The following is a 41,993-nucleotide window of genomic DNA, read 5'->3' on the forward strand; positions in this document are numbered from 1 at the left end:
CAACTGGAAATTGAAGGATGAAGTCTGGCTCAATCCGGAGCGCATGCAACCGGAAGAACTAAAGCAGTGCGCATGAGGTGACGCGACAAGTACGTTGACAACCGCCGATCTCGATGTCCGAGGGCCGCATGAGCGTCATATGAGCCTTGCACAAGGGCTTTTCTCAGGAAGCCGTCGGACCGGCCAAATACCTGCCTTAATCAGTCACGAACGGCACCAGCAAGCTCGCGCAATCTAAATTCAAACCGAGCGCGAGAACCTTTTTCGAGCGCTGCAATCGTTATATAGATGGCCAAGAAACGTGGAGCGAGGAGTGACGAATTCAAACGGTTCCTTGGAACGGCCTATTCGCATGGTCGCGTTTATAGACTATGAACATACCTCTGGTGGGGGTTATCAGCAGGCGAAGAATGCTGCCTTGCTGCTAAAGAGTCTTCCGCCGGAACTTTGCGCGGTTGAGTTTGTGACGACGCGGCGATCCACCATCGATGATCTGCGACGCAGCGGCATTGAGCCTATTTTTTTCCCGGTGCCCCGCTTGCGCGGACTGGCGGCGAGACTCGGTTCAATATATAGCCGCGGAGGCCCGCGCGCGTTTCTGCGGAAACCGGGCAAGATGGCTTCGGTGGACCGCTTGCTTTCGGTGATGCGCGCGGACATTGCGTACTTCACAACGCCGTCCAACCTCGCACTGGCGATTGATCGATTCAACTACCTGTTCACCGTTTGGGATCTGTCCCACCGCGACGACGTCGAGTTTCCCGAAGTCCGGATCAAGCACGAATTCGAGCGTCGCGAATTTCTGTACGGATCTGCCTTGAAGAAGGCCTGCGGCATCTTCGTCGATTCGCAGGCCGGCCGCGAGAAGGTTGTCAGGCGATATGGAGTAGACAGCGAACGCGTGCATTTGATGCCATTCTCGCCAGCCCGCGCGACAGTGCTTTCCGAGGAGGCGTACGTGGAGCACTTCGTCGATGTCAAGACGAAGTACAAAATTCCGCGCGATCTGAAATACGTCTACTATCCCGCGCAGTTCTGGTCGCACAAGAACCATGTGTTTCTGTTGAAGGGACTGCACGCGCTGGAGTCCCGCTATGGCATCCATGTAGGTGCGGTCTTCACAGGAAGCGATTTCGGCAACATGAGATACGTGCGTTCGGTCGCCGCCGATCTCGGTCTGGGCGAGCGTGTGTTCTTTCTCGGTTTCGTTCCGGACGGCGACGTGCCTTACTTGTATCGCGAGTCGATCGCGTTAGTGATGCCCACATATTTCGGCCCGACCAATCTGCCGCCACTCGAGGCGTTCAGTCTGGGCGTACCGGTCCTTTACCCGGACCTCGAGGCGCTGCGCGAGCAAGTCGGCGACGCGGGACTGCTGGTCGATCTGGCTCGGCCCGACAGCATGGCGGAGGCGCTTTTCAGTCTGATCGACCAGCCTGCATTGCGCCAGTTGATGATCGAGCGCGGCACGCGGCGTCTTGCGAGCAACGATGACGCAGCCCGCTTGTCGACGCTAGCGCGGGTGCTCGAACGATATCGCACCCGTGCGGTGTGTTGGGGAGAGGAAGTCTGGATGAATTAGAGTACGGTAAGGTCATAGACGAGACGGGCAAGATCCGCGATTGCAGTGTCCCCGTCCGTATCCGATATTGAACACGCCTTCGGCCCCGTCGGCGTCGAGCAAGGCCAGTGCGGCGGACTCGGGGTCGTCGACGTGCAGGAACTCCCGCTTCGGAGAGCCGGAGCTCCAGACGGAAATCGACTGAACCCCGTTGAGCTTTGCCTCGTGTGCCGTACCTTTATGGGCTGCGGGCAACACTTTGGATAAGTGCATGATGAACCAAAGAAGAGCAGATCAGGTGGTGCGTGTGAGACCACCTTGTACCGCGAGACTCGCTTCAGCCAACGTCATGGCATATTCGGTCAACCCGTCTAGTGACCCTGGAACTGCTCCTATGCTTGCAGACGCGTGAGGTCGTTCTCTCTTCATCAAGCAGGGCCCCTAGGTGGGAGAGCAGGAGAAAGTGCGCTTCACGGCGAACCGATAACCGATGAATCGGATTGGCGATGCCGGGAAGTACGTGTTCGACGCAAGAGCAGAGGGGTGGATGATGGAAGACGCGGTGAGTTCTGAAGACGCAATGGCAGCGGCGATCGCAGAAGCGTCGCTCGGGCACGCCTGTCGGCGCATCGTCCCGGTCATTCTCGCAGGCGGATCGGGCACGCGCCTCTGGCCGATGTCGCGTGAGCAGTTTCCAAAGCAGTTGATCGATGTGGTCGGACGGGATTCATTGCTGCAGGCTACCGTCACACGGATGGAGGGTTTCGTCGGCGGCTTCGACGTCGACACTCAGCCGATTATCGTGTGTGGGGAGGAACACCGGTTCCAGACAGAAGAGCAGGTGCGGGCGTGCGGCGTCTGCGCGAAGATTATCGTCGAGCCTGCGCGGCGCGATACGGCGCCGGCGCTCACGCTCGCGGCGCTCGCAGCCGTTAATCAGGATGACGACGCGATCATGGTGGTGATGCCGTCTGACCATTCCATCTCAGACATTCCGGCGCTGCATCGTGCGATCGCAATTGCCGCTGAATATGCCGAACACTCCATGATCGTGACGCTCGGCGTTGCGCCCACACGGCCGGATACCGGCTTTGGCTACATCCGAATCGGCGACGCCCTCGAAAACGGCGCACATCTGATCGACCGCTTCGTCGAAAAGCCCACGACCGAACTCGCCGCGCAGTACGTCGCTGCAGGCACCTACTGGTGGAACAGCGGCATCTTCATCGTGCGAGCGGGCGTGTGGCTCGAAGCGCTAGCCAAGCTCAACGGCGACATGCATGCGGCCTGCACCGCGGCGTTCGCGGAAGGCAAGGCGGACGACAACTTCATTCGTCCTTGCCCGTTTCAGTTCGGCCGTGTGCCAGCGGATTCCATCGACTATGCGGTAATGGAGCACATTGGCGCGGCCGGCTCGCCTTGCAAAGGCGTGGTCGTGCCATTGGCGGCGGGATGGTCGGACCTTGGATCCTGGGATGCCGTGTGGGAAGCGATGGAGAAGGACGGGCTCGGCAACGTCGCGAGCGGGCGTGTCGTTTTCGAAGGCGCGACCTCGAGCTATGTGCGCGCCGAGGGCGGGCGGCTGGTTGCATGCGTTGGCACCTCCAACGTAGTCGTCGTCGACACGGACGACGCCGTGCTCGTCGCCGACCGCTCACACGCGCAGGACATCAAGACGCTGGTGGCGCGCTTTCGCGAGCAGCGCGCGCCTGAAGCCGAGACGCACCGGAAGGTGCGCCGTCCGTGGGGCTTCTACGATGCGATCGAGCGCGGCGAGCGGTTTCAGGTGAAGCGCATCGTGGTTGCGCCAGGCGCTCGCCTGTCATTGCAGATGCACCACCATCGCGCCGAGCACTGGGTCGTCGTGCGCGGCACCGCGCTCGTGACACGGGGCGAGGACCAGTTTCTTCTTTCAGAAAATCAATCGACCTTCATTCCGCTCGGCGTGCAGCATCGGTTGGAGAATCCCGGCAAAGTGCAGCTCGAAATCATCGAGGTTCAATCGGGCAGTTATCTCGGCGAGGACGATATTGTGCGCCTGGACGACTGCTACGGCCGAATTTGACCCTCGGTTGATGCGCACGTGAGACACCAACGTCTCGCCAACTTCTATCCGCCGGTGTCATGCCGGCCTCATCCTTTATGCGCGCTGCGCCGGACACTGCGATCCGGGAGATGTGCCCCATCTGATTATCGGTTACGTTCAGCAACCGTCGGCCCTCCGGGCACATCACACTCCAACCTCGCGAATGTCGAACTGCGTGCCATCCGGCTGGTTTCGGCTTCAGCCCTGAATCAGCGGGAGCCTGAGCAAAGCGTCGACCTTTCTGACGACGCTCCCGGCGTTGGCCAGCGCCTTTGAGGCCGATTTCACCGACGTGCCGTACCCGGCGGCCGTCCAGTTTCCCCTTGATGCCCAAGCGCACGCGACAGATTGCCCACCTCGCGCTTGAGCAACTCCGCGAACTGCGCGACGCGCTCATCGGTTACGCGCACGCTCGGCCCGAAGATGCACACCGAACCTGCCACCTGGTTCGCGCCGTTGAAGAACGGCGCGGCTACCGCGACTGCGCCGGCGATCAGCTCGTGATGGCTGGTACCGAAGCCTCGTGCGCGGACCGCGTCGAGATCGGCGGCTAGCGCCGCGACGTCCTGATCCGGATCGGTCAGATAGCGCCGCAGATCGTCCTCCGACAGCGGCATCTGCGAAAGAATCGTGCGGCCGCTCGCGCCGAGCACGAGCTTCTCGCGATAGCCGACCCCGCGCCGGAAACTCAGCGGCTGCGGACTTTCCAGTTCGGCCACGCAGATCCGGTACGTCCCCTCCGGCACGAACAACGCGACCGTCTCCGATGTCGCTTCCCAAAGCGCGCGCAGCATCGGCTGCGCGAGCTGCGCGATCGTATTGTTCGCCATCCACGCGTGCGCGAGTTGCGCGACCGAACTGCCGAGCCTGAAGCGTTGCGGCTCGCCCGACGAGGCGAGAAAGCCGTTCTGTTCGAGCGTATTCAGCAGGCGGTACAGCGTCGGTCGGCTCAGGTCCACGCGGGTCAGCAGCTCCGCGACGGTCAATTCTTTGTCCCCGGGTCGGAACGCCAGAAGAATTTCTAGCGCCCGTTCGACTGCCCGCACATTTTCGTGCGGCTTTTTTTCTTCCATTTGAAATTTCCTTTCTGCGGCGGTCCGCGTCGATTGCACATTGTAGTGAAAGTCCCTAGCCGCAAGAACTTGACGTCGATCAATCTGTCCGTACAATGAGACTACATTCTCATACAACGGACAACAGGATTCGGAGGAATGATGGACAAGAACATGTCGGAAACTCTGGTTCGCACTGGCCCAGGCACGGCGATGGGCAATCTGATGCGCCGCTACTGGGTGCCGGTGCTCCTCGCCAGCGAAATCGCAGAGCCTGATTGCCCGCCGGTTCGCGTGCAGATCCTCGGCGAAAAGCTGCTCGCTTTTCGCGATTCCGACGGCCAGCCGGCGCTGATCGACGAGTTCTGCTCGCACCGCGGCGTGTCGCTGTACTTCGGCCGCAATGAAGAGAACGGCATCCGCTGCTCGTATCACGGTCTGAAATTCGACCGCAACGGCAACTGCGTGGAAGTGCCGTCCGCGCCGCAGGCGTGCAAGCACATGGGCATCACCGCGTATCCGTGCATCGAACGCGCGGGCATCGTGTGGGCGTACATGGGGCCGAAGGACCGCCAGCCGGCGCCGCCGGATCTCGAGTGGTGCAATCTGCCGGAGAGCCACGTGTTCGTCTCGAAGCGGCTGCAGGAATCGAACTACCTGCAGGCGATGGAAGGCGGCATCGACACGAGTCACGTGTCGTATGTACACCGCTACGAAGTCGACGAGGACCCGATGCACCAGGGCACGAAGGCACTCGACTACATCAAGGCGGACGGCAACGTGATCTTCGAGATCGAGAAGCAGCCGTTCGGCCTCACGCTGTTCGGCCGCCGCAACGGCGAGCCGGATTCGTACTACTGGCGCGTCACGCAGTGGCTGTTCCCGTGGTACACGCTGATCCCGCCGTTCGGCGATCACTCGCTCGCGGGCCACGTATGGGTGCCGATCGACGATCACACCTGCTGGGCGTGGAGCATCAACTTCCGCCCGGACCGTCCGCTCGACGAGCAGGAACTGGCCGACCTGAACGCCGGCAAGGGCATTCATTGTGAGTACGAGGAGGGTGGCACGTTCCGGCCGAAAGCGAACAAGGACAACGACTACCTGATCGACCGCCAGGCTCAGAAGGAAAAGCGCGCGTACTCGGGCGTGTTCGGCTTCGCGATGCAGGACGCGTCGCTGCAGGAAAGCATGGGTCCGATCCAGGATCACAGCAAGGAAAAGCTGCTGCCGACCGACCGCGCGATCGTGATGGCGCGCCGCATGATGTACGAGGCGGCAACGGCGCTGGTGCCCGACACCGATCCGCCCGCGATCGACGCCGACCAGCAGCGCGTACGTGCTGCCGGCGTGCTGCTGCCGCGCGATCAGAAGCCTCAGGAATGGGCGGTGATCCATCTGCACGACGGCAAGGACCAGCCGATCTACTCGATCTGATGCACGGCGGAGCCGGACTTCGGTCCGGCTGCGCGTGTCGTCTGGTCCGACTGGACCTTCTGCCCATTCCGCAAAAGGAGGCCGGCTGCGCGCCGGCATGCAATGCAGCAACGTAAAAGACTCGAGGACAAGGTCGCGCTGATCACCGGCGGCGGAGGCGGCATCGGTGCCGCGACCGCGCGCGTGTTCTGCGCGGAGGGCGCCGCGGTGGTGCTCGTCGATGCGAACCCGGAGGCGCTCACGCGCGTCGCCGACGAACTGAAGGCGGCTGATCCGTCCGCGCGTGTCGAGACGTTCGCGGCCGACGTGTCTCACGACGCCGATGCGGTGCGCGCGGCGCAACTCGCCGCCGATTCGTTCGGCCGGCTCGACGTGCTGGTGAACAACGCGGCGATGCGCAACTACAGCGCGCTCGCCGACGCGACGCCGGCCGAGTGGCAGGCGATGGTGTCGGTCAATCTGGTCGGCACATCCAACTATTGCAGGGCAGCGCTGCCGTTCCTGCGTCGCGCGGGCCGCGCGAGCATCGTCAACGTGTCGTCGTGCTACGCGGTGACCGGCCGCAAGGGCATGGGCCTGTACGACGCGACCAAGGCCGGCATGCTCGCGATGACCCGCACGCTCGCGTTCGAGGAGACCGCGAACGGCGTGCGCGTGAACGCGGTGTGCCCGGGTTCGACGCTGACCGAATTCCACATGAACCGGGCCATTGCATCGGGTAAAAGCGTCGAAGTGCTGAAGACGCAACGCCAGGACACGTCGTTGATCGGCCGTTGGGCGTCGCCCGAAGAGATCGCATGGCCGATCCTGTGGTTCGCGAGCGACGAGGCTTCGTACATAACCGGCACGACGCTGATGGTCGACGGCGGCCTGTCGGCGATGTGAGCGGAGGAGGTGGCATGAACATGACCGATTCCACGCTGATGGTGCGTGTCGCCGCACGACGCGACGAAGCCGACGGGATTGCCGGCTTCGAGTTCGTCGACATCGACGGCCGCGACCTGCCGCCGTTCGAGGCGGGCGCGCACATCGACGTCTACGTGCCCGGTGGGCCGGTGCGGCAGTACTCGCTGTGCAACGCGTCTCGCGAGCGTCACCGGTATCAGATCGCGGTGTTGCGCGCCGCCGATTCGCGCGGCGGATCGCAGCGCATGCACGACGCGGTGAGCGAAGGCGACGCGATTCGTATCGGCGTGCCACGCAATCACTTTCCGCTCGCCCGGCATGACGCGAAGCCGCTATTGCTCGCGGGCGGCATTGGCGTGACGCCGATTCTCTGCATGGCGGAGCAGCTGGCGGCAATGGGCGCGGCGTTCGAAATGCGTTACTGCGCGCGCTCGAAGAGCCGTGCGGCGTTCGTCGAGCGAATCGCCGCGTCGTCGTGGGCGGACAACGTGCAATACCACTTCGACGACGCGCACGGCATGCTCGATCTGAATGCACTGCTGACGGACGCCGGCGCGGACCGGCATCTATATGTGTGCGGTCCGCAGGGCTTCATGAACGCGGTGCTCGACACGGCCCGCTCGCTCGGCTGGCGTGACGAGCGTCTGCATTACGAATACTTCGCGGCGGCGCAGCCGTCGGGTGATGGCGCGTCGTTCGACGTGCGGCTCGCGCGCTCGGACCGCGTCGTGTCGATTGCGGCCGATTGCACGGTCACCCAGGCGCTCGCGGCGGCGGGCGTCGACGTGCCGGTGTCGTGCGAGCAGGGCATTTGCGGCACCTGCGTCACGCGGGTGCTCGAAGGCGAACCTGACCACCGCGACCTGTTCCTGTCGCCAGAAGAGCAGGCCCGCAACGATCAGTTCCTGCCGTGCTGTTCACGCGCGAAGTCGAGGGTGCTCGTGCTCGATCTGTAACCGTAATCGCCGGCCCGGCCGCCAGGCGCGGTCGGCGCCATCCATCAGAAAGAAAACGGGCGGCCGATGGCACGCCCGGCATCGGAGGAGTCATGGAGAAGAATCTGGCGTCGTCGGAGGGTATGCCCGCGAGCGTCTGGACCGGGAACGATGCGAGGGCGGCGAGTAGCGCCGACACGAGCCCGTATCGCTGGGTCGCGCTGTTCATCGTCTGGGCCGCGTTTCTGCTCAGCTATGTGGTCCGCGTCGCGTGGAGTACGGTGGCCGCGCCGGTCGGCGCGTCGCTCGGCATTGGCGTGTCGATGCTCGGTGCGTTCGTGACCGCGTTTTACGCGGGCTATGTGATCGCGAACGTGGTTGGCGGCATGCTGACCGATCTGCTCGGCGGTCGCGCGATGCTCACGCTTGCGCTGCTGCCGCTCGGCGTGCTCACGTTCACGTTCGGCTATACGCATTCGCTCGCATTCGGCATCGTGATTCAGGCCGCGATGGGTTTCGCGGCGGGCGCCGACTACTCGGCCGGCATGAAGATCATTCCCGCATGGTTCACGCGCGACCGTGGCCGCGCAATGGGCCTCTACACGACCGCGACGTCGCTCGCCGTCGTGATCGCGAATGCGGTCGTGCCGTCGTTTTCCGCGCGGCACGGCTGGTCGAACGCATTCCATATGCTCGGCATCGTCACGTTTGCGTGGGGCATCGTCACGGTGCTGCTGCTGAAGAACCGGCCTTCGAACGAAGCGAAGCCCGCGCGCAACAGCCTCCAGGAAATGCTTGGCCTGTTGCGCAACCGTAACCTGATTGCGCTGTCGATCGCGGGATGCGGCGGGTTGTGGGCGACCGTCGGCTTCGGTGCATGGGGCAACGCACTGATGACGCGCCAATACGGCATTGCGCCGATCGTCGCCGGATCGATCGTCGCCTCGTTCGGCATTGGCGCGGTGATCGCGAAGCCGACGCTCGGCTGGATCTCCGACCTGCCTGGTGTGTCGCGGCGGATGATGTCGATCGGCTGCCTGATCGCCTTCGCGATCGCGCTGCTGGTGTTCGGCTACTGCTCGACGGTGCATCAGTTCTATCTGGTCGCGCCGATTCTCGGTGCGTTCTCGTTCGGCTATCTGCCGGTGCTGATGGCTCAGGTCAGCGACGCATCGGGCAAGCGTCTCGCGGGCGCGAGCGCCGGCTGGACCAATGCTATCTGGCAGTCCGGCAGCGCGGTGTCGCCGATGGTGGTCGGCTCGCTGTATGGCGCGAGCCATTCGTTCATGCTCGCGCTCCTCACACTCGCGATCGGACCCGCTATCGCGGTCATCGCGATGTTCTTCGTCAACCCGCATATCGCACGCGAATGACTGATTCTCCGGTAGCCGACGCGGCCCCGCGCCGGCTACCGCGACGACAGAGGTCGAACGATAACTAATCCGCATCACAAAACAACTCACTTTCCAGCAGGAGACACATGGTGAAGCACAAGCCTCTCGCCAGGCCGTCGAAGGTCCTTTTTGCATGTGGTATTGGTATCGGCATCAGCGGCGCGGCGCATGCGCAGTCGTCGGTCACGCTCTATGGCATCGTCGACTCGGGGGTGACCTACGTGACTCACGCTGTCACGTCGCAGGGATCGTCGGGCACGCAGGTCGCTCTCGGCACCGGCAACCGGCTGAATTCGCGTTGGGGTTTCACGGGCAAGGAAGATCTCGGCGGCGGACTGCGGGCGATTTTCACGCTCGAATCGGGCATGTCGATGAATACCGGTGCCCTGCAGCAAGGAGGGCGGCTGTTCGGCCGGCAGGCGTTCGTCGGACTCGAATCGGACCGCTACGGCGCGATGATGCTCGGCCGGCAGATGACGCCGATGTATCGCTACTTCCTCGCGCTCGACCCGCTCGGTTATTCGAGTTACGGCCTTTCCGCGCAGGACGCGCAGTTCGTCGGTCGCGCGGATAACGCGGTGTCGTATCTCGGCCATGTGGGACCATTCGAGCTGAATGCGCTCTACAGCCTTGGCTATGACGCAGTCACCTACAACGTGCCGGTGGCTGGCTCGTTCCGCGTCGGCAAGCAGTACGACATCGGCGGACGCTATGTGCAGGGGCCGCTGAATCTGACGTTCGTGTACGAGCAGCGGCAAGGCTCGGCCATTGCGTCATCGGGCGACAGCGAGCGCCGCTACGTGGCCGGCGGTTCGTATCAGATCGGCAAGGCGACGCTGTACGGCGGCTACGAATTGCTGCTGAACGACGTCCGGTCGACGCTCGCCGCATCGCCGCCGCAGTCGATGGCGTTCGCGGGCGTGCGCTACAGGGTGACACCGGCGCTGGACCTCGCAGCCGCGACTTACTACCACGCGTATCGCCAGGTCGACGCGCACGCAGTGAGCACCGGTGTCAACGCGGACTACTGGCTGTCGAAGCGCACGGCGCTGTACACCGACATCACGTATGTGATCAACAGCTCGAAGGCCGCGCTGAGTGCGACGGGGTGGGCGACTTCGGTCGCGACGACCACCGTGAAGACCGGCGCGAACCAGCTCGCTGTTGCGCTCGGCGTGCTGCACAAGTTCTGACTTGACGCTGCAAAGAGGGCGACCGAGGCCGCCCTCTCAATCGCTCAGTGCGTCGCGATGATCGCGCCGCCCTTTCGCCGACGCGTAATACCGCTGCAAGGCGTCGGTCGAGCGCGCGCCCAACGCGCGGATCTGGGCGTGCCAGTCGGTTTCCACTGGCCACTCACCGGCGATCACGCGCGGATAGATCTGCCGTGCGTAGCGATGCAGTGCCTTCGCGCCGATGTTGCCGCTGACGCCAAGCAACGCATGCAGGCTCGCGTGCGTCGCCTTGATATCGACGGCCGCGCTGTTGCCTGCGAGGCGCACGACGAGCGAGCGAATCTGTTCGATGCCGTTCAGGAACGATTCGTCAAGCAGATCGAGCGAGACCAGTTCCTTGAGGTGCGCTTCGTCGAGCAGGCTTTCTTCAGCGATGGTGGCGGCCGCGGGCACGTTCGCAGTGGGGGGCAACGCCACCGGCGTCGCCGCAAAATCCGTTTGCGCGGCTCCGCCCGCGGTTTCCGTGATTCGTTGCGGAGCGTCCGCAACCAGCGCGCCGCGTGTGCCGAACTGCCGCGCGAGACATGCGTACAGCGAGCCGGCCTGCACCGGCTTGATCAACACCTCGTTCATCCCGGCGGCAACGCAGGCCTGCACCGCCTCGGCATCGGTGTGACTGGTCAGCGCAATGATAGGCAGCGTCGCGTAGGCATCGGTGCGCGCGCGAATCGACTTCGTCGTCTCGATGCCGTTCATGCCCGGCATGTTCACGTCCATCAGGATCGCGTCGATGAAGCCGTCTTCGTGCAGTTTAGTCAGCACCGCCTGACCGTGGTCGGCCTCGACGACGCTCGCGCCGCAGCGCTCCAGATACGCCTTCGCGACAAGCCGGCTGTAGGTGTCGTCGTCGGCGATCACAAAGGTTCTGCCGGCGAAGACATCGGGCAGTTCGCCCGGCTGATGATGCGCACCGTTGTCGAAGAGGGTCTGCAACGCGGTGAGCAGCTCCTGCACACTCGACGTCTTGCTGATGATCTCGTCCATGCCGGCGCGCCGCGCGCGCAGTCGCACCGCGATGCCCGGTTCGGCGGTATAGGCGGCGATCAGCACGTTGCGGTTCGGGCAGTCTCTGTCGGCGCGGAGGCGCTCGGTCGTCGTGTAGCCGTCCATCGCGGGCATGCTGATGTCCATCAACACGAGGTCGTAGAGCGGCGCGCGCCGCAACGTGGCGAGCGCAAGCTCGCCGCCCGACGCCTCGCTGACATAGGCGCCGGCCTGCGTCAGCACGCGGCGGGTGCGGGCGCGCAGCGTGTCGTCGTCGTCGACGACGAGCACGCGCTTGCCCTTGAACGCCGGCATCGCCCGTTCGAACAGGCGCCGCTCGTGCTCCTCGACCTCGTCGGCCGCTACCGGTGGAAAGCGCAGCGTGAACGCGGTGAACTTGCCGAGTCCCGATTCGCAGTCGATGCTGCCGCCGAACGCGCGCATCGCGCGCTGGCAGTACGCGAGCCCGAGCCCGGTGCCGCCCGAGTTGCCGGCCGTGCGAAACGGCTCGAACAGATGCTGCAGGATCTCCGGCGCGATGCCGGGGCCGGTGTCGCGTACGATCACCGAGTCGCGGTCGACGGTCAATGTGAGCGTCGCCTGCGGATACGCGACGATGTGATGCAGCGCGTTCTTGATCAGGTTGAACAACGTGAACAGATAGACCGTCTCGTCGACCTTGAACACGAAGTCGCGCCTGACGACGACGCTCACCTTCGCGCGTTCCTTGTCGTTGTCGAAGCCGTATTCGGCGAGCGCCTTGCGCGTGGTCGCGCCAGCATGGAGGTAGCTGAGACTATCCGGGCGGATCGATTTCGCGGCGACTTCGTCAAGCGTCATCGCGATGATGCGCAGGCCGCGCTCGATCGACAATTGCCCCTGCGCGAGGTGGTTGTACATCAGCGAGGCCGTGCCGTCGGTCAGCGTCGGCGCCGCGCCCGCTTCGGTCGCCGCGGGCAGCGCTTCCTCGACGCGGTCGAGCACGTGCCGCAACTGGCTCAGCGGATTGCGCATCTCGTGCGCGATGGACCCCGCGAGCGCCTGCAACGCGCGGTTCTTTTCGACGAAGATGCGTCCCTTGCTGATCGCATGACTGAACGCCATGCTGCACAGCACGACCACCGGCAGCAACGCGAGGTTGGACTTGTCCTGCGCGCTGAGAACGACCGGCGTCGGCGCGCTCAACACGCCGGCGAGCCCGCCGGAAAACACGCCAATACCGATGCACGTTATCAGCAGCAGGGGGTTGTCGATACACAGCGCCAGAATGAAGATCATCATGACCTCGGTCATCATCCACATCGTGGAGAAACCGTTTCTGACGGTCAGGAACGTGCAGACGAACGGCAGCACGTAAATCAGACAGCAATGCCAGTAGATCAGCAGCGCAGGATTGTAGCGCCTCGGCCAGCGCGCCTGGAACAGCAGGGGAACGCAGACGGCCGCCGCGCTGAGCCGCAGCAGCAGGTTGTCGTAAGGCTGCGGAAGGATGTAGGTCCAGACGACGTAATAGATGGGGTGACACAGGAGGCCGAGTGCGCCTCCCCATCGAATTGCGAACCTGCTTCGTTCCAGCATATCCCGCATGCTTTCGCGCGGTATCGCCATCAGGCCTCCGAGTTCATTAGGAACCCATCATTTCATGCGTATTGAATTGCTGTGATTCGACGACTTCGGCGAGCGAGTCGCCGTTCTTGCCGTGAAACGGTCCGACCGAAAAGCCATACTTCTTCAGCAGACCATGAGTATAAGAGACCGACCACACGGGCGGGCTGCCAATGATGAAATCGGAGGCGATACCTTCCTGCCATGCCGAATAGCCTTCGGCGAAGCAGGTATAGCAGTCGCGGGTGGATGGCAGCCTGAACGGGAACGCGGTGTCGAGTCCGGCGGGCCCGCGCGCGAAGCATTCAATATAGAGCGTATGACCGCGAGAAGCGAGTTCCGCTGCGACGCTTGCCGCGCGCGGATGCGAGTCGTCGATCCAGAATTGCGCGCGTTTGAGATCGGCGGCGCTCAGGTAAGGCACGCTCGTGCTGCTCGCGAGAATCGCGCCGTCGAAGTCCGGCAGCGGCGTGTCCGGGCTGAACGTATGCACCGAGACTTTCGATTTGCCAAGCAGGTCCGACGCGAGCAGCTCGTTCGCCTGATCGATCAGCAGGTTGATCTTGTCGGGCAGATCGATCAGCACCAGCTCCTTCGGCGCATCCTTGTAGAGCAGATACTTCGCGACCGTCGTGCCGAGCCGGCCGGCCGCGCCGAACAGCGCGAGCTTCGTGTTGCCGAGCTCGAGGTCGAGCTGTTCGCAGCAATGCATCGCCCAGTCCTTCAGCATCGCCGCGGTCGCCGCGTGGCCCGTCGTGATGTGAGGCGGCTTGACCGGCCGGGGCAGCGCGCCGTAGTTGCACGCGTAGGGCGTCGACGCGCCCATCGCGACCATGTTCAAGCCCGCCTTTCGGGCGAGCTCGAGCGCCGGAAAGAATTGCGTCTCGCGAAAGCGCTTGATGCCGCGCGGGCTGCCGAGCCACATTTCGAGCGGCACCGGGCAGGCGATATTCGCGCCTATCACCTGCGCGCCCGAATAGATCGGCGATGCGATGAAAGGCCTGGTTTTCCACAACTCCTCTTCGAACGATTCGCTTCGTTCGCGAACGTTGTGAAAAGAAAATGAAAGGGTTTCCCAATCGGTCGCGTGGAACAGAAAGCCGACTCCCCCCTGACGGGCCGGCAGGCTATCCCGGATCTGTTCCGGGTGAATTTCGTGCTTGAGCGCAAGCGGTGCACTATTCCGATGCAAAAGAAGTCCGGTTGGCTCGTTTGAAACAGGCGACACGTCTTTAAGGAGAGCGGTTTTCATTGGTTTTTCCGTGGTTTTGATTAGACGCTGGAAAAGTCAGCGCGCGGCGTGGCCAGCCGGTTGGACCGGCGACCCTTCAACTCTAGAGAAATCCACACCGATATGCCCGTCTGTTCGTGCACACAGCATTCACGAGCGGTCCATGACGGGTTGCCCGCCGGGTGGAGGTCGGCTTTGGGCAAACTTTTGAAAGGATTACGGCGGAAGTTTCGATGTATTAGGGCGCGTCGTGGGCCGTCATCGAATGGAAAAGGGCCGCTCGGCGGCCCTTTGCTTGCATGCCGGGCGAATTCCGGATTAGCGTGTGATGCTATAGCCGATTCGCGCAATCCAGCGATGCTGGTTGTAGTCGAGAATGTCCTCGCCATAACCGCTGAAGAAGCCGAGCCACAGATAACCGCCCCAGCGGCTATTGATCAGCTTCGCCAATGGATAGGTGAACTGCGTATCGACGCTGCCTTTGCCGCCTTGCGTTCCTTTGCGCAGCGTCGTGTCCAATTGCGCGCCGTCGGGGCTGCCGTAGATGAACCGCAGGTCCACGTAGCCGCGGTAGTCGGCGATGTCATGGTTCTCGCCGGCGATGTGCGTATAGTAATAAATCTTCGGCTGGATGGTCAGATGGTAGCTGTGGATGTCGCCGAAATCCCAGATCGGCTTGAGGAACACATAGTCGACGCCGCGCGATTCCGGACCGTCGCGTCCATTCGATTCGTGTTCGTAGCCGGCCATCACGCCCATTCTGCTCCACCACGTGCTCTTCCAGCCGGTGTCTTCGAGGTAATAAAAGAGTGCCGGCATATAGCTGGTGTCGCGGAACGGCGCCGAGTACTTCTTGAGATCCCACAGCGAGGTTTGCGTATAGGCGAAGTACAGGTTGTCCGCGAAACCACGCGAGCGCGGGTCGTCCGGAACGACGAGGCGGAACTTGAAGCTGAGCTGGAATTTCGCGAGGGACTCGCTACCGCCGCCATCGGCGAAATACATCGGTTCGAAGGCGGAGAAGCGGCTCAGGAAAGTGTTGATTTGCGGCACGGGCGCATCCGGTCGTGATGGCGCGGGCGACGACGCGATCAGGCTCGTCGACGACGGTGCGCCGCTCGCGGTGGCCGCCGCCGTTGCTCCATTGGCGCTCCCGGCCGACGCGAGCGCCGCGTCCTTGCCGGAGCGCGGCGGACGCGTCAGCAGCACGTACGATGGCGACACGTCGAGATCCGGCACGTCGATCTGCATCGCGCCGCGCGCCCATTCGGGCCACGTGCCGGTATAGCGCACTGCCTTCAGTTCGCCGGCGGCGAGCTTCAGATGCGCGGGTGCGCCGCTTTCGCGCGTGAGCGCGAGCCGATGCGGTACCACGTCGGTATTGCTGATCGCGATATTCAATTGCGCCGGCACGTCGACTTCGGTGCCACCGGGTTGATCGCCGGCATAGACGATCGTCACTTCGAGTGGACTGCTCGATAGCGCTTCGCGCGGCGGACGCAATACGGAAACGCCGGCGACGCTATACGCGGAGTAGCTGCCGAGCACCAGCGCAGTCATGCAAAGCGATAACCAGGGGAGAAGCCTGGAAAGCGAGCTGGAAACCGAGCCGGAAAGCGGACTTGAAGATAATCGGGAAACACGCGAGCGGTGGCTGCGAACGGCGGACTGGCGGTCTTTCTTCACGCGAGACATCGATCGATTCCGCACACGAAGCTCCTGGTGGTCTACGAGTTCAGGTCGCAAAGAGACGATAGCGTTAATGCGTGCAATTGGGTAGAAAATCGCGGCCGCCGTGTTTCAGTGCGGAAATGGCGACGCATGCCGGTTCCCGCTATCTGGCATTCTGCTCATTCTGCCAGTGCGATTACGGATTGCGTGAGTGGAAAAATGAATTAGGAGCGCTATCGGTGCAAATAGCGGGGGGAAGTGGGGATAATGCCGGTGTGTCGTTGCATTTGCGCAACGAAGGCTTAAATGTCAAATCGATTGTCATTCGCGACCCGGTGTATCCCCGCGGTCACCTCAGTCATTTCCGTTATGGCAATTGCGCGTCAATTGGCGATTCGCTTTCGTGACAATTCGTTGCGCGGCCAATGCGGCGACTGAATGCTTTCTTCAATAGGCGAATTTCCGGTATTGCTCCGGCGCGCTTGCATTGTCGAGTTCGCTCACGCGCGGCATATGGTGCAGCAGGCGTTTCGCCCGTGGCGCCAATTGCTGATAGACGGCGCCGGGTACGTCGATGTGGACTTCCGAAGCGGCCCACGGTTGTCTCTGGGGATGCCTGAGATGCCTGAGATGCCTGAGATGCCTGAGATGCCTGAGATGCCTGAGATGCCTGAGATGCCTGAGATGCCTGAGATGCCTGAGATGCCTGAAGTTGCCTGGATGTGCCTGGATGTGCAGCTCATTGCCTCGGCGAGACCAGCAGCGACACCGGCACGCCGTGACAATCGACCTCCGCGAGAACCGTCGCGCCGAGCTCGGCGCCCGACTTGGTGGGCGCGTCGAACGGGCTCGCGCCGTGATCGATGCGCAGAATGTTCAGCGGCCAGGACGGCCGCGTCAGCCGCTCGTGCGCGAACGCGCCGACCCAAAGCGGCGCCGCGGAGGTGCCGTTGTCGACCGCGAAGCCGCTCGGCCAGAAGCGAAGCACGTAGCGTTCCTCGCGCGAATTGCCCGGTCGCATGAAGACCAGCGACGACGGCACGCCATTGTTCAGCTTCGGCAGCACCGGCAGCGACACCGCCGCGACGTCGGGCGAAGCGAGCGACAGCAGGCTGTGCGCGGACACGTCGGTGCCCTCGACCCAGCCCTGCGCGCGCAACTGCTCGCGTATCGAAGCGGGCTCGGAGACCCATTGCAGCGTCAGCGGCTCCTTGCGATCGCCGCCCATGTCGGAGCGAAAGCACGGCAGCCGCTTCCACCCGGAGAGCTTCCACTGCGTCTGCGTGAACTGCACGGGGGGTGGTTGCGGCGCGCCGTCCGGCGGCGTCGGCATTGCGAGGCCGAGCTGCAGGCCGACACTGAGCGCTACGACCGCGAGCACCACGAGCGGCATGAAACGGCGCGGCGGCGGCGGCCGCGGATGCCGCCAGATCGCCGTCAGCGCAATCAGCGCGACCCACACAGACGCGAGCGCCGCGCCGCCGATCGCGTCGGACACCCAGTAGCGGCCGAAGTAGACGCCCGCGAGCGCGACCACGATCACGACGATGATGCTGGCGCCGGCAACCAGCACGCCTCCGAGCTTGCCGATCCGGCGCGCCAGCAGAAACGCGAGAAAGCCGTAGATGATCACCGTCGCGGCGACGTGATTGCTCGGAAACACGAAGTGGCCACTCATGAGTTCGTTGGGCGGGGCGCGGCGCATCGCGAGTTGCAGGCCGAGAATCAGCAGCTGCGAAAACACGACCGCCGCGAGCCAGTAGACGATCGTGCGCCAGCGCCGCTCCCACACCATCCATAGGGCGACCGTGACGACCAGCGCGAACAGTGTGATGCCGCTGCCGAGCGTCGCGAGCGCCGCGAGCAACGTGTCGCCCCACGGCGTGCGTATCGATTGCAGAAAGTGATAAACGGACAGGTCGATGGTCGTCAGCGGATCGCCGCTGACGACGTCGTCAAGGATCCCGAAGAAAAGCGCGCCGGCCACCAGCACGATCAGCGACATCGCGAGCAGGTGGGTCGCATCGGGCGTGTCGGGGTCGAGCATGCGGCGCGCGATGCGGCCGAGCGGACCCGGATGGCGGCATGCCCAACTGCCGAGATGACGGCCTGCCGCGCTCGACCAGGCATTCGCGTGTGACACCAGAAACCCAGCGCCGCGAAAGCTGAGCCACACGATGCACGCCAGCATCGCGATGATCACGACGAGCCGGAACGACACCGCCCCCGCGAGCAGCACCGACGCGCCGAACACGACGCCGGGCAGGATGTGCGCGGGCGCCCACAGCAGCGCGGAGAGCACGTTGATCGAGAGGAAGCGCAGCGGCCGCATGCCCATCATGCCCGCGACGACCGGCACGATCGCCCGCAGTGGGCCGATGAAGCGGGCGAGCACGACGCTTTTCGCGCCATGCTTCAGAAAGAAGCGCTGGCCCGCGTCGAGTACGCCGGGGTGTGCGCGGAACGGCCACAGAGTGACGATGCGCTCCCTGTAGCGAGCGCCGAGCCAGAAGCTGGCGCCGTCGCCGGCGACCGCGCCGACGATCGCCCACACGAAGACCCAGGCAAGGCTCAGCGAGCCGGTGCCCGTCACCGCGCCGGCGAGGAACATCGCGGTGCTGCCGGGGACGAAGGTGCCGATGACCGCGATCGCTTCGAAAAAAGCGGCGAGGAAAACGACCGCGAGCATCCACGTCGAGTGGCCGGCGAGCAGATGCAAAAGGTGGATGTAGGCGTGCTCCATCGTGCGCGATCGGCCGTTCGGGCGTAACGATCGATCATAACGCGCACGGACACGCCGTGGGCGCGGGCGGGAGCGGCGCCGCTGCATCGGTCGCGCGATCGGCTCAGAATAGATATCGTGCTCGGCGGATCGATGCGGTTGGAGGGTAGCGATGAAGACAGCAACAGGTGGGATCGTGTGGTCGGCGTTGCTTGCGGCGCTGTTGACGGTGGGGGCCGCTGCAACGGTAGAGGCCCAGCAACCGGGCAATCCTGGCGGCAGCGAAAACGGCACTCGTGCGGGCACGAACGCGGGCACCAGCGGGGGCAGCGGGGGCAACGGCAATGCGGCTGTCGGCGGCGCGATGGGCATCGGTACCGGCGTCAGTCCGAGTGCCATGCCGGTGCCCGGCATGTCGGCGGGCGGCTCGTATGGGCTCGGCTCGGGTGGCGCGACCGGCTCGGGCGCCGCGCTCAACAACATGCGCGCGAACGGCACGGCGCTCTATATGAATCCCGACCCACGCGCGCCGAACGTGACCGGCCGCGCGGCGCCGCCGCGCTAGTGTGGCGCGGATAGAATGCAGGTCCGATCCGACCAAAGGGGAAGCGAATGGCGCACGGCGAGCACAAGTACCACGTATCGGTGAAATGGACCGGCAACCGCGGCAGCGGCACCTCCGGCTACCGCGACTACGACCGCGATCACGTGATTTCTTCCGGCGGCAAGCCCGACATTCCGGGCTCGTCGGATCCGGCGTTTCTCGGCGACGCGACGCGCTGGAATCCCGAGGACCTGCTGGTCGCGTCGGCGAGCGCGTGTCACAAGCTGTGGTATCTGCATCTGTGCTCGGAGGCGGGCATCGTCGTGCTCGACTATCGCGACGACGCCGAAGGCACGATGCTCGATACCGCGCAGGAAGGCCGCTTTTCCCAGATCGTGCTGCGCCCGCGCGTGACGATCCGCGCGAGCGGCGATGTCGAACTGGCCACGCATCTGCATCACGTCGCGCATCAGAAGTGCTACGTCGCGAACTCCGTCAATTTTCCGATTCTCTGCGAGCCGGTGGTGGAGACGGACGCGCGTTAACGCGCATGCGGCGGCGCGAAGCGTGCGAGCCGGCTGGCGAGCGGGGCGCCGGCCAGACGCTCGCTAGCGCTCAACGATTGCCGTCGAGCAGATCGCCGAGCAGTTCGTCGAACGCGGCTTGTGCGTCTTCGAGTTCCTGCAGCGCGGCGTCGAAAGTCTGCAGCGCAAATTGCGACGGCTTGCCGCTGCCTGCCGGCGGGAATTGCGATTGCAGCGACGCGAACGCGGTCTGCACCCGCATCGTGGCGGTCAACACGCGTTCCATTGCGGCGGTTTCTTCGGCTCGCGCCTTGTCGTGATCCATGGGAACTCCGGGGTCGTCGGGTTGCGTCGGAACGGCTCGTGCCGCTTCAAAAGGGGACTAAAGGGGGGACTATGCCACGTTCGCGCTCAGGACAGCGGCAGACCGCCAAACGCTTTCACTTCGCGCAACGATAAGGCCGATTCCACCGACGTCACGCCCGGCAGGCCGCGCAGTTCGTCGCGCATGAACGTGCCGTAGTCGTCGAGGTCGCGCGCGACGATCTGCAGGATGTAGTCGGCGCTGCCCGACACGTTGTGGCACGACAGGATCCGCGGGATCGCCTGCACCTCGCGCTCGAAGCGCGTGGCCACCACGCGGTCGTGCACCGCGAAGCGCACGAGCACGAACGCGATCACGCCCAGACCGAGCCCGGCGCGCGACAGCACCGCGCGGTAGCGGTCGATGTAACCATCGTTCTCCAGACGTTTCAGACGCCGCGCGCAAGGCGTCTCGCTAAGGCCGACCATCTCGGCGAGACGCGCATTCGACATGCGGCCGTCGTTTTGCAGCGCGGCGAGAATCGCGCGATCGGTTTTGTCGAGATCGTCCGTGGACATGGTCGGGAGGGGGGGCTGCAGGGTGGTGGAAGGCATCGCCAGATGTCGAAATATTAGCGCATTCCGCTATTTTTTGAATGCAGATGACTGAAAATCGCCAGCAAACGCTCCGCATCCGATAGCAACATGGAGCCTCGAACAAGGAGGCTCCGATGATTTCAGCTCACCTGCTGGCCGTCTACGTGGCGGCATTGATTGTCGTTTATGCGGTGCCTGGGCCGGACATGGCGCTGATCCTGCAAACCAGCATCGCGCGCGGCGTGCGCAGCGGCTTTGCGGCCGCGGCGGGGCTCGGCGTATCGCGCGCGACGCACGTGACGCTGTCGGCGTGCGGCATGGCGGCGCTGCTGCGCAACGCGCCGTGGCTGTACGACGCGGTGCGCTATGCCGGCGCCGTCTATCTCGCGTGGGTGGGGATTCAAATCTTCCGCTCGCCCGGGTTCGCATTGCCGGCCGGGTCGCGCGACAGGCAAGCGGCCGGCGCGCCGCGAGTGGAATCCACTGCTTCGAGCGATGCGGGCAATGCGGTGCGGCCGTTGCGGACCGCGTTCGTCAAAGGTCTGCTGACGAACCTGCTCAACCCGAAGGCGCTACTGTTCTGCTCGGTGCTGTTGCCGCAATTCGCGCGGCCGGAAGCGGGGCCGGTAGCGTGGCAGATGATCGAGCTTGGTGTCGTGCTGCTCGTGATCGGCGCATGCTTCGACGCGTTGTATGCGATCGGCGCTGCGCGCATCGCCAACTGGATGCGCGTCCATCCTTTGGCGCAGACGGTACAACGGTGGACCTTCTCGGCTGCGTTGATCGGCTTCGCGCTGCGGCTTTCGCTGGATTGAAACTCGGAGCTGGCTTTTGCATTCGTCGCGCGTGCGCATACAGCCGATGCAAAGGCCGCGGTGCCAGGTGATTGTGTTAATAAAGCCGATAGCGCAGCCGGCCGCGCGCACGCGCGGCGACACAACCACCTTCTCACGCTCATCGATGCAAACCTTCCTGCTGTATGTCGTGACCGCTGTCGCCGAGATTCTCGGCTGTTACCTGCCGTGGCGCTGGCTTGCGTGGCTGTGGGTCGTGGACGAGGTGCGGCCCACGCCGTGGGACGCGGCAGGCGTCGCGCTGACGCTGGCCGGCATGGCGGTGATCGCATTCCAGCCGCGCCTGCACGCGTGAGGGCGGCCGCGCGATCGACGACCCGCCTGCTCCGTTTACTGCTGCATCCCGCCCAGATAGTCGAGCTTACCGAGCTCGACACCGTTATGACGCAGGATGTCATACGCGGTCGTCACGTGGAAATAGAAGTTCGGCAGCACGAAACCGAACAGATATGACGCTCCGGTGAACTCGATCGGACCCGGCCGCAGTTTCAGCGTGATGGTGCGGCTTTCCGAACCGTCGATCTGCGCCGCGTTGAATTCCTTCAGGTAATCGATCGTTTTCTGGATACGGGCCTGCAGTTCATCGAAAGTCTGCTCGACGTCGTCGAACTTCGGCGGCTCGACGCCGGCGAGGCGCGCCGCGCAACCCTTCGCGGTATCGCTCGCGATATACACCTGGCGCACGAACGGCAGCATGTCCGGCGCGAGCCGGGCATTCGTGAACACCGACGGTTCGATCTGCTTTGCGGCCGCGTGCGCCTCGGCCTTGCCCAGGATGGCCTGGAGGTTCGTGAGGCCGCGAATCAGCACAGGCAGTGATGCTTGATACATCGAAATTGACATGGGTTCCTCTGATTTCTCGATCGTGCGCGCACGCGGCGCGCGCGGCAATGAAACGGCGGGAATGCCGCTTGAGCATCATAGCGTGTCGCATCCACGCCGCGCATTAGACCCTGGCCATGCGGACGACTGTCGCGCTGGCCGGAACTGTGTTCGAATGCTTTGGTCGGACGCGTGGACGAAGTTCTTGAACAACCCCTGCCGCGTATCGCCACGATGCGCTTCATGCAGGCGCGTGGCGTGCCTGGCCGCCGCCGGGCCGCGCGGTCGTGCATGACCGCGTGCGAAGCCACGCTAACAGGAGAGTCGATACATGGTCACCAAGCATCCATTGCCGGGCAGCGAGCGAAAGGTCGCGCAGGGCACGACGGTCATCGGGCAATGCGATCCCGCCGAGCGGATCGAGGTCTTCGTGATGCTGCGCCGCCAGCAGCAGGCGCAGTTCGACGCCTTGATGAAACGCATCGAAGCCGGCGACGCGAGCGTGAAGCCGCTGTCGCGCGAGGCGCTCGCCCAGGACTACGGCGCCGCGCCCGATGACATCGCGAAGGTCCGCGCGTTCGCGGCCGCGCATGGGCTCACCGTCGCGCGCGAGGATCCGGCGGCGCGCTCGGTGCTGCTGAGCGGCACGGTCGCGCAATTCCAGAGCGCGTTCGAGGTCAAGCTCGAGCTCTACCGGCATCACGCGGCCGGCGAGTTCCGTGGCCGCACCGGCACGATCAGCGTGCCGGACGATCTGCATGGCGTCGTGGAGGCGGTGCTCGGACTCGACAACCGGCCGCAGGCGCGTCCGCACTTTCGCATCCGGCCGCCGTTCGCGCCGGCGCGCGCCGGGCAGACGTCGTACTCGCCGCCGCAGCTCGCCTCGCTCTATCAGTTTCCGCAAGGCGACGGCGGCGGTCAGTGCGTCGGCATCATCGAGCTCGGCGGCGGCTACAACACGTCGGACCTCAAGACCTATTTCTCGAGCCTCGGCGTAAGCGAGCCGACCGTGACCCCGGTCGGCGTCGATCAGGCTGGCAACGAGCCGAGCGGCGATCCGAACGGGCCGGACGGCGAGGTCACGCTCGACATCGAGATCGTCGGCGCCATCGTGCCGGGCGCGGCCATCGCCGTGTACTTCACGCAGAACAGCGACGCCGGCTTCATCGACGCGGTGAGCCGCGCGGTGCACGACACAACTAACAAGCCGTCGGTGATCTCGATCAGTTGGGGGGCGCCGGAATCAGTGTGGACCGGCCAGTCGATGCAGGCGCTCAACAGCGTACTGCAATCGGCGGCGGCGCTCGGCGTGACCATCTGCGCGGCCTCGGGCGACAGCGGATCGAGCGACGGCTCGAGCGGCGGCGACGCGGTCGACTTCCCGGCGTCGAGCCCGTATGTGCTCGCTTGCGGCGGCACGCACCTGAGCTCGTCCGGTTCGGCGATCACGCGCGAGGTCGTGTGGAACGACGGCGAGCAGGGTGGGGCCAGCGGCGGCGGCGTGAGCCGCGCGTTTCCGGTGCCGGCGTGGCAGCAGGGTTTGTCGGTCACGGCGACGGGCGGCGGCGGCCAGCCGCTCGGCGGGCGCGGCGTGCCGGATGTCGCGGGCGATGCCTCGCCGTTGACCGGCTACGACGTGCTGGTCGACGGAATGCAAACGGTGGTGGGGGGCACCAGCGCGGTCGCGCCGCTGTGGGCGGCGCTGATCGCGCGCATCAACGCGGCGAAGGGACAGCCGGCCGGCTTCGTCAACGCTAAGCTGTACAAGGCGCCGGGCGTCTGCAACGACATCACGCAGGGCAACAACGGCAGCTTCGCGGCGTCGAAGGGGTGGGATGCCTGCACGGGACTGGGCAGCCCCAATGGCGGGAAGGTGGCGGGCGCACTATAGTCTGCAACGCAGCGCATAACACAACAACGAGACGTAAGAACGAGGACGCATGGCAATTAAAACGAACCCTTGGAGCGATCATGACGAATACAGAATCAGCTTCCGGTAGCCAGCATTCGCCGCACAACACGCATGCCACGGCCTCGGCAGGCGCGTCCACCGCCACGAGCGCGCCGCACAAGGCCGGCGACCAGCCGCTCTTCGACCCGGTCGCCTATGGCAACGGCCCGGACGATTCGGTTACCGATACAGTCGAGACGGCCGCGATCACGCATCATTCGATGACGATCGGCGGTCACAAGATCGACTACACGGCGACCGCGGGCCATCTGGTGATTGTCGATCCGAGCAGCTCGCAACCGTCGGCGAGGATGTTCTACGTCGCGTTCACGCAGGACCATCAGAAGGAAGAAACGCGGCCGGTCACGTTTTTCTATAACGGCGGGCCGGGGTCGTCGTCGGTATTCGTGCTGCTCGGCTCGTTCGCGCCGCGCCGCATCAAGACGTCGATGCCGGGGTTCACGCCGCCTGCGCCTTATCAACTCGAAGACAATCCGGACAGTCTGCTCGACAAGAGCGACCTGGTGTTCATCAATCCGGTCGGCACCGGCTATTCGGCGGCGATCGCGCCGAAGAAGAATCGCGACTTCTGGGGCGTCGATCAGGACGCGGATTCGATCAAGCAGTTCATCAAGCGTTTTCTGACGAAGAACAACCGCTGGAATTCGCCGAAGTATCTATTCGGCGAGTCCTACGGCACGGCGCGCAGCTGCGTGCTCGCGTACCGGCTGCACGAGGATGGGGTCGATCTGAACGGCATTACGCTGCAATCGTCGATTCTCGATTACACGCAATCGGGCAATCCGGTCGGCGCGCTGCCCACGGCGGCCGCTGACGCGTGGTATCACAAGAAGCTCGGCGTCGCGCCGCGGCCGACCGATCTCGGCGCGTTCGCCGAGGAGGTCGCGCAGTTCGCGCGCACCGACTACCTGGCCGCGCTGCGCAAGTTCCCGACCACAGATTCCGCGACCACCGAAAAACTCAGCGAATACACCGGCATCGACAAAACGACGCTGCTCGCGTGGAGCCTCGACATCGCGGGCTACGACAGCCGCGGCAATTCGCTGTTCCTGACCACGTTGCTGAAGTCGCAAGGCCTCGCGCTCGGCGCCTACGACGGCCGCGTAACGGCGATCGACACCGGCATCGCCGGCAAGATCGACCCGAACTCCGGCGGCAACGATCCGACGATGACCGCGGTCACCGGCGTCTACACGACGATGTGGAACGTCTATCTGAACGAGCAGTTGAAGTACACGTCGAACTCGTCGTTCACCGACCTCAACGATCAGGCGTTCAAGTACTGGGATTTCGGCCATATCGATCCAACCGGCGCGCAGAAGGGTCTCGACTCGACAGGCAACATCATTCTGTACACGGCCGGCGACCTTGCCGCCGTGATGGCGCTCAATCCCGACCTCAAGGTGCTGTCGGCGAATGGCTTTTTCGATTTCGTCACGCCGTTCTATCAGACCGTGCTCGATCTGCAGCAGATGCCGCTGGTCAGTCAGCAGGTGCGGCAGAACCTGTCGGCACGGTTCTATCCATCTGGGCATATGGTGTATCTCGATGGCGGTTCGCGCACCGCGCTGAAAACCGACCTCGCAAAGATGTACGAAGAGACGGTGTCGAACGCGCAGGCGCTCGGGCGGATCCGCGCGTTGCAGGCGCGGGTGGCGAAGTAGAGGCGGCGGGGCGCTCCCACTCATCGCGACGTCGCGCTGGGTTGGTCTGCGCTGGCTCGCGGCGGCTGCCGCGAGCCGGCAAACGCCGCGCCCTCATGTCCGGCTTTTGTACTCATCCATATTGAATGTGTTTTAATTGCCTTGCGAATTGAACTACCGCGTGCCGCCGCCGGCGCGCCGACGAATGAACGCAGGCATCGCAGACACCCATCGGCGCGGTCTTTCCCGCGACACGACCAGCAGCAATGACGTGGCCAACGCGCCGCGGCTCGGACGCACGCGCGTCCTTCGTCCGCGCGTGCGCATCACGCACCGTGCGCTGCTCGTCACCGTTGGCGCACTGCTCGCGCTGCGCATCGGAGATGCCGCCGCGCAACCGAGCGCCGTGCTCGACGAACGCGTGACCCAGCAGTCGATCGGCCAGACGATTTGCCGCCCCGGTTATGCGGAAACCGTCGCGCCGCCGTTCGACGAACTGATGGCGCACAAGGATCGCATGCTTGCCGCACGCGGCATCGATGCGGATGACGTCGCCGCGTTCGCGCTCGACCGGCGTGTGCCGGTCATGCTCGGCGGATCGCCCGATGCGCCGGCCAATCTCGATCTGTTGCCGTGGTCCGGCCCGCAGGGCGAGCGCCGCAAGGCACGCGCGGCGGCGCTGCTCAAGCGTTGCGTCTGCGAAGGCAAGCTGAGTCTCGCGCAGGCGCAAGCGGTGATCGTCGGAAACTGGTCGGCGGTGTATGCGGGCTTTGGCCAGGCGTCCTGCGACGTGAGCCGGCTCGAGTTCGCGACTCGCGACGACGATGGCGTCGACAGCGAAGACAGCCGACGCGACGCGCATGCCCGCCAGCGTTGAGCGCGCCGCGCGTCCGCACGCTTGCGCATTCCGCGCGGAACCACGGTTCGCTGCCCCTCACTTTTTTCGGAGAAACACGATGATCCATTCCCGTCTCGCCGCCGTCGCGCTGACGATCGGCTGCCTGAGCGGTTGCCTGAGCGGCAGCGCCGCCGCGGTTGCCGTCGCGCCGGCGCATTGCGCGCGCGCCAATGAGCTCGAGATTCGCGGCGACGTGCCCGCGGCGCTCAGCTTCGACGTGTATCGGCAACTGCGCCCGCTGGATGCGCAGCGAATCGCGCTGTTCGAGGCCGCCGGCGAAGTGAAGCGTCTGCCCGACGGCCTGCCGGTATGCCAGATCGCCGATGACGGCGTCGAGGATCCTTCCGCGGTGCTGGTCCGTCTGCCGCAAGGTAAGAATGCGTGGTGGGTGAGCGCGGCGAACGTGCGAGCGGCGGACTGATCGGCGCGGTCAGTCCGCCTTTGCCCACGTCCCCCGCACGCTGCCTTCGACGATAGGTCTGCGTGCCGGGCCGGGGCTCGCCAGGCATGCAAGGTGCTGAGGCAGCCGATGTCTTCCCAGGATTGGCGCGACCGATTCAGGTACAGTGCATCGACGGGGACGTTTCGCCATTGCCTACGACGCTGCGTCACAGTGTGTTCGCTGTCGAAGCGGGCTATTCTGACAACAGGATGCAATTCGCACAGGAGATTTGAACGATGGCCTTTTACTTGTCATGGCTCGCTATGGGGTTAGCCGGCGCGACCGGCGTCGTCGCACTTCGCGCACTCGGCGCGACTCAGACGAAGCAGCGTGCCGCGCTGCGACCGGTGCGTATCGCAAGCCCTGACCGACGGACGGACCGCCAGGCGCGGCGAGGGTAGGCCGCATGAACCTGACCGTGCGCAATATCGCCGAATCGTGCAGCGAGCAGGACGTGCGGGAATTTCTGAAGCGCGAACTCGGCCGTTACGCGAAACACGTCGAGGTGGTGGACGCCGGCAAGCCCGGCGCCTACGCGACGATCGAACTCGACGCGAGTGTGCCGTATGTCGGCGACGTGATCGCGCGGCAGATTCAAGGCAAGCAACTGGGTGGCCAGCCGCTCGAAGCGAGCGCCGATCTGTTCAGCGACGAACCGCCGCCCGAGCAGTAAGCGCCGCGGATGGCGCAGTAAGCTCTATTGTTTTCGAAGGCGGTGGACAGGCGCGACGACGCGCGCATGTCCACCGCCTTTATTCGTTTGAGAGCGCCGTTCGCGGGCGCATCATTGCCCATCCGGCGACGCCGGCCAATCGAACGGCGTATACGGCGGCGCCCGCTTGTGACGCGTCGCGTTGTAAAACTCCAGGACCACGTCACGCACGGTATCGCTGACCGGCTTGCCTTCGAGAAAATCGTCGATCGCGTCGTATGGGATGCCATATGCGTCTTCGTCGGGACGAAGCGGCCGCAGCATCTCGAGGTCGGCGGTCGGCGCCTTATGCGCCAACGCGTCGGGCGCGCCGAGCGTATTCGCGACCGCACGCACGCGGCGCTTGCTGAGCCCGGCGAGCGGCAGCACGTCGGCGCCGCCGTCGCCGAACTTCGTGAAAAAGCCCATCACCGATTCGGCCGCGTGGTCCGTTCCGATCACGACGCCCGAGCGCGCGCGAGCCACCGCGTATTGCGCGATCATCCGCTGGCGCGCCTTGATATTGCCGTGCACGAAATCCCGCTGGGATTCGTCCTTGAACGACACGCCGCTTTTATCGAGCGACTCGATCATCGCATCGGCTGCGGGTTGATATCGATAGTCAGATTTTCGTCGGCGCGAATGAAGCGTAATGCATCGAGCGCATCCGCTTCATCGCGTTGTTTGCCGTAAGGCAGACGGACGGCGACGAAACTCGCGTCGTAACGGTTCGCCCGCAAACGCTCGACCGCGAGTTGCGCGAGACGCCCGGCCGTAGTCGAATCGACGCCGCCGCTAATGCCGAGCACATAAGTTCTCAGGTGGCTGTTGCGCAGATAGTTCGCCAGAAAATCGACCCGGCGCTCGATTTCGCGGCTTGCGTCGAATTCGGCGGCGACGTGCATTTCGGTCGCGATGCGGGCCTGGCGCGCGGCCGGATCGGATTGAGCCATGATCGTTGTTGTCCTCGCGAGAGAAAAAGCGATTGAAGCGGCTTGAAACAGATTGCAAGCAGATTGAAAAACGGCGTGAGTATCGGCACGTGCCGCCGTCTTCGGTCTACCTTTCGTCGAACGAAATCGTATATTGCCTTTTGAGGTTTGATTTTCCGATGACCGATTTAATTGCGTATTAATTGCATTTTCGCTGGCATGTCGATTGTCGAAAAATAGCCGATCATTTTTGAAGAGTTCGCAGGTTAGAAGGTATTTTCATCGACACGCCTCGCTTCGCTGAGTAACATCGGTCGTGCCGAACGCCGCAGAGACCCGGCGTGCGATCAATAATAATCATGTTTGCTCCAAGACGCGATGAGATACCCAGATCGGCCTGGCCAGCCTGGATTGAACCGCCTGAGGATTTGCGCGTGGGTTTGCGCAGCCGTCGTCTCGAGTGCCGGTGCGATGGCGGCGCCGGTTCATGCGGCGGCGCCCGGTAGCGCTCAGTCACCTGCATCCGCGACATCAGCGGCGCATATGGTGAATCTGGCCAATCCGGCCAACGCATGGAATGGCGCGAGCCGGTCGTTGCCCACGATCGACGCCGCCAGCATCGCCGCGCCCGACGCGGCTGGCGTCGTCGATCCGCGCCGCGCATTCCTGCTGCGCGACGTATTCGCGCGGGACGTGACGCGCCGGCTCAGGCTGCCCGTCGCGGCGCAGCGAGCGTACGCCAACCGTCTGGAGACGGCGCTCAATGAGAACGAGCTTGGCAATCTGTCGGGCGAGTACGTGGTGCTCGTCGATCGCAATGCGAACGTGCAGGCGCTCCTGATTTACTTCCGTCCGGCGCCCGCCGACAACTGGCAGATGATCGGCGCATCGCCGGTATCCACGGGACGGCCCGGCGAGTACGACCACTTCATCACACCGCTCGGCGTGTTCGAACATACGCCCGACAACATGGATTTCCGCTCCGAGGGCACGCAGAACGAAAACCATATTCGCGGCTACGGACGGCGCGATATGCGCATCTTCGACCTCGGCTGGGCGCTGGGTGAACGCGGCTGGGGCAAGGGCGGCATGTCGCAGATGCGCTTCCAGATGCACGCGACCGACCCCGAGCGGCTCGAACCGCTGCTCGGCATTCGTCATTCGAAGGGCTGCGTGCGGATTCCCGCATCGCTGAACACGTTTCTCGATCACTACGGGATTCTCGACGCAGCATATGCGCAGCTCGTCGATTCCGGCCAATCGCTGTGGGTGCTGAAAAGCGACCGGCAGATCATGCCGTGGGCGGGGCGTTTTATCGTCGTGGTCGATTCGCAGCGCAAGAGTCGGCCGGCGTGGTCGCCAGCACCGGGCGCGGTTGCGCGAGCGAAAATGCCCGCGCGCGCGGATACGGCCGACTGACGGGCGCTTGGTGGCAATACTGGCGCGCGGCGCCCCTCACGACCTCGCCAACAACACGCCAGCCAGCGCGACCGCAAATCCGGCGATCTGCACTGGCAGCAGCGTTTCGCCGAACCCCAGATAGCCTTCGAGCGCGGCAGCGGCGGCGCAAGAAACAGCAGAGCGGTCGCGCGCGCCGCATCGCCGCGCCGGACCATCCAGACGAGCAACGTGACGCTGATGCCGGACAGCATCACGATGCCCCACGCGAGCGATGCCCACAGCGTCGGCGACGCGATCCAGCGATGCTCACCGAGCGCCAGCGCCAGCGCCAGCGCCAGCACTCCCGCGACGATCGCCGCGTCTTGTTCAAAGCTGCAAGGCGCGCGCGGGACCGTCACCACGCGAGCAGCGTCATCCCCGCTCCGAGCACGCCGCCACAGACGACGCATGCCCACAGCAGCCAGCGCGTGCGCCGGTATTCGCGCGCGAGATCCGCGAGCAGTTGCGCGTTCTGCTGCGGGGTGCCGGTGCGTTCGTGCTGCTGCAGATAGCGCACCGCCAGTTGCGGCACGCGCGGCAGCATATGCGCGAGATGCGGCAGCTCGTGTGACAGTCGCTTGAGCCAGCCCCGATGATCGAGATCGCGTCGCGCGATATCGGCGAGCACGCCGCGTGCGATGTTCCATGTATCGATGCCCGGATGCAGCGCCCGCGCGAGCATCTCCGCCTGCTGGAACGAGCGCTGCGCGGTCGCGAGCGCGCCCGGCACGTGGCCGTCGAACGGTTGCACGCCGTGCAGCAGATGGTGAAACAGCGAACCCGCCGAGCGATCCTCGGGCGCCGCCGCGAAGTGCGCTTCGGCGCGCGTGCGCAACTCGGCTTCGAGCAGTTCGGCGCGCGTGTCGTCCGGCACGTGGCCGGCCTCGCGATGCATGTCGGCGAGCCGCCCGTAGTCCTGGTCGAACAACGCGGTCGCGCCGTGCACGAAAAATTCGCGCTCGTCGCTCGACAGCGTCGCCATGATCGAGAACTCCGCGAGCACGAGGCGCCCGAGCGTGTCCGGCTCGATGCTGACGCGCACGCGGCGCGCATCGAGCGTCGCGTGGAAGAAGCCATGCTCGAATGCCTGCTCGGTGACGACCTCGACGATATGCGCGGCGAGCGGCGCCAGCTTGATGCCGTGCGCGTGCAGACCGGGCAGGTCGCTCGCGGACAGCGTGTTGACGCGCTGCATCGTCAGCGTGTGGTCGGTGCACAGCTCCCAGATCACGTCCGGCACGACGATGCGCTTGTCGCCGTCGAAATCGTGGCCGGTCTGGCTCAGATTCGCGGCTTCGGCGCGCAGGTCGAAGCGGCGCAGGATGTCGTCGGTGAAGGTTTGCGCGAGCGCGCGCAACTGCAGCCGGCGCGCGACGCGCGACAGCTTTTCGAGCCAGCGCGCGACCCAGCGCAACAAAGCGAGTTCATCGCCGATCTGTTGCAACTGCTGCGCGCGCACGAGTTTGACGGCGACTTCGTGATGACCTTTGAGCGGCATCGCGAGCCGCGCGAAATGGGTCTGCTCGGCGAAGCCGCTGCGTACCGGCACGAGGTCGACCGCGCTGAACAGCTCGCCGAGCGGCCGGCCGAACGCGCGAGTCAAAGCCAGCGCGGAGTCGTCCGGCGACAGCGGCACTTCCATGTGATCGATGGCGTCCAGCGCGTCATGCAGCGTGCCGCTCGCGAGCTCGGGGCGCCTGGCGAGCGTCTGCGCGAAGCGGCTCGCGAGCGGACCGAGCGCCGGCAGCAGACCATGCAACTGCGCGCCGCTGCGCTCCGACGCATGCACGCGGCCGATCAGTTCGATCATCCAGTGCAGCTTGTGGTCGGGCGGGGCGGCGAGCCAGATCAGGCGCGCGCCGTAACGCAGCGCATGGAACAGCAGCAGTAGACGGCGAAACAGTGGCGGCATCGGCGGTTCGGTTGACGGGCGAGGCGTTGTGCGCGGGACTCGGCCGGCCGGCGGCGTTGCGTTCGCCGCATGGCCGGCGAGTCCAGCCGTCAAGGTTAGCAGGTCGGCGCGATGGCTGGCGTGTTCGCGCGCAAGGGCGGCTCGATGCAAGCCGAGCGCGCCATGAACGCGCCCCCACGCCACCCTGAGCGCCACCTGCACGCGAGCACCGACGACGCGCAATACGCGTAATACAATACGGCGGCCTTCCTCAACCACGGCGAAACCCAAGCGTGCCGGCTTCCGGCCTTCTCAGATGCTCGCAGAACAACGTCATCAATACATCCTCGCGCAAGTCGCAAAGCACGGCGCGCTGTCGGTCGCGGAACTGGTGCGCGAACTGAACGTATCGCGCGAAACGATCCGTCGCGACCTCAACGCGCTGGCCGGCCGCGGCCTGCTCGTGACGACACACGGCGGTGCGTTGTCGAGCGATCGGCGCGAGCCCGATCTCGATACGCGCGAAGCCGAGAACGCCGGTGCGAAGCGTGCGATCGGCGAGCGCGCGGCCGAGTTCGTGCCGGACGGCGCGTCGCTGATCATCGATTCGGGCAGCACCACGCAGTCGGTCGCGCGGGCGCTGCTCGACCGGCATCGGCTGACGGTCTACACCAACGACTGGCGCATCGCGCTGCTGCTCGGCCGACGCAACGACAATCGCGTGACGCTGCTCGGCGGCGAGCTGTCCGATATCGAAGACGCTACCTTCGGCCTCGACACGGTTCAGCAACTCACGCAGTACCACGCCGATTTCGCGTTCATCGGCGCGGGCGGAATTTCGCCGGACGGCTATCTCACCGACTACAGCCGCATGGCGGCCGAAGTACGCAGCCGCATGATCGCCGCGGCCGACATGGTGGTCGTCGTCGCCGATCATTCGAAATTCGGACGCGTGACGCCGGTGCGCATCAACGGGATCGAGTCGGCGCGGTATCTGGTCACCGAACTGGCGCCCGAGCGCGCGCTTGGCACGGCGATCACCGCGCATGGTCCGGAGATTCTGATCGCCTGAGACGGGCTGGCGGGGCGGTTCCCGCCGCGTTCGTACGCCGCTCGCGCTGAGCGACATTCCGCGCCCGCCAAAATCTAAATAAAAAAAGCCACCCCCTCCGCATTTTCCCGACGCACCGTGCATACATCGTCATTTTCGCCATGTACGATCCACACGGGATCGGCGCGCGGGGTCCGCTTTGGGGTGGCGCGACGAATTCCGTCGGTTGGCGAGAGTTGGCAATTTGTGTCTTTTTTTGGAATTCGGCGCAATCGTCATGGCCTTGTCATCGAAACCTGTGATTCTTGCCGTGCCCGCTCAGGCGCGGCAGGCAGCGCGGGTGTGATAGGGGCTGTCAGTCAGGCTGGGCGAGGAGCGGCAAAGTTGTCGGCAATCTGCAATCCACGACAGACCGGCGCGGCAACCGCAGCGGGCAACACGCAAGCGGCGCGTGCCGCCGTTCAATCACTACAGGTATGGGTTATCCCGACCGTCTGGTTTTTAGCCTTTCGGAGAGAGCGACATGAAAAAGACGAATTCCCTTCACGCTGCGGCCGGCCTCGCGCGCAAACTGCTGCCGGCGCTGGTCGCCGCGGCCGCGTTCGGCGGTGCCGCGATGCAGGCTCATGCGGCCGGCGCCGTCGTGCTGTACACGGCCGACGGCCTCGAAAATCTGTACAAGGATGTGCTGCCGGCCTTCGAAAAGAAGGAGGGCGTGAAGGTCAATATCGTCACGGCGGGTAGCGGCGAAGTCGTGAACCGCGCGACCATCGAGAAGGATCAGCCGAAGGCCGACGTGCTCGTCACCCTGCCGCCGTTCATTCAGCAGGCCGACCAGAGCGGCCTGCTGCAGGCGTACCAGAGCGCCAACTACAAGAACGTGCCGGCCATCGCGAAGGCGCCGAACGGCGCGTGGGCGACCTTCGTGAACAACTACTTCTCGTTCGCGATCAACCCCGAAGTCACGAAAACCGAGCCGAAGACGTTCGCGGACCTGCTGCACCCGGACTTCACCGGCAAGGTCGCGTATTCGAATCCGGCGACCGCCGGCGACGGCATGGCGGTGATCATCCTGACCACGTCGCTGATGGGCGAAGACCAGGCGTTCGACTATCTGAAGAAGCTCGAGCAGAGCGCCAAGTTCCACACCAAGGGCACGGGCTATCTCGACGTGCTGCTGTCGCGCAACGAGATCGCGGTCGCCAACGGCGATCTGCAGATGGATCTCGACGACGCGGCCAACGGCGGCCTGTCGCTGAAACCGGTGTTCCTCGCCGCCACGCCCGGCGGTCAGCCGACCACGTTCCAGCTGCCGTACGCGATCGCGCTGATCAAGAACGGTCCGAACCAGGCCGAGGGCAAGAAGCTGATCGACTATCTGATGTCGACGCAAGTGCAGTCGAAGGTGCCGGACATCTTCGGCATTCCGGGTCGCAGCGACGTGCCGCTCGCCGGCAAGAACGGCGAAGCGGTCAAGCAGGCGATCAGCGGCGTCAAGCTGATTCCGGTCGACTGGAACCACGTGATGGCGAAGAAGGCCGACTGGACCGCGCGCTGGAAGAGCGACGTGATCGGTTCGTCGGGCAAAGAGATCGAAGTGGTCAAGCCGAAGTAAGTCGATTCAGGCGGCGCTTCGCACGTAATGCGCGGCGCCGCATCAGCATTAATCCTGTTGGAGGACGACTCCGGTGAATACGGCCAGTCTCGCTCACCCCACTGCGCCTGGCGCTCCGCTGGATGCGCTCGACGCCGCGCGTTCGGACGCGCCCGGCGGCGTGCAGATCGATCACCTGACGGTGCGCTTCGGCGCGCGCACGGTGCTCGACGATCTGTCGTTGACCATCCGGCGCGGCGAGTTGCTCACCGTGCTCGGGCGCAGCGGCTGCGGCAAGACGACCTTGCTGCGCTTCATCGCGGGCTTCATCGAGGCCGACGGTCTGGCCGGCACGCTGACGGTGGCCGGCCGCGATCTGACGCACATGCCGCCGCACAAGCGCAACCTCGGACTGCTGTTCCAGAGCTACGCGCTGTTTCCGCATCTGACGGTATTCGAGAACGTCGCGTTCGGGTTGCGCGCGCGGCGTATTCCGGCGCGCGACGTCGCGCGCCGCGTCGCCGAGGTGCTGAAGCTCGTGCAGCTCGGCGATGCCGGTCACGTGATGCCCGCGCAACTGTCGGGCGGCATGCAGCAGCGCGTGGCGCTCGCCCGCGCGCTCGTGATCGAGCCCGACGTGCTGCTGCTCGACGAACCGCTGTCCGCGCTCGATGCCAATCTGCGCGCGTCGGTGCGCTCCGAACTGAAGGCGCTGCATGAACGCCTGCCGAATCTGACGATCGTCTGCGTGACGCACGATCAGGACGACGCGCTCGTGCTGTCCGACCGCACGCTGCTGATGCGCGATGGCCATATCGCGCAGCTCGGCACGCCGCAGCAGCTGTACGACTCGCCGGCCGACGGCTTCGTCGCGCGCTACCTCGGCGCGGCCAATCTGCTGCCGCCGCAGGTCGCGTTTGGCATGGACGACGCGCGCTACAACGAGCGCGAACGTGTCGCGTGTCTGCGTCCGGAGGCGCTGCGCATCGTGCCGCTCGGAGAGGGGCAGTTGCACGGCGCGATCGCGTCGGTCGAGTGGTACGGCGCGGCCTTGTCGGTATCGGTCGTGCTCGATGCGCTGCCGAACGACCCCGTGCTCGTCACGCTGCAGCGTGGTCTCGGCATGACGCCGGAGAAGGGCGCGCGTGTTTCCCTGCGTTACGAGGCTGGCGATGTCGTCCTTATCAAGCCCTGATACGTCCAACCCGCTCGACCTTGCCGCGCGAGCCGAGGTCGAAGCCGCCGCAGCGCGCCGTCTCGCGAGCGCGGCGGCACACGCGGCCGCCGTCAAGCGGCGCGAGCGGCTCGCGCAATGGCATCTGCTGTTCATTGCAGTCGTGGTGCTCGGACCGCTCGTCATCTATCCGCTGGTGCGGCTCGTAATGCTGAGTCTGACCGGCGCGCATGGCCTGTCTGGCCACGCGTACGTAACGTTCTTCGGTAACCCCGAAACGCGCGGCGTGATCGGCACTACGCTCGGCATCCTGTTCGCGAGTGCGAGCCTGGCGTCGCTGCTCGGCGTGGCGCTCGCGTCGCTGCTGTTCTTCAAGCCATTTCCGGGCGCGCGCCTGGTCACGCGCTTTCTCGAACTGTTCGTCGCGTTCCCGTCGTTTCTGGTCGCGTTCACGCTGATCTTTCTGTACGGCTCGCAAGGCTCGGTCAGCATCGGGCTGCAGCGGCTGTTCAATCTGCAGGCGCCGCCGCTCGATTTTCTGTTCGGCATCGGCGGCGTGATTCTCGCGGAAGTCGTGTTCTATACGCCGTTCGTCGTGCGTCCGACGTTGGCATCGTTCGCGCTGCTCGACCAGCGACTGATCGAAGCCGCGCGCAGCCTCGGCGCGAACGGCCTGATGGTCGCGTTCAAGGTGATCCTGCCGCTCGCGTGGCCGGGGATCGCGGCCGGCACGATCCTGTGTTTTCTGCTGACGCTCAACGAGTTCGGCATTCTGCTGGTGCTCGGCAGCGCCCATCTGATCACGCTGCCGGTCGCGATCTACAGCGCCGCCACCGTCGATCTCGATCTGCCGACCGCCGCCGCCGGCGCGGTCGTGATGCTGCTGATGTCGTTGTCGTTGTACGCGTTGTACCGGCGTGTCAATCGTCGCAAGGTGAAAGGAGCCGGTCATGGCCGTTGAACTCGATCCGACCGTGCTGCCGGTCATGCACAAGAAGGGCCGGCCGGTGCGGCACAGCCTCGCGGTGCGACTGCTCGGCGGTCTGTTTCTCGGCTTTGCCGCGCTGCTGTGCTTCTGGCTGTTCGTGCTGCCGGTGTTGGTCGTCGCGCTATCGAGCGTCGCGTCGCACTGGTCCGGCACGATCCTGCCCGACGGCTTCAGCATGCGCTGGTTCGAGCGCCTCGGTTCGAGCGACTTCGACGCGCTGACCACCAGCCTCGAAGTCGGCATGGGCGTCGCGGTGCTCGGCACGATCCTCGGTTTGTGGTTCGCGCTCGCGCTCGAAGGACGCGACCGGCGCGGCCTCGGCGCCGTCATCGACACGATCGCGATGATGCCCAACGGCGTGCCGAGCGTCGTGCTCGGCCTCGCGGTGCTGATCGCGTATCACAAACGGCCGCTCGATCTGTCGAGCTCGGCGGCGATCGTGGTGTTCGTGCAGCTCGCGCTGGTACTGCCGTTCTGCTACCGCTGCGCGGCCGCCGCGCTGCGCCCGGAGCTGACCGTGTTGCGCGAAGCGGCCGCGAGCCTCGGAGCGCCGTCGTCGATGGTGCTGCGCCGCGTCGTGTTGCCGCAACTGGTGCCGGCGATACGCGCGAGTCTCGCGCTCGGCTTTGCACTGTCGCTCGGCGAACTCGGCGCGACGCTGACCGTATATCCGCCAGGCTTCGCGACGGTGCCGATCGTCGTCGTCGGGCAGGTGGAACGCGGCTATTACCTTCCGGCTTCCGCGCTGTCGCTGATTCTGCTGCTGGTCTCGCTGGTCGCTCTGCTGCTGATCGCGGCGCGCGCTCCGCGGCGCCGGATCGACTGAGCCGACTGAGCCGACTGAGCCGAGTGAGCCGAGTGAGCCGACTGAGCCGACTGAGCCGACTGAGCCGACTGAGCCGACTGAGCCGACTGAGCCGACTGAGCCGAGTGATCGGCGAGCGATTTGGTTGATCTGAAGCACGCGCGCGAACCGGTGAGCATCGATGTGGATGTGGCAAAAGTTGCCAAAATGACCGAATATATGCACACTGCGTCCGTCGATCCGATCGAGGTCCTGCGCCGCCATTCGCTGACGACGCTGGTGCGCGACGAGATCGAGCGGCATATCGTCGGCGGCATGCTGGCGCCGGGCGACAAGCTCAACGAAGCCGACTGGGCGGCGCGATTGCAGGTGTCGCGCGGGCCGGTGCGGGAGGCGTTTCGCGCGCTAGAGCAGGCGGGTCTGGTGCGCACCGAGAAGAATCGCGGCGTGTTCGTGCGGACGGTGTCGCTCGCGGAGGCGGACGAGATTTACGCGGTGCGCGCGGTGCTCGAAGAGGGGGCGTGCCGGATGCTCGCGTCGAGCATCGATGCGGGCAAGCTCGCGGTGCTGCGCGACTGGGTCGACGCGATGCGCGCGGCGCTCGCGTCGCACGATCACGATGCGTATGCGCGCGCGAACGTCGCGTTTCACGATGCGCTGGTCGCGGCGGCGGGCAACACGAAGTTGTACGACACGTATCGCAGGCTCGTCAGCGAGCTGAGCCTGTTTCGGCGTGCGGCGCTAGTCGTGCAGGCCGACGCGATGGCGCGCTCGCTCGCCGAGCATCGCGCGATTCTGACAGCGCTCGCGTCGCGCGATGCGGAGCAGGCCGCGCAGTTGATGCGCGCGCATGTGCAGGGCGGGTTGCAGCGCGCGCATGCGGCCTGCGAGGCAGCGGGCGATGCGGCGCACGAGCAGCGCCTCCCGGCAGGCGCGGGTGCGGCCGGCTCGCGCGGGCGATGACGGCGCGGCGATGAAGCCGAGGCAAGCGTACCGGCAAACGCCGCGGCAGAGCTTCGCCCCACGAACAGACAACCCGGCGATTAAGACTTTGCAATGACAACCCCGGCAATGGAAAACCACGCGATGACACACCCCGAGCAACGCACGATCGAGGTCAACGGCCGGAGCTACCGGCTGCCTTCGCAACCGACGGTCGTTGTCTGTGTCGACGGCTGCGAGTTTGCGTACCTGGAAGCGGCGGTCGCGGCCGGCGTCGCGCCGTTCATCGGTTCGATGCTCGAGGGCGGCGCGGCGTTTCGCGGCGACTGCGTGATCCCGTCGTTCACGAACCCGAACAACCTGTCGATCGTGACCGGCGTATTGCCGTCCGTGCACGGCATCTGCGGCAACTACTTCTGGGACACCCACGCGAACGACGGCGCGGGCGCGGCGGTGATGATGAACGATCCCGCCTACCTACGCGCGCCCACGCTGCTCGCGGCCGCCGCCGACGCGGGCGCCGCGGTCGCCGTCGTCACCGCGAAGGACAAACTGCGCGGGCTGCTCGGCTCGCAGTTGAAGGGCATCTGCTTGTCGGCGGAGAAAGCCGACGAGGTGACGCGCGAGGAAAACGGCATCGACGACGTGCTCGATCTGGTTGGCCTGCCATTGCCCGACGTGTATAGCGCGGGGTTGTCGGAATTCGTGTTCGCGGCCGGCGTGCGGCTCGCGCAGACACGCAAGCTCGACCTCATGTATCTGTCGACGACCGACTATATCCAGCACAAATGGGCGCCCGGCACCGAAGGCGCGAACGCGTTCTACGCGATGATGGACGGCTATCTCGCGAAGCTCGACGCGCTCGGCTGGGTGATCGGCCTCACCGCCGATCACGGCATGAACGCGAAGCACGATCCGCAGACCGGCGAGCCGAACGTAATCTATCTGCAGGACTTGCTCGACGACTGGCTCGACGCGTCGACGGCACGCGTGATTCTGCCGATCACCGATCCGTACGTCGTGCATCATGGCGCGCTGGGTTCGTTCGCGACGGTCTATTTGCCGCGCGAGGTCGATGCTGCGTCCGTGATTGCGCGGATCGGCCGCCTGCCGGGAATCGAAGTCGTGCTCGATCGACGCGCCGCGTGTGCGCGCTTCGGGCTGCCTGAGGATCGCATCGGCGATCTGGTCGTGATCGGCACGAAGCATGTGGTGCTCGGCACGCGGCGCGACGAGCACGACCTGTCCGGGCTCACCGTGCCGTTGCGCTCGCACGGCGGGATTTCCGAGCAGGAAGTGCCACTGCTGTTCAACCGGCGCGTTCAGCCATCAGCCACCGGCAGCGAAGGCAAACGGCTGCGCAATTTCGATATCTTCGACGTCGCGCTCAATCGCGTGTCGACATCATGAACACGGCGCCGCGGGACCATCCTGAGTTCCGCGCCGAAGCACTGCGGCTGAGCGGCGAGCGCGCGACGCGCGCCCGGACGCTCGACGTGTTCGATCCTTATACCGGCATGCGCGTCGGCACGGTGCCCTTCGCCAGCATCGACGATGTGCGCGCCGCGTTCGACTACGCGCTCGCGTATCGGCCGACGCTGTCGCGCTACGAGCGTTCGCAGATTCTCGAGCGCGCGGCGGTGCTGCTGCGTGAGCGGATCGAACCGGCGTCGGATCTGATTTCGCTCGAGTCGGGTCTGTCGAAGCAGGACTCGCGCTACGAGATCGGCCGCGTCGCCGACGTGTTCCGCTTTGCCTCGTTCGAGGCGCGCGCCTGCGCCTCGGCAACGAGCGCCGCGGCGCGTTGTATGCGCCGACCGTGCTCGATAACGTCGATCCGTCGATGACACTCGTGCGCGAGGAAACCTTCGGGCCGGTATCGCCGGTCATCGCGTTCGACACGCTCGACGATGCGATTCGCATCAGCAACGGAACACCGCTCGGGCTGTCGGGCGTGTGTACGAACCGGCAGGACGCGATCACCCGTTTCATTAATGAGCTGCGCGTGGGCACCGTCAACGTGTAGGAAGTGCCAGGCTATCGGATCGAGCTGACGCCGTTCGGCGGCCTCAAGGATTCGGGGCTAGGCTACAAGGAAGGCGTTCAGGAAGCGATGAAGAGCTTTACCAATCTGAAGACGTTTTCATTACCTTGGGAGTAACAGGTGGCATTGAGTCTCGACGATATCCGTGTGCTCTTCGAGCGACACGGCAGCCTCGCGTATAGCGGCGAGCCGGTGACGCAGCTCGAGCATGCGTTGCAGAGCGGCGCGCTCGCCGAGGCGGAAGGCGCGAGCGACGAACTCGTCGCCGCGGCGTTCTTGCACGACCTCGGCCATCTGCTGAACCTGCAAGGGGAGACGCCGACGGAACGGGGTGTCGACGATCTGCATCAGTATTTCGCCTTGCCGTTTTTGCGGCCGGTGTTGTCGGATGCGGTGCTGGAGCCGATTCGTCTGCACGTCGACGCGAAGCGCTGCCTGTGCGCGATCGACGCCACCTATTTTGGCCAGCTGTCCGCCGACTCGGTGCGCAGCTTGCAATTGCAGGGCGGGGTCTTCAGCAGGGAAGAGGCGCAGGCGTTTATGCAGAAACCGTACGCCGAAGACGCGATGCGTTTGCGCCGATGGGACGATCGCGCGAAAGAGAAGGATCGCGCGACGCCGGGGATCGACCATTATCTGGCCGTGGTCGAACGGGTGATGCGCGCGCATGCGACTGCGTGAGTCGAGGTGTTTTGGGTCGCGGTAGGTTGCGCGCCGAGCGGTCAAAATATCGCTTGCAAGTCCCGATGTCGGCGACTAGAATTCCGCACTTTCGCGCTCCGGACGCCGGGGTGCGGAGAAGCGGGAAGCCTTTGATGGCGTGGGCTTCGGCGGCGTGGGCAGGTTAGGCGAGTGATAAAAACCTGTTGACGATCCGACGGAAGTTCTCCATAATTCCGCTTCTCTGCTGCAGACGCAGCGACGCAAACGAAGCAGTGCCGGGTAGTGGTGGTTCAGGCGCGGCGGGTTTGGCGGACCGATCTTTAAAAACTAACAGTCGATAAGTGTGGGCGCTTGATGCGG

35 protein-coding genes and 3 pseudogenes are annotated in these 41,993 nt (G+C 64.8%); 26 read left to right on the plus strand and 12 right to left on the minus strand.

Annotated elements, in window-relative coordinates; genetic code table 11:
• The first annotated feature begins 313 nt into the window (after window positions 1-313).
• Window positions 314-1,582, plus strand: coding sequence for a glycosyltransferase family 4 protein (locus HWY30_RS32555; RefSeq protein ID WP_244145096.1), 1,269 nt, complete (start codon window positions 314-316; stop codon window positions 1,580-1,582).
• A gap of 12 nt (window positions 1,583-1,594) precedes the next feature.
• Here HWY30_RS32555 and HWY30_RS32560 read toward each other — a convergent pair whose 3' ends face one another.
• Window positions 1,595-1,834, minus strand: a complete 240-nt coding sequence (locus HWY30_RS32560) for an NAD-dependent epimerase/dehydratase family protein (protein WP_244145097.1) — start codon at window positions 1,832-1,834, stop codon at window positions 1,595-1,597.
• Window positions 1,835-2,141: 307 nt separating this feature from the next.
• On the opposite strand from HWY30_RS32560, the gene HWY30_RS32565 reads away from it, so the two are divergent.
• Entirely contained in the window at window positions 2,142-3,626 is a 1,485-nt protein-coding gene (locus tag HWY30_RS32565; protein ID WP_090810102.1) for a mannose-1-phosphate guanylyltransferase/mannose-6-phosphate isomerase, read from the plus strand.
• A 305-nt stretch (window positions 3,627-3,931) separates the two neighbouring features.
• On the opposite strand, the gene HWY30_RS32570 is transcribed toward HWY30_RS32565, so the two are convergent.
• Entirely contained in the window at window positions 3,932-4,720 is a 789-nt protein-coding gene (locus HWY30_RS32570) for an IclR family transcriptional regulator (protein ID WP_090806260.1), read from the minus strand.
• Between the two features lie 141 nt (window positions 4,721-4,861).
• Between HWY30_RS32570 and HWY30_RS32575 the strand changes: the two genes are divergently transcribed.
• The 5 genes from HWY30_RS32575 (at window position 4,862) to HWY30_RS32595 (ending at window position 10,564) form a co-directional block, all read left to right on the plus strand.
• Window positions 4,862-6,136 carry an aromatic ring-hydroxylating dioxygenase subunit alpha gene (locus HWY30_RS32575; protein WP_090810100.1) on the plus strand — a complete coding sequence of 425 codons (1,275 nt, stop codon included), beginning with the start codon at window positions 4,862-4,864 and terminating at the stop codon, window positions 6,134-6,136.
• Window positions 6,137-6,238: 102 nt separating this feature from the next.
• Window positions 6,239-7,021, plus strand: a complete 783-nt coding sequence (locus HWY30_RS32580) for an SDR family NAD(P)-dependent oxidoreductase (protein ID WP_090806258.1) — start codon at window positions 6,239-6,241, stop codon at window positions 7,019-7,021.
• Between the two features lie 14 nt (window positions 7,022-7,035).
• Window positions 7,036-7,998, plus strand: coding sequence for a PDR/VanB family oxidoreductase (locus HWY30_RS32585; protein ID WP_090806256.1), 963 nt, complete (start codon window positions 7,036-7,038; stop codon window positions 7,996-7,998).
• A gap of 92 nt (window positions 7,999-8,090) precedes the next feature.
• Window positions 8,091-9,350 carry an MFS transporter gene (locus tag HWY30_RS32590; RefSeq protein WP_090806254.1) on the plus strand — a complete coding sequence of 420 codons (1,260 nt, stop codon included), beginning with the start codon at window positions 8,091-8,093 and terminating at the stop codon, window positions 9,348-9,350.
• A 107-nt stretch (window positions 9,351-9,457) separates the two neighbouring features.
• The gene (locus HWY30_RS32595; protein ID WP_090806252.1) at window positions 9,458-10,564 is read left to right on the plus strand and encodes a porin; all 1,107 of its coding nucleotides are present in this window, start codon (window positions 9,458-9,460) and stop codon (window positions 10,562-10,564) included.
• A 36-nt stretch (window positions 10,565-10,600) separates the two neighbouring features.
• Here HWY30_RS32595 and HWY30_RS32600 read toward each other — a convergent pair whose 3' ends face one another.
• The 4 genes from HWY30_RS32600 to HWY30_RS32615 all read right to left on the minus strand — a co-directional run bounded on the left by HWY30_RS32600 (window position 10,601) and on the right by HWY30_RS32615 (window position 18,840).
• Window positions 10,601-13,198, minus strand: a complete 2,598-nt coding sequence (locus tag HWY30_RS32600) for an ATP-binding response regulator (protein ID WP_090806250.1) — start codon at window positions 13,196-13,198, stop codon at window positions 10,601-10,603.
• A gap of 16 nt (window positions 13,199-13,214) precedes the next feature.
• Window positions 13,215-14,447, minus strand: coding sequence for a hypothetical protein (locus HWY30_RS32605; RefSeq protein ID WP_176078987.1), 1,233 nt, complete (start codon window positions 14,445-14,447; stop codon window positions 13,215-13,217).
• Window positions 14,448-14,744: 297 nt separating this feature from the next.
• Window positions 14,745-15,986 (minus strand): phospholipase A, encoded by a 1,242-nt coding sequence (locus HWY30_RS32610; protein ID WP_090806245.1) that lies wholly within the window; start codon window positions 15,984-15,986, stop codon window positions 14,745-14,747.
• An 850-nt stretch (window positions 15,987-16,836) separates the two neighbouring features.
• Entirely contained in the window at window positions 16,837-18,840 is a 2,004-nt protein-coding gene (locus HWY30_RS32615) for a bifunctional DedA family/phosphatase PAP2 family protein (RefSeq protein ID WP_090806241.1), read from the minus strand.
• A 151-nt stretch (window positions 18,841-18,991) separates the two neighbouring features.
• Between HWY30_RS32615 and HWY30_RS32620 the strand changes: the two genes are divergently transcribed.
• Both HWY30_RS32620 and HWY30_RS32625 read left to right on the plus strand, forming a co-directional pair.
• The gene (locus HWY30_RS32620) at window positions 18,992-19,384 is read left to right on the plus strand and encodes a hypothetical protein (RefSeq protein WP_090806240.1); all 393 of its coding nucleotides are present in this window, start codon (window positions 18,992-18,994) and stop codon (window positions 19,382-19,384) included.
• 47 nt (window positions 19,385-19,431) lie between these two features.
• On the plus strand, window positions 19,432-19,908 hold the full coding sequence (locus HWY30_RS32625; RefSeq protein ID WP_090806238.1) for an OsmC family protein: 477 nt from the start codon (window positions 19,432-19,434) through the stop codon (window positions 19,906-19,908).
• A 70-nt stretch (window positions 19,909-19,978) separates the two neighbouring features.
• Here the strand turns inward: HWY30_RS32625 and HWY30_RS32630 are convergent, their stop codons facing one another.
• Entirely contained in the window at window positions 19,979-20,212 is a 234-nt protein-coding gene (locus tag HWY30_RS32630; RefSeq protein WP_090806236.1) for a hypothetical protein, read from the minus strand.
• An 86-nt stretch (window positions 20,213-20,298) separates the two neighbouring features.
• Complete coding sequence (locus tag HWY30_RS32635; protein ID WP_018425024.1) at window positions 20,299-20,769, minus strand: Lrp/AsnC family transcriptional regulator; 471 nt, start codon at window positions 20,767-20,769, stop codon at window positions 20,299-20,301.
• 152 nt (window positions 20,770-20,921) lie between these two features.
• On the opposite strand from HWY30_RS32635, the gene HWY30_RS32640 reads away from it, so the two are divergent.
• Window positions 20,922-21,602, plus strand: a complete 681-nt coding sequence (locus tag HWY30_RS32640; RefSeq protein ID WP_090806234.1) for a LysE family translocator — start codon at window positions 20,922-20,924, stop codon at window positions 21,600-21,602.
• A 145-nt stretch (window positions 21,603-21,747) separates the two neighbouring features.
• Complete coding sequence (locus HWY30_RS32645) at window positions 21,748-21,936, plus strand: YnfA family protein (protein ID WP_090810098.1); 189 nt, start codon at window positions 21,748-21,750, stop codon at window positions 21,934-21,936.
• Between the two features lie 35 nt (window positions 21,937-21,971).
• On the opposite strand, the gene HWY30_RS32650 is transcribed toward HWY30_RS32645, so the two are convergent.
• The gene (locus tag HWY30_RS32650) at window positions 21,972-22,484 is read right to left on the minus strand and encodes a DUF1993 domain-containing protein (protein WP_090810096.1); all 513 of its coding nucleotides are present in this window, start codon (window positions 22,482-22,484) and stop codon (window positions 21,972-21,974) included.
• A gap of 310 nt (window positions 22,485-22,794) precedes the next feature.
• Between HWY30_RS32650 and HWY30_RS32655 the strand changes: the two genes are divergently transcribed.
• The 5 genes from HWY30_RS32655 to HWY30_RS32675 all read left to right on the plus strand — a co-directional run bounded on the left by HWY30_RS32655 (window position 22,795) and on the right by HWY30_RS32675 (window position 28,091).
• Window positions 22,795-24,354, plus strand: coding sequence for a S53 family peptidase (locus HWY30_RS32655; protein WP_090806232.1), 1,560 nt, complete (start codon window positions 22,795-22,797; stop codon window positions 24,352-24,354).
• A gap of 80 nt (window positions 24,355-24,434) precedes the next feature.
• Complete coding sequence (locus tag HWY30_RS32660) at window positions 24,435-26,099, plus strand: S10 family peptidase (protein ID WP_090806230.1); 1,665 nt, start codon at window positions 24,435-24,437, stop codon at window positions 26,097-26,099.
• Between the two features lie 184 nt (window positions 26,100-26,283).
• A complete protein-coding gene (locus HWY30_RS32665) occupies window positions 26,284-26,955 on the plus strand; it encodes a hypothetical protein (protein ID WP_090806228.1) in 672 nt (223 codons plus the stop codon).
• 79 nt (window positions 26,956-27,034) lie between these two features.
• Window positions 27,035-27,397 (plus strand): hypothetical protein, encoded by a 363-nt coding sequence (locus HWY30_RS32670; RefSeq protein ID WP_090806226.1) that lies wholly within the window; start codon window positions 27,035-27,037, stop codon window positions 27,395-27,397.
• A 427-nt stretch (window positions 27,398-27,824) separates the two neighbouring features.
• Window positions 27,825-28,091, plus strand: a complete 267-nt coding sequence (locus HWY30_RS32675; RefSeq protein ID WP_090806224.1) for a hypothetical protein — start codon at window positions 27,825-27,827, stop codon at window positions 28,089-28,091.
• A 111-nt stretch (window positions 28,092-28,202) separates the two neighbouring features.
• Here HWY30_RS32675 and nadE read toward each other — a convergent pair.
• Window positions 28,203-29,062, minus strand: a pseudogene (gene nadE, locus HWY30_RS32680) (ammonia-dependent NAD(+) synthetase).
• Window positions 29,063-29,512: 450 nt separating this feature from the next.
• On the opposite strand from nadE, the gene HWY30_RS32685 reads away from it, so the two are divergent.
• On the plus strand, window positions 29,513-30,460 hold the full coding sequence (locus tag HWY30_RS32685; protein ID WP_090806222.1) for a L,D-transpeptidase: 948 nt from the start codon (window positions 29,513-29,515) through the stop codon (window positions 30,458-30,460).
• A 36-nt stretch (window positions 30,461-30,496) separates the two neighbouring features.
• Here HWY30_RS32685 and HWY30_RS32690 read toward each other — a convergent pair.
• Both HWY30_RS32690 and HWY30_RS32695 read right to left on the minus strand, forming a co-directional pair.
• Window positions 30,497-30,801: pseudogene (locus HWY30_RS32690) on the minus strand (EamA family transporter); the annotation flags it as partial.
• A 35-nt stretch (window positions 30,802-30,836) separates the two neighbouring features.
• On the minus strand, window positions 30,837-32,393 hold the full coding sequence (locus HWY30_RS32695) for an ABC1 kinase family protein (RefSeq protein WP_090806220.1): 1,557 nt from the start codon (window positions 32,391-32,393) through the stop codon (window positions 30,837-30,839).
• Window positions 32,394-32,688: 295 nt separating this feature from the next.
• Between HWY30_RS32695 and HWY30_RS32700 the strand changes: the two genes are divergently transcribed.
• The 9 genes and pseudogenes from HWY30_RS32700 (at window position 32,689) to HWY30_RS32740 (ending at window position 41,651) form a co-directional block, all read left to right on the plus strand.
• Window positions 32,689-33,444: a DeoR/GlpR family DNA-binding transcription regulator gene (locus HWY30_RS32700; RefSeq protein WP_090806218.1), complete on the plus strand. Its 756-nt coding sequence runs from the start codon at window positions 32,689-32,691 to the stop codon at window positions 33,442-33,444.
• A gap of 502 nt (window positions 33,445-33,946) precedes the next feature.
• Window positions 33,947-35,038 carry a 2-aminoethylphosphonate ABC transporter substrate-binding protein gene (gene phnS, locus HWY30_RS32705; protein ID WP_090806216.1) on the plus strand — a complete coding sequence of 364 codons (1,092 nt, stop codon included), beginning with the start codon at window positions 33,947-33,949 and terminating at the stop codon, window positions 35,036-35,038.
• Window positions 35,039-35,111: 73 nt separating this feature from the next.
• Window positions 35,112-36,212 carry a 2-aminoethylphosphonate ABC transport system ATP-binding subunit PhnT gene (phnT, locus tag HWY30_RS32710; protein ID WP_090806214.1) on the plus strand — a complete coding sequence of 367 codons (1,101 nt, stop codon included), beginning with the start codon at window positions 35,112-35,114 and terminating at the stop codon, window positions 36,210-36,212.
• Window positions 36,190-37,152 carry a 2-aminoethylphosphonate ABC transporter permease subunit gene (locus HWY30_RS32715; RefSeq protein WP_090806212.1) on the plus strand — a complete coding sequence of 321 codons (963 nt, stop codon included), beginning with the start codon at window positions 36,190-36,192 and terminating at the stop codon, window positions 37,150-37,152. Before phnT ends, HWY30_RS32715 begins: the two co-directional genes overlap by 23 nt.
• The gene (phnV, locus tag HWY30_RS32720; RefSeq protein ID WP_090806210.1) at window positions 37,142-38,005 is read left to right on the plus strand and encodes a 2-aminoethylphosphonate ABC transport system, membrane component PhnV; all 864 of its coding nucleotides are present in this window, start codon (window positions 37,142-37,144) and stop codon (window positions 38,003-38,005) included. The genes HWY30_RS32715 and phnV overlap by 11 nt, the downstream gene beginning before the upstream one ends.
• Window positions 38,006-38,191: 186 nt before the next feature.
• Complete coding sequence (locus HWY30_RS32725) at window positions 38,192-38,947, plus strand: phosphonate utilization associated transcriptional regulator (protein ID WP_090810094.1); 756 nt, start codon at window positions 38,192-38,194, stop codon at window positions 38,945-38,947.
• Window positions 38,948-39,055: 108 nt separating this feature from the next.
• Window positions 39,056-40,336 carry a phosphonoacetate hydrolase gene (gene phnA / locus HWY30_RS32730; protein ID WP_090806208.1) on the plus strand — a complete coding sequence of 427 codons (1,281 nt, stop codon included), beginning with the start codon at window positions 39,056-39,058 and terminating at the stop codon, window positions 40,334-40,336.
• Window positions 40,333-41,087: pseudogene (locus tag HWY30_RS32735) on the plus strand (aldehyde dehydrogenase family protein). Before phnA ends, HWY30_RS32735 begins: the two are co-directional and overlap by 4 nt.
• Window positions 41,088-41,090: 3 nt before the next feature.
• Window positions 41,091-41,651, plus strand: a complete 561-nt coding sequence (locus tag HWY30_RS32740) for a phosphonate degradation HD-domain oxygenase (protein WP_090806206.1) — start codon at window positions 41,091-41,093, stop codon at window positions 41,649-41,651.
• The last annotated feature ends 342 nt before the right edge of the window (window positions 41,652-41,993 follow it).

The sequence above is a fragment of the Paraburkholderia tuberum STM678 genome (assembly GCF_902833905.1).
Taxonomy (GTDB): Bacteria; Pseudomonadota; Gammaproteobacteria; order Burkholderiales; family Burkholderiaceae; genus Paraburkholderia; species Paraburkholderia tuberum.

Bases quoted from the DNA above. Each gene is read 5' to 3' on its own strand.
- HWY30_RS32595 (WP_090806252.1), top strand. From the start codon at position 9,458: ATGGTGAAGCACAAGCCTCTCGCCAGGCCGTCGAAGGTCCTTTTTGCA.
- HWY30_RS32575 (WP_090810100.1), top strand. From the start codon at position 4,862: ATGGACAAGAACATGTCGGAAACTCTGGTTCGCACTGGCCCAGGCACG.
- HWY30_RS32585 (WP_090806256.1), top strand. From the start codon at position 7,036: ATGAACATGACCGATTCCACGCTGATGGTGCGTGTCGCCGCACGACGC.
- HWY30_RS32580 (WP_090806258.1), top strand. From the start codon at position 6,239: ATGCAGCAACGTAAAAGACTCGAGGACAAGGTCGCGCTGATCACCGGC.
- HWY30_RS32645 (WP_090810098.1), top strand. From the start codon at position 21,748: ATGCAAACCTTCCTGCTGTATGTCGTGACCGCTGTCGCCGAGATTCTC.
- HWY30_RS32715 (WP_090806212.1), top strand. From the start codon at position 36,190: ATGTCGTCCTTATCAAGCCCTGATACGTCCAACCCGCTCGACCTTGCC.
- HWY30_RS32650 (WP_090810096.1), bottom strand. From the start codon at position 22,484: ATGTCAATTTCGATGTATCAAGCATCACTGCCTGTGCTGATTCGCGGC.
- HWY30_RS32665 (WP_090806228.1), top strand. From the start codon at position 26,284: ATGAACGCAGGCATCGCAGACACCCATCGGCGCGGTCTTTCCCGCGAC.
- HWY30_RS32660 (WP_090806230.1), top strand. From the start codon at position 24,435: ATGACGAATACAGAATCAGCTTCCGGTAGCCAGCATTCGCCGCACAAC.
- HWY30_RS32700 (WP_090806218.1), top strand. From the start codon at position 32,689: ATGCTCGCAGAACAACGTCATCAATACATCCTCGCGCAAGTCGCAAAG.
- HWY30_RS32605 (WP_176078987.1), bottom strand. From the start codon at position 14,447: ATGAAAACCGCTCTCCTTAAAGACGTGTCGCCTGTTTCAAACGAGCCA.
- HWY30_RS32615 (WP_090806241.1), bottom strand. From the start codon at position 18,840: ATGGAGCACGCCTACATCCACCTTTTGCATCTGCTCGCCGGCCACTCG.
- HWY30_RS32655 (WP_090806232.1), top strand. From the start codon at position 22,795: ATGGTCACCAAGCATCCATTGCCGGGCAGCGAGCGAAAGGTCGCGCAG.
- HWY30_RS32675 (WP_090806224.1), top strand. From the start codon at position 27,825: ATGAACCTGACCGTGCGCAATATCGCCGAATCGTGCAGCGAGCAGGAC.
- HWY30_RS32670 (WP_090806226.1), top strand. From the start codon at position 27,035: ATGATCCATTCCCGTCTCGCCGCCGTCGCGCTGACGATCGGCTGCCTG.
- HWY30_RS32635 (WP_018425024.1), bottom strand. From the start codon at position 20,769: ATGTCCACGGACGATCTCGACAAAACCGATCGCGCGATTCTCGCCGCG.
- HWY30_RS32685 (WP_090806222.1), top strand. From the start codon at position 29,513: ATGGCGGCGCCGGTTCATGCGGCGGCGCCCGGTAGCGCTCAGTCACCT.
- HWY30_RS32640 (WP_090806234.1), top strand. From the start codon at position 20,922: ATGATTTCAGCTCACCTGCTGGCCGTCTACGTGGCGGCATTGATTGTC.
- HWY30_RS32560 (WP_244145097.1), bottom strand. From the start codon at position 1,834: ATGCACTTATCCAAAGTGTTGCCCGCAGCCCATAAAGGTACGGCACAC.
- phnA (WP_090806208.1), top strand. From the start codon at position 39,056: ATGGAAAACCACGCGATGACACACCCCGAGCAACGCACGATCGAGGTC.
- HWY30_RS32620 (WP_090806240.1), top strand. From the start codon at position 18,992: ATGAAGACAGCAACAGGTGGGATCGTGTGGTCGGCGTTGCTTGCGGCG.
- HWY30_RS32565 (WP_090810102.1), top strand. From the start codon at position 2,142: ATGGCAGCGGCGATCGCAGAAGCGTCGCTCGGGCACGCCTGTCGGCGC.
- HWY30_RS32570 (WP_090806260.1), bottom strand. From the start codon at position 4,720: ATGGAAGAAAAAAAGCCGCACGAAAATGTGCGGGCAGTCGAACGGGCG.
- phnS (WP_090806216.1), top strand. From the start codon at position 33,947: ATGAAAAAGACGAATTCCCTTCACGCTGCGGCCGGCCTCGCGCGCAAA.
- HWY30_RS32630 (WP_090806236.1), bottom strand. From the start codon at position 20,212: ATGGATCACGACAAGGCGCGAGCCGAAGAAACCGCCGCAATGGAACGC.
- HWY30_RS32625 (WP_090806238.1), top strand. From the start codon at position 19,432: ATGGCGCACGGCGAGCACAAGTACCACGTATCGGTGAAATGGACCGGC.
- phnV (WP_090806210.1), top strand. From the start codon at position 37,142: ATGGCCGTTGAACTCGATCCGACCGTGCTGCCGGTCATGCACAAGAAG.
- HWY30_RS32725 (WP_090810094.1), top strand. From the start codon at position 38,192: ATGACCGAATATATGCACACTGCGTCCGTCGATCCGATCGAGGTCCTG.
- HWY30_RS32600 (WP_090806250.1), bottom strand. From the start codon at position 13,198: ATGGCGATACCGCGCGAAAGCATGCGGGATATGCTGGAACGAAGCAGG.
- HWY30_RS32695 (WP_090806220.1), bottom strand. From the start codon at position 32,393: ATGCCGCCACTGTTTCGCCGTCTACTGCTGCTGTTCCATGCGCTGCGT.
- HWY30_RS32610 (WP_090806245.1), bottom strand. From the start codon at position 15,986: ATGACTGCGCTGGTGCTCGGCAGCTACTCCGCGTATAGCGTCGCCGGC.
- HWY30_RS32590 (WP_090806254.1), top strand. From the start codon at position 8,091: ATGGAGAAGAATCTGGCGTCGTCGGAGGGTATGCCCGCGAGCGTCTGG.